Genomic DNA, 56,920 nt, shown 5'->3' on the forward strand with positions numbered 1-56,920 from the left:
CCCCGCCGATCTGGCCGCCCCGGCTCGCCACCTCGGCGCCGCCGCCGGCCAGGAAATGATGGCGGGTGATGGCCGCGAACAACCGGGGCAGCCCCTTGGCCCGGCGGGTGTCATCGGCCAGGATCCAGGACATCACCGGATCGTTGAGGAAGGCCCGGCCCAGCACCGCGGCCAGCTGCTTGACGTCAGATTTGGTGGGAGGACGCACGTCGACGGCAGTCATCCGCTCACTTTTGCACAATTGTCTCACCGCGAAACTACGGTTTTTCGCCCGATTCGGCGCAATTCGCGTGAACAACCGTCGTTTCGGTGGTCAGCGCCCCTGGGTGATGTAGGCCTGCAGTTGTTCCTGCTCGGCCTCAAGCTCTTCCATCCGGGTCTTGACGATGTCACCGATGCTGACGATGCCGGCCAACCGGCCGCGGTCGAGCACCGGAATGTGGCGCACCCGGTTCTCCGTCATCAGCGCGCTGAGGTGATCCACGGTGTCTCGCGGCGTGCAGGTCGCCACCACCGTGGTCATGATCTCCGACACCGGCTGCGCCAGCAGGCTGCTGCCCCGCTCGTGCAGTTTGCGCACCACATCACGTTCCGACACGATGCCGGCCAACCCATCAGGCCCCAACACCACCATGGCGCCGATGTTGAGCTCGGTCAGCCCGGCCAACAGTTCGGTCACCGTGGTCTCCGGCGAAATCGTCACCACCGCCGTGCCCTTGTTTTTCAGCACGTCCGCGATTCGCATCGGCAGCCTCCGATCGTGATCCACCTCACATCAGGCTAAGTCGGCTCTCGTCAGGAAGAAAGGGCCCACGCGGACCGAACCGCCGCCTTTCCCGCTCGTCCCGGCGCCGGGACGAGTAGGAATGGANATCTCCTCTTCGCGCGAGCGCTCATCGACTAGACCTCGCCTTCCTCGATCACGACCACATCCCCGTGCCCGGCATCGGTCCAGGCCACCCAGGGCGCGGAGTGGAAGTACTGCAGCGCCAATGCTTCTCCGACATCGCGGCAGGTTTTCTGCAGCCCGGCCAGCCGGGCATCGAGGGATTCCAGCAGCGCACCCGGCTGCAGGAACTCCAGCTCGCTGCGGGCCCGGCCGAGCAGCCGCTGCGCCTCGGCCGTGGCGCCCAGCCGGTTGTGCGGCCGGTTGAGCAGCTCGTCGAGACTGTGTTCGGCCAACCGCAGCGAATAGAAGACCGACCGCGGGAACAACCGGTCCAGCAACATGAACTCGACGACCCGGCCGGCGTCGAGCACGCCGCGGTAGGTACGCAGGTAGGTGTCGTGGGCCCCGGCCGAGCGCAGCAGGGTCACCCAGGCCGGCGACGACCCGCTGTCACCGACCCGCGACAACAGCAGCCGCACCGTCATGTCGACCCGCTCGATCGCGCGGCCCAGCACCATGAACCGGTAGCCGTCGTCGCGGCTCAGGGTGGAGTCGGCCAGCCCGGCGAACATCGCCGCACGGCCCTCCACGTAGGACAGGAACTCGTGCGGGCCAAGGCGTTTGGCCGCGCGCTCCCGTTCGGCCAGCGCGTTGTAGGTGGTGTTGAGGCACTCCCAGATCTCCGTCGAGGTGACCTCGCGGGCACCCCGGGCGTTCTCCCGCGCGGCCGAGATCGAGTCGACGATCGAATTGCCGTTGCTGTCCCGGCTGAACGCCACGATGTCGGTCAGCGACCACACATCCAAGGGTTTGTCGGGCGGCTCGATGCCGAGCACCCGCAGCAGCGTCCGGGAGGCGACGTCCGGGTCCACGCTGGAGTCCTCCAGCAGCTGATGCACCGTGACGTCGAGAATCCGTGCCGTGTCATCGGCCCGCTCGACGTAGCGGCCGATCCAGTACAGCGACTCGGCGTTGCGCGCCAGCATCACCCCACCCCCTACTGCTGTTGTTGCGACGACGAACCATCAACCGCGCCATCGCCTTTGGGTCCACTCGCGGACGCGGGCAGCGACCGCACCACCTGAGCGCCGGCCAGCTCACGGTCGGCCACCGACGCGCGGGAAGCCAGCACCCAGGTGTCCTTCGAGCCGCCGCCCTGGCTGGAGTTCACCACCAGGGATCCCTCGGGCAGCGCGACCCGGGTCAGACCGCCGGGCAGCACCCAGACGTCGTCACCGTCGTTGACCGCGAACGGGCGCAGGTCCACGTGTCGGGGCGCCAGCTTGTTGTCGATCTGGGTGGGCACCGTGGACAGCTGCATCACCGGCTGGGCGATCCAGCCGCGCGGGTCGGCGCGGATCTTCTTGGCGATGGCCGCCAGCTCCTTGGCCGAGGCGTCCGGACCGAACACGATGCCGTACCCGCCCGAACCCTCCACCGGTTTGATCACGAGCTCGTCGATCCGGTCGAGCACTTCCTCCCGTTCGGAGTCCAGCCAACAGCGGTAGGTGTCGACGTTGGCCAGCACCGGTTTCTCGCCCAGGTAGTACTCGATGATCGTGGGCACGTAGGTGTAGACGAGCTTGTCGTCGCCGACTCCGTTGCCCACCGCGCTGGAGATCACCACGTTGCCGGCGCGGGCCGCGTTGAGCAGACCGGCCACCCCGAGCACCGAGTCAGGCCGGAACTGCATCGGATCCAGGAACGCGTCGTCGATGCGGCGGTAGATGACGTCGACCTGGCGCTCCCCCTCGGTGGTGCGCATGTAGACGGCATTGTCGCGGCAGAACAAGTCGCGGCCCTCGACCAGCTCCACCCCCATCTGCCGGGCCAGCAGCGAGTGCTCGAAGTAGGCCGAGTTGTAGACGCCCGGTGTCAGGACCACGACGGTGGGATCGGCGACGTTGGTGGGCGCCGCGTTGCGCAGGGCCCGCAGCAGATGCGAGGAGTAGTCGCCGACCGCGCGCACCCGGTGGGTGGCGAACAGGTTCGGGAAGACCCGCGCCATGGTGCGGCGGTTCTCCATCACATAGGACACCCCAGAGGGTGAACGCAGATTGTCCTCGAGCACCCGGAAGTCGCCCTTGTCGTCACGGATCAGGTCGATGCCCGCCACGTGGATGCGCACGCCGTTGGGCGGGACGATGCCGGCGGCCTCGCGGTGGAAATGCTCGCAGGACGTGACCAGCCGGCGCGGGATGACGCCGTCGCGCAGGATCTCCTGCTCGCCGTAGATGTCGTCGAGATACATCTCCAGCGCCTTGACCCGCTGGGTGATGCCGCGCTCCAGCCGCGACCACTCGGCCGCCGAGATCACCCGAGGCACCAGGTCGAGCGGGAACGGCCGCTCCTGACCCGACAGCGAGAAGGTGATGCCCTGGTCGATGAACGCCCGGCCCAGCGCCTCCGACCTCGACTGCAACTCCGAGGCGTCCGACGGAGCAAGCTCGGCGAAGATGCCCTTGTACGGCCCGCGGACGTTGCCGGCGGCGTCGAACATCTCGTCGAACGCCTCCGAGTACCGGCCCAGCCGGTTGTAGCCGTCGAAGACGCCCTGATGTTTGACGCGACGCCGCTCGGCGGCCCGCGGGCCGGCCGGGCCCGACCCGTTCGGCTCCACTGCTTGCGCGCGGACTGTTCTCAGGCTCACCCTCCTCATGCTGCACCACCCAACGGCATTTCGCCGGTTCAACGGAACAGCTCGTTTCAGCAGGCCAAAGGCCCGTTGAGGTGGTATTAAGGTGAGCGAGAAGCCATGCGCCGGGTGCCGCACGGCCGGCGCTGCACCAGCGCCGCTTTGGGGGTTCGGACATCCCGCTGGTACCCTGAACAGTCGCTGCCCGCAGTGCGGGTGTGCGCACCCAGACTTCGGTAACCCCAGCTAGAGAATTACGAAGGAATTTTTACGTGGCCAACATCAAGTCGCAGGAAAAGCGCATCCGCACCAACGAGCGTCGTCGGCTGCGTAACCAGTCGGTGAAGTCGTCGCTGCGGACGGCCGTCCGCGGCTTCCGCGAGGCCGTCGAGGCCGGCGAGAAGGACAAGGCCGCCGAGTTGCTGGTGTCGACCAGCCGCAAGCTCGACAAGGCCGCCAGCAAGGGTGTCATCCACGCCAACCAGGCAGCCAACAAGAAGTCGGCCCTGGCGCTCGCCTTCAACAAGCTCTGATCTTCGGCGTCACCGGGTGGCGAGTTCCGCCACCCGGCGCACAGCTGATTCAAGGGCGTAGTCGGCATCTGCCGCTGCGCCCTTTACGTCTGCATTGAGGGTGGCAACCACCCGCATCGCCTCGGCCACCGAGTCGCGCGACCATCTCCGGGCCTGCTTCTGCGCCTTCTGCACCCGCCACGGCGGCATCCCGAGTTCACCGGCCAACCGGTACGGATCCCCCGACAGCGGCCCCACCCGCGCGATCGTGTGCACCGCCTCGGCCAGCGCATCGGCCAGCACCACCTGCGGCTCACCGGCCAGCATCGCCCATCGCAACGCCTCGGCCGCCCCGGCCACGTCACCGGCGACCGCCTTGTCGGCGATGTCGAAGCCCTTCACCTCCGCCTTACCGCTGTGATAGCGGCGCACGGCTGCCGCATCGACCTGCCCGGCGGTGTCGGCCACCAGCTGTGAGCACACCGCGGCCAGCTCACGCACATTCGACCCCACCGCATCGAGCACCGCGGTCACCGTGTCGTCGGAGACCTTGACCTTCAACTGCCGGAATTCGGACCGCACGAAATCCGCACGTTCGGCCGGTTTGGTGATGCGCGCACACGGATGCACCTGTGCACCAAGCTTTTTCAACTGATCGGCCAGAGCCTTGGCCCGCCCGCCACCGGAGTGGACGACCACGAGCACCGTGCCTGGCGGCAGATCGGCTGCGGCCGAGGCGATCAGCGCCACGGCATCCTTGCCCGCCTCGGCGGCAGCCTCCAGCACCACCATGCGCTCCTCGGCGAACAGCGACGGGCTGAGCAGCTCGGCCAGCTCACTGGTGCTGACCTCGCCGGCGCGCATCCGGTCCACCGGGACGTCGTCGGACCCGGCCTGCCGGCGCAGCGCGCGCAGCACCGACCCGACCGCACGTTCGACCAGCAGTTCCTCATCGNGGCGCGACCGGGATCGGCGCGCACGGTGGCCAGCCATCCCCGACCGTCCCCGGGAGCGGTGTCGGGCAGCCACTTCGACAGGGCGCTCTCCGCGGCGGTATCGGATGTGGTTTCGCTCGCCTCGGGGGTGGCACCGTCCGGTTCGGGGGCATCCCCGGTGCGCGGCCGGCCTTCGTTGAGGCGGCGGAGCCGCTGCACCGACAGTTCGGTTCCCATGCCCGCGACGGTAGGTGGCGGTCGCGACGGTTCGAGGCTCCCGCCGCGGCGGTCCCGGCGGGCTGTGGATGAAACTCGCGCTGTGGATGACGCCCGGCTCCGGGCTACCCGATCGATTGCTGCGGCGTGACCCGTTCGAGGAACCGCAGCAATTCGACCGGGAACGGCAACACCACGGTGGAGTTCTTCTCCGCGGCCACCTCGACGACGGTTTCGAGCAGTCGCAGCTGCAGCGCCGCCGGCTCGGCCGCCATCACATCGGCGGCCGCGGCGAGTTTTTCGGACGCCTGCAGTTCGCCGTCGGCAGTGATGATGCGCGCCCGGCGTTCCCGTTCGGCCTCGGCCTGCCGGGCGATGGACCGCTTCATGGAATCGGGCAGCACCACGTCCTTGATCTCGACGCGGTCGATGTGGATGCCCCAGCCCACCGCGGGGTTGTCGATGAGCAGTTCCAGGCCTTGGTTGAGCCGCTCCCGGTTGGACAGCAGATCGTCCAGATTGCTCTTGCCGATGATCGAGCGCAGCGAGGTCTGCGCCACCTGACCGATCGCCGACATGTAGTCCTGCACGTCCACCACCGCCCGGATCGGGTCGATCACCTTGAAGTAGATGACGGCATCGACCCGCACGGTGACGTTGTCGCGGGTGATGCCGTCCTGGGCGGGAATCGGCATCGTGATGATCTGCATGTTGACCTTCTGCAGCCGGTCGGCCACCGGGATGAGCATCGTCAGTCCTGGTTGGCGGACGGTGTCCTTGACTCGCCCGAACCGGAACACCACGCCCCGCTCGTACTGCCGGACCACACGGATATTGCTCATCCCGAGCCAGACCAGGGCGATGACACCGGTTCCGGCCGCCGCGAGCGCGTAGAGCATGTCCATGATCTGACCTCGATTCATGGCTCCGCGGGGCGCGCGTGCCCCGCAATTCGATTGTGCGACGCCCGGGTGCCGCCCGCCAGGACGGCCGGTGCCTGCCACAGGTGAACAGATGCCCGATAGTGTCTAGAGTCCACCGGGCTCAGCGAGGAGGCATCATGACCGCAGCGGATAGGCCGATCCGGGTCATCCAATGGACCACCGGAAACATCGGGCGACGCTCGCTGCACGCGATCATCGGCCGCGACGACATGGAGCTGGTCGGCGTGTACGCCTACGGTGCCGACAAGGTCGGTGTCGACGCCGCCGAGTTGGCCGGCTGGCCCGAACCCACCGGCATCAAGGCCACCAACTCGATCGACGAACTGATCGCCCTGAAACCCGATGCCTGCTGCTACAACCCGATCTGGCCGAGCGTCGACGAACTGGTCCGCCTGCTGGAGGCCGGGGTCAACGTGTGTTCCACGGCCGCCTGGATCACCGGCGGCAAGCAGACGCCAGAAGATCTGGAGCGCATCCGGAAAGCCTGCGAGACCGGCAATTCCACGATCTTCGGCAGTGGCGCCCACCCCGGCCTGACCAACATGATGGGCATGGTGCTGTCCAGCGCATGCGAGAGTGTCGACGAAATCCGCATCACCGAGTCCGTGGACTGCGGCGTCTACGAATCGGCGGGGACCATGGCCGCGATGGGCTTCGGCAAGGACCCGGAGACGCCCGGGCTGGCCGAGAGCGTGCGCGTCGAGAGCGAGGTGTTCGCCGAGTCGGCGGCGATGATGGCCGACGCCATCGGCGCGAAGCTGGACCGGATCACCTTCGACGTCACGTTCACCCCCGCCACCGACGACTCCGATCTGGGTTTCATGCAGATCCCGAAGGGCACCGTCGCGAGTGTCTACGGCTACCACCGCGGCTGGGTGGGCGACAAGAACGTCGTCAGCGTCGGATTCAATTGGATCATGGGCAATCACGTCACTCCCCCGAAGCCGGTGGCGCACGGTCACGTGATCCAGGTGTTCGGCGTGCCCAACATGCGCACCGTGGTGTACTGCCTGCCGTCCAAGGACTGGAGCGAGGTCAGCCTCAACGGGCTCGGCATGATCTACACCGCGCTACCCGTCACCAACGCGGTGCCCGCCGTGGTCGCCGCCGCACCGGGCATCCTGACCCTCAAGGACCTGCCGCCGGTCACCGGACGGTTCGCGGGCTAACCCCGGCGCAACCGCGCCTCGAGCCGTGGCAGACCCGGCCCGCCCAGGTCGGCCATGGCATCGCAGCGCCCCGCCATCACCATCAGCAGCGCTTCCCCCGGACCGGTCACGGCGGGACCGCGGCCTGCCGACCAGTCCAGGTCGGTGGCCACCATCCGGACGCCCCGGGCCCGCAACGCACCCCGGATGGGTGGTGCCCACCTCGCGAAATCCAATGTGACACGGAGTCGTTCGGCCGGGATCTGCCGGGGCAGGCCCAGCGGGCGGCGGATGTCCTGCTGATGGATCATTCCGTCGGTCAGCGCGATCCGGCCGCCGAACCCGGTGGTCAACCCGCGGGGCTGGGCGTGCCTGCGGAACAGTGCGACCAGCTCGTCGGGTGGCAGCACCGAGAATTCGGCCACGCCGATGGCGTTGGCGCCGCCCTTGGTGACCAGGCCCCTGGCCATTCGGCCGATCAGCTGCCGGGTACTCAGCGGGTCATAGCTGATGACGTGCGCCGCCACGTCATGCACCCGCCAATTGCCGCACAGAGTCCGGCTGTCCCATTGCTGCGGCGTGAGATCCGCCAGGAAGTCGGCGAAGTCCCCGCGCTCCTCCCGCGCCAGCGTCATCACGGCCGTCATCGGCACACCCCCTTCAGAGCCGCTGTGGACCTACTCTGAAGCATCCTCCACCGTGATGCAGGCGCCGACCGCGCCGCCGCCCACATGCACCGCCAGCACCGGACCCATATCGGTGACCGACAGTGACCGTAGATTCGGCAGCCGGTCGGTCAGCGCGGCGGCGATCTCCTCGGCCGCCTCCGGGTTGTCGACGTGGTGGACCACCACGCGCACGTCACGGTCGCCCGCGGCGTCGGCAATCTGCTCGACCAGCGCCGCATGGGCTTTCGAGGTGGTCCGGATGCGCTGCGAGAGCACCAGCCGGCCGTCGACATCCAGGCGCAGCAACGGTTTCAGGGACAGGGCGGTACCCAGCCACGAGGCGGCGGTGCCGATCCGGCCGCTGCGCCGCAGGTTGTCCAGCCGGTGCACGACGATGAACGCCTGCCCGCGGGGTATGGCGGCGCGGGCGGCGGCCTCGACCGCGTCGAGAGTGGCGCCCCCACGGGCCGATTCGGCGGCGGCCAGCGCCACGAAGCCGACGCCCATGGCCGCGGCACGGGAGTTCACCACCCGCACGGCCTGCCCGATCTCGCGGGCGACCGCGGCCGCCGTGCTGTACGTACTCGACAGCGCCGCCGAAATATGCACGGCCACAACGCCATCTCCGCCGCTGTCGGCCAATGCCTGACGATAGGTGTCGGCGAGGTCGGCCGGCGATGCGCCCGAGGTGGTCACCCGGGCCCGGTCATAGAGGTCCGCCGGCATCGGGTCGACGCCGTCGCGGAGATCGTTGCCGTCGTCGAGAACGTGCAACGGCACCTGCCGGATGCCCCACTGTGCGCACACCTCGGGCCGCAACCGCGACGTCGAGTCGGTCACCACCATGACCGCCATCGTCAGTCAGCAGTATTCTCTTGCGGCACACCGGCTGTGGCCAGCCCCTTGAGCATCAGCTCGGCGACCGCCCGGTGGGCTTCGAAGTTCCAGTGGATCCCGTCGGGGTTGCCGCGTCCGTTCATCACCTCGTCGGCGACGGCGGCCTTGAGATCAACCAGCGTCACGTCGTGCTCCTGCGCCCAGGCCGTGATCGCCTTGACCGTGGGCTCACGGCCGTGATGGGCCTTGCCGTACGTGTCGGCGATGTGCACCGACGGCAACGAGGCCACCACCGGGATTCCGGGCCGGTTGAAGTCGATCGCGTTGCGCGTCATCTCCAGGTATTCGACCGTCACATGCGGTGGCAGCGCCGAGCGGGCGATCGGCGACAACCGTGGCTGCAACCAGCCGTAGCCGTCCCGCACCCACCGGCGCAGCCGGGGCGGACGCACATAGCGGATCAGCTCGCGCAGCGCGGTCGGCAACGGCGACGGCAGCGAGTCCATGCCACTGGTGGCGAACACGACCGCACCGGCCCGCGGCAGCGCCGCCCAGGACCGTGGATCCTGGGTCGCGGCCCACCAGACGTCGCGGCAGGTCCAGCCGATCCGGCCGATGAGTTCGACGTCCCAGCCCAGCTGATCGGCCACGATGTTGGGCCAGATCCGCGGATCGTCGGACGGCAAACCGCCGGTCGGGCCGAAATACGACAGGGAGTCGGCGAAGACCAGCAGCACCGACTTGCGCTCAGAGGACATCGTTGGCCACCTGCGCCGAGGCGTTCCACACGTCCAGCCGCCACCGGATCGCGTCGAAGTCCGACTCGTCCACCGCATCCCCGGAATGTCCGGACAGCTGAACCCAACTGGCATTGCCCATGCCGCCCAGCACCGGCCAGTTGTCGACCGGCAGGCCGAGCAGCCCGGCGGTCAGCGCGGCGATCAGCCCGCCGTGGGCCACCAGCACGACCGGGCGTTCCGAGCCGCCCCCGGCGCCGTCCAGACCCCAGTCCGGTTGCCCGGCAACGAGTTCGGCCACCACCGGCATGCTACGACCGGCCACGTCGACACGGCTCTCACCACCATGGGGCGCCCACCGGGCGTCGTCGCGCCAGGCCAAGCGGGCCCCCGGGGCCACCGTGTCCACCTCCTGGTGCGTCAGCCCCTGCCAGTCCCCCAGATGAGTCTCCCGCAGCCGCGTGTCCACCTGAACGGGGATCCCGGCGCGGTCACCGAGGGTCACCGCGGTATCGAGAGCACGCTTGAGGTCCGATGACACGATCAGCAGCGGCTGACGCTTGGCCAGCACCTCGGCAGCCGCGGCGGCCTGTTCGCGGCCCAGATCGGACAACTCGGTGTTGAGTTGTCCCTGCATCCGGCTGCCGGCGTTGTACTCGGTCTGGCCGTGGCGCAGAAGCACCAGCCGACGGCCCCTCATCGCGTCCTCATTCGGTGGCCTCCGGCGAGTCCAACTCGACCGGAACGGTCGGGCAATCGCGCCACAGCCGGTCCAGGGCATAGAAGTCCCGCTCGTCCTGGTGCTGGATGTGCACCACCACGTCCACGTAGTCGAGCAGCGTCCAGCGGCCCTCGCGGGTGCCTTCGCGACGCGCCGGCTTGTACCCGGCCTGCCGCATCTTCTCCTCGACCTCGTCCACGATCGCGTTGACCTGACGTTCGTTGGAGGCCGACGCGATCACGAAGCAGTCGGTGATCACCAACTGACCCGACACGTCGATCACCACGACATCGTCGGCGAGCTTGGCCGCGGCGGCCTTGGCCGCCACCGTCGCCATCTCCACGGCTTCCTGGGTAGCGCTCATCGGACCGGCTCCGTCGTTCTGGTGTCCACGGTGTAGAGGCCACGCTTGGCCACGTACTGCACCACGCCATCGGGCACCAGGTACCAGATGGGCCGGGCCTCGGCGGCCCGCTGACGGCAATCGCTGGACGAGATGGCCAGCGCGGGCACCTCCACCAAGGTCAGCGCCTCTGGCGGCAGTTCCCGCAGCGCCCCCTCGATATGTTCACCGTCCAGCTCGTACCCGGGTCGGCTCACGCCGACGAACCTCGCCATGGAAAACAAGTCCTCCCAGTTCTGCCAGGACAGGATCGACGCCAGGGCATCGGCTCCGGTGATGAAATACAGGTCGGCGTCCGGGTTGAGTTCACGTAGGTCGCGCAGGGTGTCCTTGGTGTAGGTCGCCCCGCCCCGGTCGATGTCGACCCGGCTGACCGAAAAACGCGGATTGGACGCGGTGGCGATGACCGTCATCAGGTAGCGGTCCTCAGGCGCACTGACCCGTCGGTCGTGCTTCTGCCAGGGCTGACCGGTCGGAACGAACACCACCTCGTCGAGTTCGAACAGGTCGGCCACCTCGCTGGCGGCGACCAGGTGTCCGTTGTGGATGGGATCGAACGTCCCACCCATCACGCCCAGCCTGCGCCGTGTTGCCACGAACAGGCAGCTTACGGCAGCGACGACGCGGGCCGGCACCGACGCAAAGCCCGACGGCCCCACAGAGCCGGCTCAGACCGGCAGCAGCCCGTCGATCACCGCCGCCAGTTGCTTGGCCGACCGGCACTCGTGCATCGGGATCGTCTCGGCGTACTTCGGCGCCGCGGAATCCCCGCTACCCCACAAGTGCTTGGGCTCCGGATTGAGCCAGTGGGCATGCCGGCTGGCCGACACCATGTGGGCGAGCAACCCGGCCTCGGGATTGCGGTAGTTGTTGCGCCCGTCCCCCAGCACCAGCAGCGAGCTGCGCGGCGACAGCACGTTGGGGTACTTGTCCAGGAACGATACGAACGCGTGCCCGTAGTCGGAATGCCCGTCGCGGGTGTATACGCCCGCCTCGCGGGCGATTCGTTGCACCGCGACCGCCAGGTCGGCCTCGGGCCCGAACATCTCGGTGACCTCGTCGGTGGTGTCGATGAACGCGAAGACACGCACCCGGCTGAACTGCTGGCGCAGCGCCGAGACCAGCATCAGGGTGAAGTGGCTGAATCCGGCCACCGAACCGGAGACGTCGCACAGCACCACCAGCTCGGGACGGGCCGGGTGCGGCTTCTTGAGCACCACGTCGATCGGGACCCCGCCCGTGGACATCGATTTGCGCAGCGTCTTGCGCAGGTCGATCTCGCCGGACCGGGACCGGCGCCGGCGGGCGGCCAGCCGCGTGGCCAGGGTGCGGGCCAGCGGCTGCACGGTCTTGCGCATCTGACGCAGCTGCTCACCGGAGGCGCGCAGGAACTCGACGTTCTCGGCCAGTTGCGGCACCCCGTACATCTGCACGTGGTCACGGCCCAGCTGCTCGGCGGTGCGCCGTTTGGTCTCCGACTCGACCATCTTGCGCAGCTGCGCGATGCGCTGGGCGGCCAGCGCCTTGGCGATCTCCTCCTGGGTCGGGGTGGGCTCGTCGCCGTAGGGCGCGAGCAGCCCGGCGAGCAGCCTGCCCTCCAGATCGTCCAGGCTCATCGCCTTGAGCGCCTGATACGACGAGTACGACGGGCCCCGGCTGGAGTTGTAGCGGCCGTAGGCCTCGACGATCCGGGCGATCATCGCCGCCAGCCGGTCGTCGAGGTTGGCCAGATCCTCGTTGTCGGCCAGCATCTGCACCAAGGCGTCGCGCATGGCCTCGATGTCCTCCGGCGGCAACTGCGGCCGGTCCGCACCGGCGTCGCCCTGGTCATCTTCAGAGAGAACCGTGCGGTCGCCCAGGGCCGCCGGGAAGAACAAGTCGAACATCGCGTCGTAGGTGTCACGGTGATCGGGGCGGCGCAGCACCGCGCAGGCGATGCCCTCACGCAGCGCCTCACGATCACCCAACCCCAGCACGGTGATCACCCGGCCGGCGTCGACGGTCTCCGATGGCCCGACCGAGATGCCTTGTCCGCGAAGGGCTTCGACGAACTCGACGAGGTGCCCCGGCAGGCCGTGGGGAGCCAGCGGCTGGGGCGGTCGGACCCGGCGGGGCACCATCAGTTCAGCTTCAGCTCGCCGGCCGCCCTGACCTGGTCGGACTGGTGTTTGAGCACCACACCGAGGGTGGCGGCGATCATCTCGTCGTCGATGGTGTCCAGCCCCAGGGCCAGCACGGTGCGGCCCCAGTCGATGGTCTCGGCCACCGACGGCACCTTCTTGAGTTGCATGCCGCGCATCACGCCGATGATCTTCACGAGCTCTGAGGCGATGTGCTCGGGCAGCTCGGGCACCCGTGACAGCAGGATGCGCCGCTCCAGATCCGGATCCGGGAAGTCGATGTGCAGGAACAGGCAGCGCCGCTTGAGCGCCTCGGACAGCTCCCGGGTGGCGTTCGAGGTGAGCACCACGAACGGTGGCCGCTCGGCGGTGATGGTGCCGAGTTCGGGGACCGTCACCGCGAAGTCCGAGAGCACCTCCAGCAGCAGGCCCTCGATCTCGATGTCGGCCTTGTCGGTCTCGTCGACCAGCAGCACGGTCGGGTCGGTGCGCTTGATCGCGGTCAGCAGCGGACGGGTCAGCAGGAATTCCTCGCTGAACACGTCGTCCTTGGTCTGATCCCAGTCGGTGCCCGAACCGCCGGCCTGCCCGGCCTGGATCCGCAGGATCTGCTTGGCGTGGTTCCACTCGTACAGCGCGCGGGCCTCGTCGACCCCCTCGTAGCACTGCAGCCGCACCAGCTCCGAGCCCGTCGACTGCGCCACCGCGCGGGCCAGCTCGGTCTTGCCGACCCCGGCGGGGCCCTCGACCAGGAGCGGTTTGCCCAGCCGGTCGGCGAGGAAAACCGCTGTGGCGGTGCCGGTATCGGGCAGATAACCGGTCTCCGCCAGCCGCCGGGCGACATCGTCGATGTCCGCGAACAACGGAGCGGGGCGAGCGGGCACGCTCATGTGGTCTCCTGAGTCTCTTCTGGTCGGCGGCTAGGCCGGACGGGTCTGACCGTCTCCCCACACGATCCATTTGGTCGAGGTCAGTTCGGGCAGGCCCATCGGTCCGCGGGCATGCAGCTTCTGTGTGGAGATGCCGATCTCTGCACCGAAACCGAACTGCTCTCCGTCGGTGAACGCGGTGGATGCGTTGACCATCACCGCGGCCGCGTCCACCTGTTCGGTGAAGCGCTGGGCCGCAGCAAGATTCGTTGTCACGATGGCCTCGGTATGGCCGGTGCCGTACTCGTTGATGTGGGCGATCGCGCCGTCCACCCCGTCGACCAGCGCCACGGCGATGTCCATCGAGAGAAACTCGGCGTGCAGTTCCTCGTCGGTGGGGTCGGCGTGCACGGTGACCCCGGCCTCGACCAGTGCGGCGGTCAGCCGGGGCAGGGCCGTCGCCTCCAGCGCCTTGTCCACCAGCAAGGTCTCGGCGGCATTGCAGACGCTGGGCCTGCGGGTCTTGGAGTTCAGCAGGATCTTCTCGGCCAGGTCGATGTCGGCCGATTCGTCAACGTAGACGTGGCAATTGCCCACCCCGGTCTCGATCGTAGGCACCTGGGCATCACGCACCACGGCCGCGATCAGCCCGGCTCCCCCACGCGGGATCACCACGTCGACCAGACCGCGGGCCTGGATCAGGTGGGTGACGCTGGCGCGGTCATGGCTGGGCAGCAACTGCACGGCGTCCAGCGGCAGGTCCAGCGACGCCAGCGCCGAGCGCAGCGCGGTCACCAGCGCCTGATTGGAGCGGGCCGCCGACGAACTGCCGCGCAGCAGGGCGGCATTGCCGGATTTGAGGGTGAGCCCGAAGGCGTCCACCGTGACGTTCGGCCTGCCCTCGTACACCATGCCGACCACGCCAAGCGGCACCCGCTGCTGCCGCAATTGCAGACCGTTGGGCAGGGTGCGTCCCCGCAGCACCTCACCGACCGGGTCGGGCAGACCGGCGACCTGACGCAAACCGGCGGCGATGCCGTCGACCCGTTGCGGGTTGAGCGCCAGGCGGTCCAGGATCGACTCGGGCGTCCCGGCCGCGCGGGCCGCCTCGAGATCGGCGGCGTTGGCGGCCAGGATTTCGTGCACGTGGGCCAGCACGCTATCAGCGGCAGCATGCAGGGCGCGGTTCTTGGTTTCGGCGCTCAACGTGCCCAGCGTGCGCGCGGCGACGCGGGCGCGGCGCGCGGCATCGTGGACCTCTTGGCGAAGGTCCGGCGTCGGGGCGCTGATGGGCGGTGTCTGCACGCTCATCGCCCCAGGGTATCGGAGGTGTTGACGCGGTTCGACACGTGTCAGCGCCCAACTGGATTAGCGTTGTCGCCATGGCGGCTTCGCGGGTGTGCGTGGTTGGAAGTATCAACGCTGACCTCACGTTCGTCGTCAATACGCTGCCCCGCCCCGGCCAGACCGTGCTCGCCTCGTCCCTGACGTCGGCGCCCGGGGGTAAGGGCGGTAATCAGGCAGTCGCCGCGGCCCGAGCAGGAGCGGACGTCGCCTTGGTCGCCGCGGTAGGCGACGACGCCGCCTCGGATCTGTTACGGCGCCACCTGCGGGAGAACGGTGTCGCCGCCGATGCGGTGACGAGCGTGCCAGGACCCAGCGGATCGGCCGCGATCCTGGTCGACGCCGTGGGCGAGAACAGCATCGTGGTGGCGCCGGGCGCCAACGCCCGGCTCGAGGTCGATTCGGCCGCGGCACGCTCCGCCATCGTGTGGAGCGAGGTGGTGCTGATCCAGTTGGAGATCCCGGTGACGACGGCGATCGCGACGGCCAAGCTGGCGCGGGCGGCCGGCGCCGTCGTCATGCTCAATGCCTCACCACCCGGTACCGCCGCGCATCAGCTGCTGGCATTGTCGGAATTGGTCGACGTCGTGGTGGTCAACGAGTCCGAGGCGGCCGAATGGCATTGGCCGGTGAAGCATCTGGTGATCACCCGGGGCTCGCGCGGGGCCAGCTATCTGGGCTCCGATGAGCGGTTCGACGTCCCAGCCCCTTCGGTCCGGGCCGTGGACACCGCGGGTGCGGGCGACGTGTTCGCCGGGGTGCTGGCCGCCGGGTGGATGTCCGGCCACGAAACCGCGCTGCGGCGCGCCTGCGCGGCCGGAGCGCTGGCCACCCTGGTCCGTGGAGCCGGCCGGTGCGCACCGTCGGCGGCCGACATCGATGGGCTGCTGACGCACTGACAGGCCCCAACTGAAGCTCATACCGTTGGAGTTATAGTCGCTGTCCATGACCCAGGGACAGACCCCGCGGCCGCCCGACGGCGACTGGCTGGGCACGCCGTATCTCAGGTTCGACCGGCAGGGTCCGTTCGGGGTGGTCACCCTCGACCGGCCCGAGGCCCGCAACGCCATGACCCCGGCCATGTACTTCGGTATCCGGTATGCGGTCACCCACGTCGAGGCCGATCCGGACCTGGCCGGCCTGCTGATCACCGGCACCGGCGATGTGTTCGCCCCTGGCGGTGATCTGGGCGGCGGCAACGGCGTCGACGATTGGATGAGCTTCGGTGCGGCGCTGTCGATGGACGTCACGCCGTTCGAGACCCTGCGCCAGTCGGTCAAACCGGTGGTGAGCGCGGTCAACGGATTGTGCCAGGGCGGCGGTCTGCAGATCGCTCTGTGCAGCGACATGGCCGTGGTGAGCGACCGCGCCACGTTCCGGGTGCCGGAGTTGTACCGCGGTATCGCCGACACCTACTACAGCCAGATGCTGGCCCGCCTGATCGGCCCCGTCCGCACCAGGGACTTGATGTTCACCGGCCGCACGCTCAGCGCGCAGGAGGCGGTCGACTGGGGCCTGGTGGCCCGCATCGTGCCGCACGACGAATTGCCCGTTGCCGCATCCGAAGTGCTTGCCCAGTGCTGCCGGACCGCCCCGCGGGCGCGCGGCGTGGTGAAATCCAGCCTGGACAATTACCTGGGCCTCTACGACCGGATCGGCATGAAGGCCAGCTACAGCGGTGAGGAGGCGATGGAGGGCTTCCTGGCGTTCAAGGCGCGGCGCTCACCGGAGTGGGTTCACCCGGAGCTGCGCACCGAAGGCCGCCTGTAGCGCGCGCACCGAGAACAAGCGGACAGTGGCCGTTTCACTAGACGGCCTCGGTGCGAACACCGGCACGTGGACGGCTGCGCACGGCGTCCAGAGCCCACGCACCAGGTCCGGCGAACGCCAACAACAGGAAGCCGAAGCAGTAGAGGATTGCGAACTCACCACCGTTCTCCGGGTCGACCGGCCACAGCGCATTGGGCTGATGCAGCCAGAAGTAGGCAACCGCCATCTCACCCGCGGCGATGAGCGCGGCGACCGGAGTGAACAAGCCGACCAGGATCAGCAGCCCGGCGATCAACTCGATCAGCCCGGCCCACCAGAACGGCCAGTCCCCGACCGCCGTAGCGCGGCCGACGGGCCAGCCGAACAACTTCACGGTGCCGTTCAGGGTGAACAGCAGCCCGAACACCATCCGGAACACGCTCAGAACGGCTGGTGCGTGGGGATTCAGGCGGGATTGCAGATGCTCGATCATGAGCTGACCACCTTTCTCCGCGCCGCCGGCGCAACGTACCGGCAGCAGGCTTCTTCGGATGGCGGAACCCCACCAACCGGCACTTCAGCAGCTGACGTAAACGCTGATCGTCTTCGCGAGGACGGTTGTGTTGTCACTGTCCCCAGGACCAGAGCTGTCCGTCCGCGAGAATGAATGGCCGGGTTTCGTAGCGCTGACTGTGCATTGGCTCAATGGAGCATTTCCCACCTTGTGCACGATGACGGTGTAGCCCCGCGCTTCCAGCGCGTTTATCGCGTCCTGTGCTGATTCGCCTCCAGATGGTGCCGCCCCGGCTGGCGACGCCAATCCGATACTGACAACTGCAAGGCCGGCGGCTTCAATCGTCGCGACAGTTACCTTTCCCATCTCCGCGTCCTCCGCCTATACAGACGAAACATTCCCGAACTGAGAGAAGATGTCCGCCCAATATTCATCCTCCTCCCGAGCAGCCAGGTTTGCCACAACCTTTTCCCGGGTCGAGACGACGGGCTGTAGACGCTGACCACCTCCCGGCGATCCGCGGTCGACAGCGACACCGTGACATCGCTGAAGTTGATGACGCGCGGTCGACCGGGTGGCCGGGTGTCGCGGCTAGTGTTCGGGTACTTCCCGCTCGATCTCGTCGAGCCAGATCCGCGCCGACATGTCCGACGGCGCCCGCCAGTCCCCCCGCGGAGACAACGCCCCGCCGTGTGACACCTTGGGCCCGTTCGGCAGGGCCGAGCGCTTGAACTGGGAGAACGAGTAGAACCGCTGGGCGAAGACCTGCAGCCAGTGCCGGATCTCCTTGAGCGAGTAGGACGGACGCTTGTCCTCGGGGAAACCGGCGGGCCAGTCACCATGGGCCGGGTCGTGCCAGGCGTGCCAGGCCAGGAAGGCGACCTTGGACGGACGGAACCCGTAGCGCAGCACCTGGAACAACGAAAAGTCCTGCAGCACATAAGGACCGACCTTGGCCTCGCTGCTCTGGATCTCCTCGTCCTCGCCGGTCGGCACCAGCTCCGGGGTGATCTCGGTGTCCAGCACCGACTGCAGCACGCCGTTCACCTCACCGCCGAACTGATCCGACGAGATCACCCACCGAATCAGATGCTGGATAAGGGTTTTCGGGACACCACCGTTGACGTTGTAGTGCGACATCTGGTCGCCGACCCCGTAGGTCGACCAGCCCAGCGCCAGTTCGGACAGGTCACCGGTGCCGAGCACGATGCCGCCACGCTGATTGGCCAGCCGGAACAGGTAATCGGTGCGCAGACCGGCCTGGACGTTCTCGAAGGTGACGTCATAGACCTTTTCGCCGCGGCCGAACGGATGGTCCATCTCGGTGAGCATCAGCTCGGCGGTCTGCTTGATGTCGATCTCTTCGAAGGTCACGCCCAGCGCCCGGCTCAGCTTGATGGCATTGGACTTTGTTCGATCACCGGTGGCGAAGCCGGGCAGTGTGAACGCGAGAATGTCGCTGCGCGGGCGGTTTTCCCGGTCCATCGCGCGAGCCGCCACGATCAGGGCGTGGGTGGAGTCCAGACCGCCGGACACCCCGATCACGACCTTGGGATACTTCAGCGCCCGCAGCCGCTGCTCCAGCCCGGACACCTGGATGTTGTAGGCCTCGTAGCAATCCTGTTCCAGCCGTGACGGATCCGCCGGCACGAACGGGAACCGCTCGACCTCCCGCAGCAGCCCGATGTCACCCGTGGGCGGATCGAGCTGGAACTCGATGCGGCGGAACGAATCCACCGTTTCGGCATGGTGGCGGGCGTTGTCGTCGAACGTGCCCATCCGCAGCCGCTCGGAGCGCAGCAGCTCCAGGTCCACGTCGGCCACCGAGCGCCGCTCCCCACGCGGAAACCGCTCACTCTCGGCGAGCAGCACGCCGTTCTCCCAGATCATGGTCTGGCCGTCCCAGGCCAGGTCGGTGGTCGACTCCCCCTCGCCGGCTGCCGCATACACGTAGGCGGCCAGGCATCGCGAGGACGCCGAGCGGGCCAGCAGCGCCCGGTCCTCGGCGCGGCCCACGGTGATCGGGCTGCCGGAGAGGTTGGCCAATACCGTCGCGCCGGCCAACGCGGCCCGTGCGCTGGGCGGGATCGGCACGAACATGTCCTCACAGATCTCGACATGCAGCACCAGCCCCGGCAGGTCGGAGGCCACGAAGAGCAGATCCGGCCCGAAGGGCACCTCGGCCCCGGCCACCCGGATGGTGCCGCGCACGTCATCGCCTGCGGCCATCTGCCTGCGCTCGTAGAACTCCCGATAGGTCGGCAGGTAGGACTTGGGTGCCACGCCGAGCACGGCTCCGCGGTGGATCACCACCGCGGTGTTGTAGATCCGGTGCCGGTGCCGCAGCGGCGCGCCGACCACCAGCACCGGTGCCAACACCACCGATGCCGCGACGATTTCGATCAGCGCCTGTTCCACCGATTCCAGCAGGGCGTCCTGCAGCAGGATGTCGTCGATCGAGTATCCGGACAGCGTGAGCTCGGGGAAGACCGCGACGGCCACGCCGTCGTCATGGCAGGCCTGCGCCATGCGCAGTACCGATTCGGCGTTGGCCGGCGGATCCGCCAGGGCCGTGTGATGGGTGCAGGCGGCAACCCGCGCGAAACCGTGGTGGTAGGCGCTGTAGAAGTCCATTGCGCCCATTGTCACCCGAAAAGTGTCAAGATCGGCCCACTGGGTACCAATTGACGCATGAGCGATACCGCGTTGGTGGTTGTGGACATGCTCAACCACTACCGGCACGAGGATGCCGACCTGCTGGCCCCCAATGTGGCCACCATCATCGATCCGCTGGCCGGACTCATCGGCAGCGCAGGCGACCGCGACGATGTCGACCTCATCTACGTCAATGACAACTACGGCGATTTCACCGCGCAGTTCAGCGACATCGTCGCCGCGGCGCTGGCCGGCCGGCACCCGGAACTGGTCCGTCCGATCGTGCCCGCCGACGGATGCCTGCTGCTGACCAAGGTGCGCCATAGCGTGTTCTACGCCACCGCACTCGACTACCTGCTGGGCCGGCTGGGCACGAAGCGAGTTGTCCTGGCCGGCCAGGTGACCGAACAGTGCATCCTCTACAGCGCACTGGACGCCTACGTGCGGCATTACGACGTGGTGGTGCCGGCCGACGCGGTGGCCCACATCGACGCCGGCCTGGGTGCCGCGGCACTCGAGATGATGCGCCGCAACATGAGCGCAGAGGTGGTACCCGCCGCCAAATGCCTGGACTCGGCGTCAGGCCAGTGACGGGGACTCCCGCCAGGCCTCCACCACCGGCATCAATCCCTCGGCCAGCAACGGCAACTGCGGGATCAGCGACACACAACTGATCATCATCAACGTCGCGGCGGCATCGACGAGCCGCCGCACTTCGGGATTCGTGGCACGCATACCCCGGGCACGCGCCGCATCGTCGTACTCGGCAACCGCCGCGGGGTCAGCCAGCGCCAGGTCCCACTCCACCGGTCCGCAGGTCACGTCCTCGAAATCAGCGAACCGCACACCGTCGGTGGTGCGGATCACGTTGAGCGCCGGTCCGTCCCCGTGAATCGTCTGCACCGCGACGTCGGGGAACCGGGTGTGGAACGCCGCGCGGTCGGCCAGCACCGAACGCAGGGCCGCGTATTCGCGGTGGACCCGGCTGATGTCGCTGGGCAGCAACGGCACCACCGCATCGTCCAGCCCGTCGATCAAGCCGGCCAGCGATCGGTTGAACGGGGTGAGAAACGGCAACTCGAGGGGATATTCGGCCAGGGCCGCGTGCAGCGCGACGGTATGGGTCATGGACACAGCCGAGTACGGCTGGTGGTCGTCGGCGACATCGGCCAACTCCCAGAACGTCATTCCGAAGCCGTCTCGGCGCACCGGCACTCGGGGCAACCGGCGTGCCGGTGCCACGACGGGCACGCCCTGCCCGTCGAGCCACGCCACCACGTCCAATTCCCGCTGCTGACGTTCAGCCTGAGCCTGCCGGGTCATCCCCGGCGGCAGCACCACTTGGACGCGGGCCACCACCTTGGTGGGGTCCAGGCGGGCGACGATCGAGAACGCATCGTGCAGAACCGTCGCCTGCTCGGCGGGCAGACCCAAGTCACGCCCGGCTTCCAGCGCCGCCGCCACGGCTCGCCTGGTGCGGTCGGCCAGATCGGGAGGTGCGGGCATGCCCGCCACCTTGCCATGGGAAGCAAACCGTTTTCCCGATCGCTCTACCCTGGAACTCGTGGACGCCCCCGAACTCGTCGCCCTGCTGCAGGGCCGTCGCCTCGCGGTGCTCACCGGAGCCGGGATGTCCACCGATTCGGGCATCCCCGATTACCGCGGCCCCGATTCCCCGCCGAGCAACCCGATGACCATCCAGCAGTTCACCTCCGATCCGGAGTTCCGCCAGCGGTACTGGGCCCGAAACCACGTGGGCTGGCGTCACATGGACCAGACGATGCCCAACGCCGGGCACCGCGCGCTGGCCACGCTGGAGTCCACGGGTGTGGTCGCCGGCTTGATCACCCAGAACGTGGATCTGCTGCACAGCAAGGCCGGTAGCCGCTGCGTCGTCAACCTGCACGGCACCTACGCGCAGGTGATCTGTCTGGATTGCCGGACCACAATGCCTCGCGATGAACTGGCCGCGGCTCTGGAGGCGGCCAATCCCGGATTCCTCGAGCGGGCCGAGTCGGTCGGCGGCATCGCGGTGGCGCCCGACGCCGACGCGGTGGTCCGCGAGACCAGCTCGTTCGTCATCGTCGATTGCCCGGTCTGCGGGGGCATGCTCAAGCCCGACATCGTCTACTTCGGCGAGAGTGTCCCCAAAGAGCGTGTGGAGCAGGCGTATTCGATGGTGGACGCCGCCGAGGCGCTCCTGGTGGCGGGTTCCTCGCTGACCGTGTTCTCCGGATACCGCTTCGTGCGGCACGCCGCCGCCCACGGCATCCCGGTCGCGATCATCAATCGCGGGCCCACCCGCGGCGACGATCTGGCCAGCGTCAAGGTCGAGGCCGGCTGCTCGGAGATGTTGACCCTGCTGGCCGGTGAGCTCAGGAGATCCTGCACGGCATCGACCGGATAGCGTGCACGAAGTTGCCCACCAGATCGGGCCGTTCGCGTCCGGCGACGGACCGGGGAGCCGGCCGAAGTCGGATCGTTGACACCACACGGTAACCGGCGTCTACTGGAGATAGCGGTACAGATGAGGTCGGACCATGAATGTCCACAAAACAGTTGAGGCGATGTCAGTTTCGGCTTGCCCATGCGCGAGGTTCTGATGTCCGTAATGGTGCTGATCTCGGCGATGTTGCACAGCCTGGCAGCCGGAGAACCCGCGGCGAGCCGCGCCGCTGACGGCCGCCGAGTCGCCGACAGTATTCGCCGCAGAACACGATTCGCCGACTGCAGCCGTGACAACCGTTTGGCACACCAACAGCGGTGCGACAGCCCCGACAACTCCCGCAACGTTCGTCAGACCGGACCGAGTCGGTCACTGTCGACGCCAACGCGGCGGCCTCCTGTGAACAGCTCGACGACCCAATGGGACCGTGCAGACTCAAGGAATTCTGCTTCGCGAAGGCCACCAAAGCACACACTGCCGTAGGATCGCAGTTATCGGCGGTACTTCGTACACGCGACATATCGCGCGTGTCATCGCCGATTTTGAATAGGCCGATTCAGGCCAAGACGGGAGCGTCGCCATGACGCCACATCAGACTCGCAAGAATGATCAGAACTCGACCGTGCCTGCGCGCACGCCGCGACTGCGCTTAAAACCGAAGGCACCGCAATGCGGATACGTCGATGGGGCATGGTGGCCCCACACCGATGATCTGACCGCAGAATTACCCGATCTGCTGGCGGTGCTCTCGGTACGGCTGGGGCGTATCGAGCGGGTGTTGTACCACTTGACGGCATGGGCACGAGCGCCACGCAAGCTCGTTACCGGTGGGCACATGCTACGGCTGGACGGATATCGGCTTCAGCCGATGAATACCATTGAGGTGCTCGGCCTCGACGGCGAGCGGCTGACCCTACTGGTGATTCCGCCGCGCACCGACCCCGACGACGCCCACACCGCAATGATGGCTGCGGCCGAACCCGAGAACACCGCCAGCGTCGATGGATTGCTCATGACCAATGAGCGCGACCGGGAGTGGCACACACAGGCGTCCATGGCTCAGGAACGATGGGAATCAGCCAGCGACACCACAGTTTCTCGAGAGCGGGTACAGAGCTGACACAGACTGCCGCATCGCGCCATTCTCGGGTGTGTCGTCGGGCCGGTGCGCTCAGGAGAACGTGCACGGCATCGACCGGATAGCGTGCACGAAGTTGCCCTCCAGGTAGGCCGGCTCCCCCGCGGCGATATCGGGCAGCTGATGCAGCAGCTCGCCGAACATCGCCCGCAACTGCGTCCGCGCGACGTGCGCGCCGAGGCAGAAATGGCGCCCACCGCCACCGAACCCCAAGTGCGGATTGGGCTTTCGGCTCAGGTCCAAGACCTCGGGCCGGTCGAACACCTCGGCGTCCCGGTTGCCCGAGGCGTAGAACATCACCACCTTCTCCCCCGCGGCGATCTGCTGCCCGCCGAGCTCGACATCGACGGCCGCAGTGCGGCGGAAGGTCATCACCGGCGTCGCCCACCGCACGAACTCCTCGACCGCACCGCCGATCCGGTCGTCGAAATCGGCCATGAGCCAGGCGCGTTGGTCGGGATGGTCGGTCAGGGCCTTGAGAGCGTGGCTGGTGGTCTGGCGAGTGGTGTCATTGCCCGCCACCGCCAGCAGCACGAAGAACGCCGCGACCTCGGCGTCGGTGAGCCGATCCCCGTCGACCTCGGCGTGCACGAGCGCGCTGATCAGGTCATTGCCGGGATGCTGTCTGCGTTCTGCGGCAAGGGCATTCGCCACCTGGTGCAGGTACATCTGGTTCTGCAGCAGCACCTCGAGCGGGTTGCGCCCGGCCAGGTAGACCGGGTCGGCCCAGGACACCAGAGCGTCGGCGGCATGCGCCACCCGCTGGCGTTCGGATGCGGGGATCCCGACCATGTCCGAGAGCGTGCGGATGGGCAGTTCCTTGGCGCACTGGTCGACGAAATCCACCCCGCTGCCGACCTCTTTGAGCTCGGCCACGATCTCGCGGGCGTTGTCTTTGATCGACGTTTCGATGCGAGCCACCTGGCGGGGCGTGAACGCCGCGTGGACCAACTTGCGGATCAGCGTGTGCCGGGGCGCGTCCATCGCGAGGAACGACTGTGATGCCTCCAGCAGCTCCTCCGGAACGGACTCGAACAACACGCCCTTGCCCGACAGGAACGTCTCGCTGTCCCGGCTGACGGTCACGATGTCGGCGTGCCGGGTGACCGCCCAGAACCCGCGATCGTCGGGATCGGGCATGAGCGCGTCCTCGACCGGCGGGTGCCAACTGACGGGGCGGGAGGCGCGCAGCTCGGCGAAGGAAACCTCGCGATCGGCGGCCGTGGTGGCCCAGAACACCCGTGACGACAAGTCGATCGGGTCATACGGACGACGGGCAGGCGGCCAAGAGGGAGCCGATGTGATGGGCGACACAGTCATGTTGGCGACGATAAGTCTAGACAGTATGTCTAGTCAAGGTGTGGCGAAAGCCGATACGCTGGGCCCATGCCATCGGTAACCCGGAAACCGCAGGCCAAACGGGAGGAACGCCGCGAGCGGATCGAACGGCAACTGCTCGATGCCACCGACCGGTTGATGTCCGACGGCACCAGCTTCACCGAGCTCAGCGTGGACAAGCTGGCCACCGAGGCCGGGATCTCCCGGGCCAGCTTTTACATCTACTTCGAGGACAAGGGTCATCTGCTGCGCCGGCTGGCCGGCCAGGTGTTCGGCGAGCTGACCCAGGCCGCCGAGCGGTGGTGGAGCGTGTCCGAGCGGCACGATCCCGCCGACGTCCGAGCCGCCATGGCAGGCATCATCGCCAGCTACCGGCGCCACCAACCGGTGTTGATCGCGCTCAACGAGATGTCGGGATATGACCCGCTGGTCGGCCAGACCTACCGCGAGCTGTTGACCGGAATCGGCAACCAGCTCACCAAGGTGATCGAAGACGGCCAGGCCGACGGGTCGATCCGGCCGCAATTGCCCGCCGCCACCACCGCCAGTGCGCTGACCTGGATGGTGGAACGGACCTGTCACCAGAATCTGCCGTCACACCCGGCGTCCTACGATGCCGAGCTGGCCGACACCCTCACTCAGATCATCTGGGGCGCGCTCTATCTGGAGGTCCCACCCCAGTGATTTGTGCACCGCACGTTCCGGTCAGCGTTACCGGCGGTGCACAAATCGCTAGGTGGCGACCAGATCGTCGGCGTGCACCGCGGGCCGGCGCAGTTCGGCAGGCAGGTCGGGGGTCGAGCGGCCCATGATCGCGGCCAGCTCCGACGCCTCGTAGGCCACCACGCCGCGGGCCACCGTCTGCCCGTCGAGGTCGCGCAGGTCGACCACGTCACCACCGTGGAATCGTCCGGTGACCTCGGTGATCCCGGCGGGCAACAACGAACGCCGCTGCTTGACCACCGCACGCACCGCGCCGTCGTCGAGGGTCAACGCACCGTGCGACTCGGCGGCGTGGCGCACCCAGAACCGTCGCGCCGACATCCGCTCGGGCCGCGGCGCGAACACGGTTCCGACCGAGGCGTCGCTGAGTGCGGCGGCGGCATCGGATGCGGCGGCCAACAGCACCGGCACGCCGGCATCGGCGGCCAGCAGTGCCGAGGACAGCTTCGAGGCCATGCCGCCGGTGCCCAGATTGCTGCCCCCGCCGGCCACCACGCCGTCGAGATCTCCTTGAGCCGCCACCTCGGGAATGAAGCGCGCGTTACCTTTTCGCGGATCAGAGTCGTACAGGCCGTCGATGTCGGACAGCAGGACCAGCGCATCGGCGCCGACCAGCTGGGCCACCAGGGCCGAGAGCCGGTCGTTGTCGCCGAACCTGATCTCGTTGGTGGCCACGGTGTCGTTCTCGTTGACGATCGCCACCGCGTGCAGGGCGCGCAACCGGTCGAGGGTGCGCTGAGCGTTGTTGTGCTGCACCCGCATCGCGATGTCGTGCGCGGTCAGCAGCACCTGGCCGACCGTGCGGTTGTACGCCCCGAACGCCGTGCTCCAGGCATTGACCAGCGCGACCTGCCCGACACTGGCGGCGGCCTGCTTGGTGGCCAGATCGGTTGGCCGCTTGGACAGCCCGAGCGGCTCGATGCCCGCGGCGATGGCACCCGAAGACACGATCACCAGGTCGGAGCCGGCCCGCATCCGGCTCTCGATGGCCTCCACCAGAACCGCCAGCCGTCCGGCGTCGAACACGCCGGACGGCGTGGTCAGCGCGGTGGTGCCGATCTTGACGACGACGCTGCGCGCGGTCCGGATCGCTTCGCGATGAGCGCTCACGCGTCCTCGCTACCGGGGTGGCGCCGTTCACGCCGGGCCGCCTTGCGTTCGGCGGCACCCACCCGGTCGGTCTGCTCGAGCCGGACATCGGTGCCGCGGCCGGTGAGCGGAACGTCCACGCCGGCGGGCGTCTGCGGCTCCCAGTCGAAGGTCATATCGCCGATGGTCACGGCGCAGCCGGGCTTGGCGCCCTTCTTCAGCAGTTCGTCCTCGACACCCAGGCGAGCCAGCCGGTCGCCGAGATAACCGACGGCTTCGTCGTTGTTGAAGTCGGTCTGCGCGATCCAGCGCTCGGGCCGGGTGCCGCGCACGATGAACCCGCCGTAGCCGTCGGTCTCGACGGTGAAGCCGCTCTCGTTGACGGCGATCGGCCGGATCACCGGACGCCGCGGCACCACCTCTGGCTGTGCGTCGCGGTAGGCCTTGACCATCTCCCACAGGGCAAAAATCAACGGGCGCAAGCCATCACGGCTGACGGTCGAGATCTCGTACACCGGCCAGCCGAACCGTTCGGCCACCTCTTCCCGCACGAAGTCGGCCAGTTCCCTGGCATCGGGGACGTCGATCTTGTTGAGCACCACCGCACGTGGTCGCGACGCCAGGTCCCCCAGCGCCGAATCGCCTTGCAGGGTCGGGGTGTAAGCCGCGAGCTCGGCCTCGAGCGCCTCGATGTCGGAGATCGGGTCGCGACCGGGTTCCATGGTGGCGCAGTCGACGACATGGACGAGCACCGCGCACCGCTCCAGGTGGCGCAGGAATTCCAGGCCGAGACCGCGGCCCTCCGATGCGCCGGGGATCAGGCCGGGGACATCGGCGACGGTAAAGGTGTTGTCGCCGGCCGACACCACGCCCAGGTTGGGCACCAGCGTGGTGAACGGATAGTCGGCGATCTTCGGCTTGGCCGCCGAGATGGTCGACACCAGAGAGGATTTGCCCGCCGAGGGGAATCCGATCAGGCCGACATCGGCGACGGTCTTGAGTTCGAGCGTGAGGTCACGGGTCTGGCCCTTCTCACCGAGCAGGGCGAAGCCGGGGGCCTTGCGGGCTCGGGAGGCCAGCGCGGCGTTGCCGAGGCCGCCGCGACCGCCGACTGCGGCCTCGAAACGGGTTCCGGCGCCGACCAGGTCGGCCAGCATCCGGCCGTTCTCGTCGAGCACCACGGTGCCGTCGGGTACCCGGACGATCAGATCTTCGCCGGCGGCCCCGTCGCGATTGCTGCCCGCACCCTGCTTACCGGAGGGTGCGACGACGTGCGGATGGAAATGGAAGTCCAGCAGGGTGTGCACCTGCGGATCGACGACGAGCACGATGCTGCCGCCACGACCGCCGTTACCGCCGTCGGGACCGCCGAGTGGTTTGAACTTCTCGCGGTGCACCGACGCACAGCCGTTGCCGCCGTTGCCTGCACTCGCGTGAATGACGACGCGGTCGACAAACCGGGGCATCGGACATCCTCTCCGTCGAATGTGAAGCTATCGCGAAAGTTCGGTCGAGAACTCGCAGCTGCTTCACATTCGCGGAGAATCCTCGATGTCTCAGGCCTCCGGGCGGGCCACGGGAACGATGTTCACGTGCTTGCGGCCACGCTTGGAGCCGAATTCCACGGCGCCGGGGGCCAGCGCGAACAGCGTGTCATCGCCGCCACGGCCGACGTTCACGCCGGGATGGAAGTGGGTGCCGCGCTGCCGGACGAGGATCTCGCCGGCCTTGACGACCTGGCCGCCGAAACGCTTGACGCCGAGCCGCTGTGCGGCTGATTCGCGGCCGTTACGAGAGCTGGAAGCGCCCTTCTTGTGTGCCATGTCCGAACGCCTCCTACTTGATTCCGGTGACCTTGAGCACGGTCAGCTGCTGACGGTGCCCCTGCCGCTTGTGGTAGCCGGTCTTGTTCTTGAACTTGTGGATACGGATCTTCGGACCCTTGGTGTGCTCCAGCACCTCGCCGGTCACGGCGACCTTGGCCAGGTCATCGGCCTTGCTGGTGACGTTGGCACCGTCGACCACCAGGGCCACGGGCAGTGACACCGACGCGCCGGGCTCGGCGTCCAGCTTCTCAACCTTCACCACGTCACCGGCGGCGACCTTGTACTGCTTGCCGCCGGTCTTGACGATTGCGTATGTCGCCATCGTGTCCTCTGCTCTGCTGCTCTCTGCGGGCGCGCGCTACCGGTCGGTGCGTGCGCGGGTCTTGGGTGGCGGGATGCCCCGCCGTCACCGGCCTGCAACTACAGGCTCTGGAGACAACTGGTCAAGGGTACTTGACCAGCGGGTAGAGGGTCAAACCGCCCTCTAGTCGTGGGTTGGCGGTCCCGCGGGCCTGGCTGCGGCCCGTCTGCGGGTGCGGCCACGACTTGCCGGAACCTGCGTCACCACCGGTGCCGGCGCCTGGTAGACGTCCTGCTCGTCATCCGAGTCTTCGTCATCCGAGTCTTCGTCATCCGAGTCCTCGTCATCAGAGTCGTCGTCATCAGAGTCGTCGGCGTCTTCGTCGTCCTCATCTGAGTCGTCCTCATCGAGGTCGTCGTCCAGGTCGTCGTCTTCGTCGTCGTCATCGAGGTCGTCGAGGTCGATCTCGTCCTCGTCCGACTCGTCCTCGTCTGAGTCGTCCTCGGCCTCGTCCGAATCCAGATCCTCGTCGGCTTCGTCGGACTCGTCGGTGTCCGGCGCCTCGAACTCACCGTCGGGCGATTCGTCCGTCGCCTCGGCGACCTCGGCGGTGGGCTGCTCCTCGCCCTCGACAGCCTCGTCTGCGGCGTGCTCGTCGAAGTCCTCATGGCCTTCGTGATCCTCGTCATGGCGCCCGTTGGCCGCGGCCATCGCCTTGAACATCGGATGCTCGCCGGCGGCATGTGCCGGCACCTTGGCCACCTGCACCTCTTCGGGGCGGGCACCGCCCTTCTTGCCCCGCTTGCTGCGGCGTCCGCCGCCGCCACCCGAGGATTCGGTCTTGCGTCCGGCGTTGGCGGACGCGGTGTCGACCGGATCGCCGTGGAGCACGATGCCGCGGCCGGCGCAGTGTGTGCACGAGGTCGAGAACGCCTCGATCAGGCCGGTTCCCAACCGCTTTCGGGTCAGCTGCACCAGACCCAGCGACGTGACCTCGGACACCTGGTGACGGGTGCGATCCCGGCCCAGCGCCTCGGTCAGCCGGCGCAACACCAGGTCGCGGTTCGATTCGAGCACCATGTCGATGAAGTCGATGACCACGATGCCGCCGATGTCGCGCAACCGCAGCTGGCGCACGATCTCCTCGGCCGCCTCCAGGTTGTTGCGGGTGACGGTCTGTTCCAGGTTGCCGCCGGCACCGGTGAACTTGCCGGTGTTGACGTCGACCACGGTCATCGCCTCGGTGCGATCGATCACCAGGGTTCCGCCCGAGGGCAGCCACACCTTGCGGTCCATCGCCTTGGCCAGCTGCTCGTCGATGCGGTGCACGGCGAACACGTCCGGCGCGGAACCATCGGTCCCGCCTGCCGGTTCGTACTTGGTCAGCCGACCCACCAGGTCGGGCGCCACGGTGTTCACGTACGAGTTGATGGTGTTCCAGGCGTCGTCGCCGGAGACGATCAGACCGGAGAAGTCCTCGTTGAACAGGTCACGAATGACCTTCACCAGCACATCGGGCTCTTCGTAGAGCGCGACGGCCGCACCGGCCTTCTTCGCGGTGATCTCGGCGGCCTTGGCCTCGATCTCGGTCCAGCGCTGCTGCAGCCGCTCGACATCCGAGCGAATGTCCTCTTCCTTCACGCCCTCGGACGCGGTGCGGATGATCACCCCGGCATCGGCGGGCACGACCTCTTTGAGGATCTCCTTGAGCCGCTGGCGTTCGGTGTCGGGCAGCTTGCGGCTGATCCCGGTCGACGACGCGCCCGGCACGTAGACCAGATAGCGGCCGGCCAGCGACACCTGCGTGGTGAGCCGGGCGCCCTTGTGCCCGACCGGATCCTTGCTGACCTGGACCACGACATAGTCCCCGGGCTTGAGGGCCTGTTCGATCTTGCGGTTGGACCCACCGAGGCCGGCGGCCTCCCAGTTCACCTCGCCGGCGTAGAGCACGCCGTTGCGGCCGCGGCCGATGTCAACGAATGCGGCCTCCATCGAGGGCAGCACGTTTTGCACGATGCCGAGGTAGATGTTGCCGACGAGGGAGGCGGACGCCGCCGACGTCACGAAATGCTCGACGACGACGCCGTCCTCGAGCACCGCAATCTGGGTGTAGCGAGCGCCCTCGTGCGGCGGTTCGGTGCGGATCTTGTCGCGCACGATCATGGTGCGTTCGACGGCCTCGCGGCGGGCCAGGAACTCGGCCTCGCTCAGGATCGGGGGCCGGCGGCGGCCGGCGTCACGGCCGTCGCGACGGCGCTGCCGCTTGGCCTCCAGCCTTGTCGATCCGCTGATGCCCTGGATCTCCGAGTCGTCGCTGCCCTTGCCCGACCGCTCGGAGCGGGGTGCCCGCTCGTGCACGACGGTGTTGGGCGGATCATCCGGCGAGCCGGCGTCGTCGTTGTCNCCGCGCGGCGGGGCGGTCGGCCTGCTCGTCGTCGGTGTCGGAGTCGGCATCGCTGCCGGTGTCGCCGTCATCCTCGTCGTCGTCATCGTCTTCGACGCGGATCGGCTCGAAGCTCACCGGCTGGGGCGCCACGAACAGCGGCAGGTAGTCGGCTCGTTCGGTGTGGGCCTCTCGGGCCGGAGGGATGTTCGCGGTCTCCAGGATCAGCCGCGATTCGGGCTCGTCACCGACCAGGACGGCCTCGGCCACGGTTGCGGGCCGAGCCTCGGGCTCGGCCGAGGCCTCGACGTCGGCTGCGGGGGTTTCGGGGGCTTCCGCTTCGGCCGGAGCTTGCGCTTCCGCGGGGGCTTCCGCTTCGACGGCCTCGGTCACGCTGACGGTGACGGCCTCGACCTCGACGGATGCCTCCGGTTCGGCCGGTGTGGCTTCCGCCGGGCTGAGGGCCAGCGCTTCACGGACCCGTTCGGCGTCGACCTTGTCGACCGTGGAATGCGCGCTGCGCTGGCGTCCGTCGAACTCGGCCAGGGCGTCGAGCACCCGCCGGCTGGTGGTGCCGAGCACCCGAGCCAGGGAGTGGACTCTCAGCCGCTCTGGCAGTCCCTCCTGCTGCGGAGCCTGGGTTGATAGGTCGTCATTCTGGGCATCTTCGGCCACGAATTCTCCTCAAGCCCCCGGGCGCGTCGTAACGACGCGGCCACGCGAGGGCTTCCGCTATTGGCCCGGGATACTTTCCCCGGACTTGTTGTGGTCTCGCTCCGGGCGGTCCGCTACCGAACCCACCCGGTGCCTGGCTGAATGATGGCTGGACGGTCGGCGCCGCACCGGATTGCGGTGGTCGCGCTCGTCGAAGTCTTCATTCGGGCGGACAGCCTCGGTTGAGGCCGACTACCCGCAACCAGTATCCCACATCACTGACGCGGTACTGACCAGACTGCGAAGAAGGATGGTCAGGCAGAGGCTTCGCCGGGGAACCACAGGGCGATCTCGCGGGCCGCGGATTCCAGCGAATCCGACCCGTGCACGAGGTTGTCCTGGGTCACCAACGCCAGGTCACCACGGATGGTGCCGGGCACTGCCTTCTCCACCGGATCGGTGCCACCGGCGATCTGACGGAACGCCGCGACGGCGCGCGGTCCCTCCACGATGGCGGCGACGACGGGCCCGGAGGTGATGAACTCCAGCAGCGAATCGAAGAACGGCTTGCCGTCGTGCTCGGCGTAATGCTGCTTGGCCAGTTCGATGCTGACGTTCTTCAGCTCGAGCGCGGCCAAGGTCAGGCCCTTGCGCTCGATCCGGCCGAGGATCTCCCCGACCAGGTGGCGCTGCACGCCGTCGGGCTTGATCAAAACAAGGGTCCGCTCAGTCACGGCAGTGAGCGTACCGGTCGGTAACCGCGCCCCGCGACAGCGGTCCCCCCACTGCGCCCGAGCTGGTCTCGCGGCGTGCCGCAGCTACCGCGGTCCTATTCGCTGGGCGGCTGTTGCCCGGGCAGCAGGCCGCGGTCCTGCCGGCGTTTGACCTCGCGCCGCAGATACACGATCAACAGCCAGACCACGCCGAAGATCACCCCGATGAAACCGATCGCCCCATGGATCAGCGCCCCGGCGATCACCACCAGTTGGATGCCCAGGTTGGCCCAGATGGCCCACGGCCGGCCCTGCAGACCCGACATCAAGATCAACACGACGGCCAGCCCGATCACGAAGCCGCCCGACGTCCAGGTCAGGCCGGCACCGCTGACACCTACCACCGGCAGGGCCAGCAGCACCACGATGGCTTCGAGGATCAGCGTCGCGGCCATCACCCCGCGGAAGCTCTTCCACGGATCTGGCGGTGCGGGCTTGTCGCCCGGGTGCTGATTGCTCACTCTGGGTCCCGTCCGAACAGGGTCCGGGCCGCACCCGCGGTCACCACCGAACCAGTGATCACCATGCCGGCCCCGGATAGGCCTTCGTCCGCACCGGCCTCCTCGACCAGGGCGGTGGCCGTCTCGATGGCGTCCGGCAGGGTCGCGGCGGTGATCACGCGCTCCTGCCCGAATCGCTCCTCGGCCAACAACGCCAGCGACTCGACATCCAGTGCCCGCGAGGAGCCGTTGTGGGTCACCACGATCTGGTCGAATACCGGCTCCAGCGCGCTCAGGATGCCGCCGACGTCCTTGTCGCCCATCACCGACACCACCCCGACCAAGTGACGGAAGTCGAACTCCTGCTGCAGCGTCTCCGCCAATGCGGCCGCACCAGCGGGGTTGTGCGCAGCATCGATGAAAACTGTTGGCGCACTTCGCATCCGCTCCAGACGCCCCGNCGCCCCCGGCCCCGCGGCTTGGAGCAGCGCACCGCCGATGGCACCCTGCCTACCGAGGACCGCGAACTCGGAGTCCTCGCGGGCCACGGCCGCATCGGCGCGTACCGCCTCTTCCAGCAGCACCTCCATGGCCTCGGGCAGCTGTTTGGCGATGACGGCCACCGTGTCCGTCGGCACCAGATCGTCGGGCTGCCGGGTGATGATGCCGGCTTTCTCCCCTGCGATCGCGGTGATCGTGTCACCGAGGTAGTCGGTGTGGTCGATGCCGATCGGGGTGATGACTGCGACGGGTGCGTTGACGACGTTGGTGGCGTCCCAACGTCCGCCCATCCCGACCTCGACGACCGCGACATCGACGGGTGCGTCGGCGAACGCCGCGAAGGCCATCGCGGTCAGGACCTCGAACTTGCTCATCTTCGGGCCACCGGCAGCCTCGGACTGTTGGTCCACCAGGTGCACGAACGGCTCGATCTCGGTGTAGGTCTCGACGTATTGCGCCGGGGTGATGGGCTTTCCGTCGATCGAGATGCGCTCCACCGCGGACTGCAGGTGCGGGCTGGTGGTACGTCCGGTGCGCCGGTGCAGCGCGGTCAACAGCGCATCGATGAGCCGCGCCACCGACGTCTTGCCGTTGGTGCCTGCCACGTGGATGGATGGGTAAGCCCGCTGCGGCGAGCCCAGCAGCTCCAACAGCGCCGCGATGCGCGCCGTGCTGGGATCGAGCTTGGTCTCCGGCCACCGCTGATCGAGCAGGTGCTCGACCTGCAGCAGCGCGGCGATCTCGTCCGGCGAAGGAATCGGGTCGGTCACCGGATCCTCATTTGAGCCCGGCCAGGCGTGCGGTGATGCGTTCGACCTCCTCGGAGGCCAGCTGCTGACGGCCGCGGATCTTGTCGACGACGTTCTCCGGCGCCTTGGCGAGGAAGGCCTCGTTGCCGAGTTTGGCGGTGGTGGTGGACAGTTCCTTCTGCGCCGCGGCGAGGTCCTTTTCCAGCCGGCGGCGCTCGGCGGCGACGTCGACGGTGCCCGAGGTATCCACCTCGACCAGCACGGTGGCCTGCGCCAGCCGCACCTCGACCGAGGCCGAAGGGCTGAACCCGTCGCCGGCGTCGGTCAGCCAGGCCAGTGCGGTGACCGCGGGCAGCTGCTCGGTCAGTCCGGCCTCGTCGACCGCCGCCAGCCGGGCCGGCACCTTCTGCCGGTCGGCCAGCCCCTGGTCGCTGCGGAAGCGACGCACCTCAGTGATCAGCTTCTGCATATCAGTGATGTGCTGGGTGGCAACCGGATCGAGCGCGAACCCGGATGCGTCCGGCCACTGGGCGATCACGATCGACTCGCCCTCGGTGAGGGTCTTCCACAACGTCTCGGTGACGAACGGCATGACCGGATGCAGCAGCTTGAGCAGCGCATCGAGGACGAAGGCCAGCACCGCGGTCGTGTGGGTGACGCCCTCGTTCAATTGCACCTTGGCAAGCTCGACGTACCAGTCGCAGAACTCGTCCCAGGCGAAGTGGTACAGCGACTCGCAGGCCCGGCTGAACTCGTAGCTGTCGAACGCCGAATCCACCTCGGCCCGAACCTCTTCCAGCCGGCCGAGGATCCAGCGGTCGGCATCGGTGAGCTCCGCGGCGTCGGGCAGCGGCGCCGGCGCCGCCCCGTTCATCAGCGCGAAACGGGTGGCGTTGAACAGCTTCGTGGCGAAGTTCCGGGAGGCACGCGCATGGTCCTCACCGATGGAGAGGTCACCGCCGGGGCTGGCGCCGCGGGCCAGGGTGAAGCGCAGCGCATCGGCGCCGAACTTCTCCACCCAGTCCAGCGGGTCGATGCCGTTGCCTCGCGACTTGCTCATCTTGCGGCCGAACTCGTCGCGGATCAGGCCGTGCAGGAAGACGTTCTCGAACGGAACCTGCCGGCCCCGCGCGCCGTCGAACGTGATGGCCGGATCGTCGCCGACGAAAGTGCCGAACATCATCATCCGGGCCACCCAGAAGAACAGGATGTCGTAGCCGGTGACCAGCACCGAGGTCGGATAGAACTTGGCCAGGTCCGGGGTGTGGTCGGGCCAGCCCATGGTGGAGAACGGCCACAGTGCGGAGGAGAACCAGGTGTCGAGCACGTCGGGGTCCTGCTCCCAGCCGGCCGGCGGGGTCTCGTCGGGGCCGACGCACACCGTCTCGCCGTTGGGGCCGTGCCAGATCGGGATCCGGTGACCCCACCACAGCTGGCGGGAGATGCACCAGTCGTGCATGTTGTCCACCCAGGCGAACCACCGCGGCTCGAGGCTGGGCGGGTGGATCACGGTGTCGCCGTTGCGCACCGCGTCACCGGCCGCCTTGGCCAGGCCGTCCACCTTGACCCACCACTGCAGGGACAGCCGTGGCTCGATGGGTTCCCCGCTGCGCTCGGAGTGTCCGACGCTGTGCAGGTAGGGCCGCTTCTCCGCGACGATCCGGCCCTGTTCGGCCAGCGCCTCGCGCACCTTGACCCGCGCCTCGAACCGGTCCATGCCGTCGAATTGCGTTCCGGTGTCGGCGATCCGGCCCTTGGCGTCCATGATCGTCGGCATCGGAAGCTGATGGCGCAGGCCGATCTCGAAGTCGTTCGGATCGTGAGCCGGCGTGACTTTGACTGCACCGGTACCGAATTCGGGGTCGACATGGGTGTCGGCGACCACGATCATCTGCCGATCGGTGAACGGGTGCGGCAGGGTCTTGCCGACCAGGTCGCGGTAGCGCGCATCGTCGGGATGCACCGCGATGGCGGTGTCGCCGAGCATGGTCTCCACCCGGGTGGTGGCCACGATGATGTGGGGTTCGTCGTCGTTCATGGAGCCGTAGCGGAACGAGACCAGCTCGCCTTCGACGTCCTCGTACTTCACTTCGAGGTCGCTGATCGCGGTCTCCAGCACCGGCGACCAGTTCACCAACCGCTCGGCCTGGTAGATCAGCCCGGCGTCGAAGAGCCGCTTGAAGATGGTGCGGACCGCACGCGACAGACCCTCGTCCATGGTGAAGCGGTCGCGGCTCCAGTCCACGCCGTCGCCGAGCCGGCGCATCTGGCCGCCGATGGTGCCGCCGGACTCACGCTTCCAGTCCCACACCTTCTCGACGAACAGCTCGCGGCCGATGCCTTGCCGGCTCAGCCCCTCAGCGGCGAGCTGCTTTTCCACCACGGTCTGGGTGGCGATGCCGGCATGGTCCATGCCGGGCAGCCACAGCACCTCGAAGCCCTGCATGCGCTTGCGCCGGGTCAGGGCGTCCATCAGGGTGTGGTCAAGGGCATGGCCCATGTGCAGGCTGCCGGTCACGTTGGGCGGCGGCAACACGATCGAGTACGGCGGCTTTTCGCTGGCCGCGTCGGCAGTGAAGTATCCGGCGTCCACCCAGCCCTGGTACAGGTCGGCTTCTACCGCGGCCGGATCCCAGGATTTGGGGAGGGCATCGGCACGGTTCTCAGGGCTCGGGGTCACCGAGCCATTCTAAGAAGGACGGCCCCGGATACGCGAAAGCCCCCGATGCCCGGTGCGTTCACCGGGTGTCGGGGGCTTCGGCGCCGATCGGCGGGTCGGCTACTTCTTGCCGCCGAGCAGGCCGCCGAGGATTTCCCCGATCGCGTTGCCCTGGCCGCCNGCCACCGCACGTCGGGCTGGGCGCCGAGCTCCGGCTCGGCGCCGCGGTCGGGGCTCAGCGTGTACGGATCGTTCATCAGGGCACGGGCCTCCGGATCCGACGACAGTGTGTCGAGCAGTTCGAGCATCGAGGCGACGGTGCCGCCCGACACACCGCCGGCGAAGCTGCGCACCACCAGGTTGGTGTCGCCCAACTCCCCCGCACCGTCGGCGAGGGCGCGCTGATACAGCGCGTACACCGTGAGATCGGATGGCACCGAATCGAATCCACACGAATGCACGATCCGTGCTCCGGTGTCGACCGCCTGCTTGTGGTGCAGGTCGATGCTGTCGCGGATGAACGTCGTCTCACCGGTGAGATCGGCGTAGTCGGTGCCGGCCGCCGCGCACGCCGCCACCAGTGGCATGCCGTAGCGGGCGTAGGGCCCCANGCCCCCGGAGGCCTGGGGCTGCGGCGCCGACTCGGCGGGCGCGTTCTTCTGGGCGAACTGCTTACCGATGTAGGCCAGCACGATCGGCGCCAGGATCGGCAGCAGCTGCTTGATCAGGCTGCTGCCGCCGGCACCGGTTCCGGCGAGCGCCGAAGCGACCTGGCCGCTGTCGTTGCCGCCGAAGATCTTCGACACCATCTGATTGCCCTGTTGCGCGTCGACCTGGTCGACGCTGACGCCGCCGTCGAGCAGGCCACTGACGCCTTGCGCGGTGACCGCCGACTCGAGGTCGCTGGAGTCGATGTTGTCAGCCTGTACGTTCTCCGCCACCCCGCCGACGAGCGCGGGCACCAGGGTCTTGATGGCGGCGTTCACCTCGCCTTCGTCGGCACCGAGCTTGTTTGCGATATCCGCCACGGGGATCTGAGCGAAAAGTTCGTCGAGACCGGCCATTGTTCATCCCATCTTCGTTGCTGGCGTACTGGAAGTCCTCGGCACCGACACTAGTCGAATCTGATCTTGGCCCACAGGTCTTCGACGCAGGCCGATCGATTCATGTTGCGCCAGCTCAGCTCAGGGCGGTGGTCTCCAGCGACACACCGGCGGCCGGTAGCCGGGTGAGCAGAACGTCACCCATCGCGGCCACCGGCGTCAGGACGCCACGCCGCTCCGACAGGGCGTCGCGGTCGGTAGCCAGCGCGAGGCCGCACTCGCCGAGCAACACCGCGGTCGACTTGTATCCGGGATCGCCCTGCTGGGACATGCTCGTCATGTACCGGGCGCCGNTGCCTCGCCGCCCGCCGCGGGTAGCCGCCACAGGGCTGCGGGCGGCTTGTCCTCGTCGTCGCCGGGCCGCACCGCGAGGAACAGCAGATCGCCGCACGCGGTGAACACCGGCGCCGATTCCCCCTTGACCCCGTGGGTCAGCCGGCGCGCGGGATCGGTGCCGGAAGGATCCAATTCCCATATGGCACTGACGAACTCAGTGCGGTTGCCGTTCAGCGTGCTCACCGTGGTGACCACTCGCGAGCCGTCGGGGGACACGGCGAGTCCCGATATCCGGGGCAACGCGAGGTACTGGTCGAGGTCATCGAACACCGTCATGGCCCCACCGTAACGGCGCGGCCCGCACCGGAGTCCGGTGCGGGCCGCAGACCGTGAGCGTCTCGGTGGGCTCAGACCACCTGGGTGACCTGTCCGGTGGCGTCGGTCCGCACCTGCTTGCTGCTGCGCTCACCCTGGACGTTGATGAAGATGATCACGTTGGAGTCGAACGGGATGTTGCGCTTGATGCTGACCGTCTGGACCTCACCGTTGGGGATCTCGCTGGCCGCCACCGCGCCGTTGATCGCCGTGACGATCGCACTGGTGGGCACGTCGGCGGTGGCGAACAGGTTCTGCTTCAGCGCCTCGGTGTCGTCGTCGTAGTCGATGGGCCGCGACGGCCCGACGGTGCCTGCCGTATAGCTCCACTCATTGAGCTCGGTCGGGGCCTTCGGGTCGATGGCCTCCAGCTTGAGGACCCCCGGCGTGATGACGATGTCGACCACCTGCATGGGGTTCTCGCCGACCTTCTCGGCGATCGCGGCGTAGGCGTTGTCGATGCCCTCGGCGGTGAACAGATTTCCCGAAACCGCTTCGGTGATCTTCTCGGTCCCCGAAGTGACGACCTTCTCGGCCGCACCGGCGGCAGCATCCCTGATCTCGGTGACCTTCGAGCAGCCACTCAGCGCCGAGGCGGCCATGAGCGCCGCGCCGATCGCGATGCCGAAGCGGGTGAGTTTCATCGGATCCTCTCATTCATTCCATCCCGGCGACGTCGGCACGGGAACCTGTCCACACACTGTGTGGACGCTGGAAGGCTACCTACCCGGACTCCGGTCGAGTGAGTCACCTCANCACCGTGGTCACCACCACCTGGGTGCGCGCCGCCATCGCATCCAGTGAGGCCTGCGACGTGGCGTCGGCGGTGATCAGGGGCCACGACTGCGCGGCGGGTCCCAGACCGTCGCGGATCGCGCGCAGGCGCTCCTCTGACCGACCGGCCAGGGCGATCCGAGCCGATCCCCCTGCCCTGGCCAGGTATTCCGCGGTCAATTTTCCGGCGAATCCCGTGGCGCCGTACAGCACCAGATCAAACTCACGCTGCGTCACGATCCCGACGCTACCCGAGCAGTTCGGGCAACTGCACCCGTTCACCGCGCAGGTGCTCACCCAGGAAGGCCGTCACCACCTGGTACCAGATCTTGGCGTGCTGCGGGGCCAGCACCCAGTGGTTCTCCGTCGGGTAATAGAGGAAGCGGTGCGGGCTCTCGCCGTTCTCGTCGGCCGGCAACCCCGAATCGCTGAGCAGCTCGTACCACAACCGCAGCGCCTCGCCGATCGGCACGCGATAGTCCTTGTCGCCGTGGATGACCAGCATCGGCGTGGCGATGTCAGCGACGAACCGGTGCGGGGAATTGCGCCGGGCCATTTCGGGTGTCATCTCGCGGGCCCACCAGTACGCGCCGTCGGTGGTCGGGCCGAACTGGTCGAGGGCCCACAGGCTGGCGTGCGTGACGATCGCGTCGAATCGGTTGGTGTGCCCGGCGATCCAGTTGGCCATGTAGCCGCCGAACGATCCGCCCATCGCGGCGGTGCGCGACGCGTCGACGCGCGGATGCGTGCACGCCGCATCGGTGGCGGCCATCAGGTCGGTGTAGGGGTCTCCACCCCAGGAGCCCCAGCCTCTGGCGATGAAGTCCTGGCCGTAACCGGTGGACAGACCCGGATCGGGCATCAGCACCGCGTAGCCCTGCGCAGTGAGCAGCCACGGGTTCCACCGCCAGTGCCAGCTGTTCCAGCTGCCCAGCGGCCCGCCGTGAATCCACAACACCAGCGGGGCCGGCTCGTCACCTTCCGGCACGGTGAGCCAGGACCGGATCGGGGTGCCGTCGGTGGCGGTCGCGGTCACTTCGGTCAGCGTGCCGGGCAGCTCGGGCGCGTCGAGGCACGGCAGCGCGGTGACGGTGCCGTCCGGGTCGAGGCGGATCGGATGCGGTGGCACCGCATAGGAGCTGCGCAGTGCGTAGATCACTCCGCCGGGCGCAGGACGCACGTCGGTGTAGGTGAAGTCGTCGTCTGTCAGCCGGGTGACCGTGCCGGATGCGGGGTCGACGGAGAAGATCGGTCCACGGCCGCCGTCGTCGGCCGTCACGATCAGTGCCGACGAATCCGGCGTCCAGGCCAGCGACGACGGCCAGCGGTCCCAGTCCCCGGCCAGCTGCACGGGGTCGTCGCCGAACCGCATGCAGCACAGTGTGATCCGCGGTGGTTCGGTGGGAGTGGAGTGGGTTTCGCGGGTGAAGGCCACCGCGCTGCCGTCGGGTGCGATCGCCGGGTGCTCCAGATCCACCCCGGGTTGGTCGGCGATCGTGGTGCGCTCCCCGGTGGCCCGGTCGATGCGCACCAGGACCAACCGGACCCCGGCACCCGGGCCGGGGACGCGCCAGGACGTCACCACGAAATCACCGTCGGCGCTGAGGTCGAATGTGGTCTCACGCAGCGCGGCCCCGGGCTCGGTGGTCAGATCCCGCGGGCCGTCGGTGTCGAAGAGGTGCGTTTGGTCGGGGCCGAGATCGTGATCCCAGTGGCGCACCGGATAGCCGGTGTGCAGAATGGCCGAAACCTTGTTCTTCTTGCGCGCCTCGCGCGCAGCCTTGTCGTCGTCGACTCCGGACGNCCCCGCCGGTACGCCGGTTATACGGCCTGGCGCGCGGTGGCGAACTGCCCGCTCGACGCCGAACTGTCGGGTGAAACGCTCGGCGCCGGTTCACAGGTCGGGCACGTGCCCCTCGGTGATGAGCACACGTACTGGTTCGCGACTCAGCGGGCGCCGCGGGGCCAGGCGGCGCCTGACGGCGAGCTGTCGCACCTGCGACAGCATTTCGCTTCGTGGGCCGATCCGATCCCGACGCTGCTGGCCACGACCGACCCCGACCAGGTGCTGCGCAATGATCTCTACGATCGCGCCACCGCCCGCTGCTGGGCCAGGGGCCCGGTGGTGATCGCCGGCGACGCCGCACATCCGATGCGCCCGCATCTGGGCCAGGGCGGCTGTCAGGGGCTGGAAGACGCGGCCGTCCTGGGCGCGCTCGCGGTTCAGGGTCCGGACCTGGCGGCCGCGTTCGCCCGCTTCGCGACCGTGCGCCGCCGACGTGTGATGGCGATCGTGCGGGAGTCTCAGTTGATCGGCCGGGTGGTGAACCTGCGTCCGCCGGTGCTCGGCGCCACCGCGATGCGGGCCTCCGTTTTGGTACCTGAGTTCGCCCTGACCCGGCACCTGGCCTCGATCGCCGCGCGCGGGGCATTCGCTCCGACGGGCTGATCTCAGCGCGGTACGCCGAAGGCCGCCAGCGGGTCGAGGAACGTCGTGCAGATCCGGCGCAGGTCGAAGATTCCCAGCACGGCTCCGGGACGCACCGCCTGGCAGCCCGTCGGCGCGCTCGGGGCGGCCCAGCCGGCCGGCATTCCGCCGCGGGACCCACATTTCGGCCACGCCCCTATCCCCTGCGTCGCCAGCACGTTCTCGGCTACCCGGATCTGCTCCGCGCGGGACGCGGCGGAGGGCGATCCGACACCGCCGTGCGCGGCCCAGGTGCTCGGCTTGAACTGCAGACCGCCGTAGTGGCCATTGCCGGTGTCGGTCGACCAATTGCCGCCCGACTCGCATTCGGCGATCGCGTCCCAGTTCACCGTGTCCGCACCGGCCGGTGCGGCTGCGGCGAACAGGGGTGTGAGCATCAGGCCCGCCGACGTCGCGGCAACCCAGAAAGCCCTGGTCAATGCCTTTCGTGTGGTCATCTCACGGCCCTTCCCCGACCTTTGACACCAGGACCGCTGCAGATGCTGATCACGTTCGGGCAACTGTGCGGTCACTAATGGGTTCGTGTGACCAACATCACGCGTTACACAGGAGGCTGAAGTTTTCTCGGAGGTTGACGAGACTGGAGTAACCGGAGAGTTTTCTGATGAAACAGAAGCGGTGCCGAGCTGCTGGCCCGGCACCGCTTCGTATCAAGTTGTAGGTGTCCCAGATTGCGAGACGCCGCGGACTAGCCGCGCTTGCCGCACACCGGCCAGGCGCCGATGCCCTGGGTGCGCAGCACGTTCTCGGCAACGCGGATCTGCTCGGCCTTCGAAGCCTGATGGGGCATGCCGGCGCCGCCGTGCCCACGCCAGGTTCCCAGGGCGAACTGCAGACCGCCGTAGTAGCCGTTACCGGTGTTGATCGACCAGTTGCCGCCCGACTCGCAGGCCGCGACGGCGTCCCAGTTCACGCTGTCCGCATTGGCGGTACCGGCACCCAGTGCCACGGGAGCAACAGCGAGCGCCCCGGCGATGATGCCCAGCCCAAACGTCTTGCGGATGTTCTTCACTTCGTTCCTTTCGCCAAGCGCGCGCCATCGGCACCCGCTTGCGCGGGCGCGGCAGCCTGAATCAGGCCGGAGGGGTTGGTTCGCGCCGTCTCGGTCAGGCGCGAAAGGGAGGGCCACAGTGCCCGGCCCGGGATCAGACCCAGGCCCCCGCGTCGGGCGTATTCGCCACCGCGGCCCCACTCACACGCAGGTTCTTGGTGTTGAAATTATTTGCTCCGTATCGGAGTCGCTTCGGACCGTACAAAGGTCTCGAAGAGAAGTCATATCGATGTAGGAGCGATCGCGGAAAGATCACGGACAGATAACGAACGCGCGAACGGACCGTTTTCGCAGGTCAGCGAAGTGCCTTCACCGTTATCGTTTCGTGATCGGCGGCGGGAATTCGTGAGGCAGATCACGTAATTTTTGTGAACTGGCCCACTTTGCGGGCGGGTGACTAACGGCGCCTACCTCGCAGTAAACGGCAAAACCGCTGGTAGATGCCATTGACGAGTGTCACAGTCGGCCACCCGGCGCCAATCAGTTCGCTGCACGTCGGCGAAAACCGATGACCAGAGCCGACGCGAACTACGTTGGTGCACAACACCTATGGCCCATGCAGTGGCTGGCGTCCGCTCTGGGCCGCAACCGGCGCAGTCTCCCTTCGGCAGGCCGTCATCTCGCGAAACATCCACCACCGCAACGCATTACATGCGTCCGAGGAGAAACGTCAGCACACTCGGCCAACCCCACCGGTCACCGCACAGTCGAGCACATCATACAAAACCTGCGGTCAGAGTCCTTTATTCAGGAATTCCAGCCCGATCGACGGACAGCACAGCGAATAGTCTGCGTCAGTTTGACGTTCTACTGGTTGGCGAATTGCACTGAACCCCAGCAGCTTTGAACTGTCGCTGGTGGACGCGCGAGCCTGACGTTTCCCCAATTCATTGTGTTGAGAGGGCCTCGAATACGCCGAAATCGTCGATAAATTATTTCGAAACGATAAATTCAGGCTTGTTGACGCCCTAATTCGCAATTTGCTGGCTGGAACTGCCGGGGCCTCACGGCAGATCGGCGGTGGTATTGACGTTGGTCAGCGCCCGCTGCGGCGGCATCACGATCCGCTGCGTGTCCACCGACTCGGCCAACGCGCGCATGCTGCGGTGGCCGTCGCGCACCAGCGCGGCGATCTGATCGGCGAGGCCCGTGCGGTAGATGCCGGCCAAGTAGTGATCCCGGCCGTCCCACGGCAGCACGATATCGGCGGGCAGACGTTCGGCGGGTTCGGCGATGGCGTCGATCAGGTCTGCGGACAGGTAGGGCATGTCGACCGCACAGACGAAGGCGTGGTCCATGCCGGCTTCCGCGGCGGCCCGCAGTCCGCGGCCGGTCGCCACCAGCGGCCCCACCCCGCGCACCTCGTCGCGAAGCACCTGGGCCTGTAGTTCGGGCAGCGGCTGGCCGGGTGCGGCGATCACGAAAACCGGCGCGCATCGGGTACTCACGGCCGCGACCACGCGCTCGACCATCGTCGAGCCGTCGAACGGCAGCGTCGCCTTGTCGCGCCCCATACGGCGAGAAGCCCCGCCCGCCAGTACTACCGCGGCGAGCGGGGCTTCACTCAAGTCGTTTCGGTCAGCAGCGTCAGTCGACGGTCCAGGTGTCTTTGCCACGCAGCAAGGATTGCAGAGCTGCGGTGTCATGGGGCTTGGATTCGATGGCCGTGTTGACCTGCTGACGCGCGGCGTCGTCGTAGGTGGGTCGGCTGACCTTGCGGAAGATGCCCATCACCATGTGGTCGAGGTTCTGCTCGGACAGCCGCGCCAGCGCGAATGCGTAAGCAGGATCGTCGATCTCGGCGTTGTGCACCACGATGTCCTCGGCCGCGACATCGGCGGTCTTGGCGACCTCCAGGCCGTACCCGGACTTGACCACGCAGTACTCACCATCGGTACCGAACTTGATCGGCTCGCCGTGGCTGACGTTGATCAGGCGCTCCTCGGCGCCTTCCTTGCGCAGCGCGTCGAACGATCCGTCGTTGAAGATCGGGCAGTCCTGCATGATCTCCACCAGCGCGGCACCGCGGTGCTCGGCCGCACCGCGCAGCACCTCGGACAGGCCCTTGCGGTCGGAGTCCAGCGCGCGGCCGACGAACGTGGCCTCGGCACCCAACGCCAGCGACACCGGGTTGAACGGGTAGTCCAGCGAGCCCATCGGGGTGGACTTGGTGATCTTGCCGACTTCCGAGGTCGGCGAGTACTGGCCCTTGGTCAGGCCGTAGATCCGGTTGTTGAACAGCAGGATCGTGATGTTGATGTTGCGGCGCAGCGCATGGATCAGGTGGTTGCCACCGATCGACAGCGCGTCGCCGTCACCGGTGACGACCCACACCGACAGGTCCGGCCGGGCCAGCGCCAGACCCGTGGCGATGGTCGGGGCGCGGCCGTGGATGGAGTGGAACCCGTAGGTCTCCAGGTAGTACGGGAACCGGCTGGAGCAACCGATGCCGCTGATGAACGCGATGTTCTCGCGCTTCAGACCGAGCTCCGGCAGGAAGTTACGGATGGTGTTGAGGATGACGTAGTCACCGCAACCCGGGCACCAGCGGACCTCCTGGTCACTGGTGAAGTCCTTGCCCTTCTGCGGCTGGTCGGTGGTGGGCACCAGGGAGTTCTTGGTCAGAGCCTCTGTCAGCCCCAGGTCTGCGCCGATCAGGTCAGTCATGCGTTCGCTCCCACTGCGTTCGACTCAGTTGGTTCCTCGATGGTGGCCGCCGCCAGCCTCGCGAACTTGGCCTTGTCCGCTTCCTTCTCACCGAGCGTGCCGTCCAGGGCCGCGTCGATGATGTTCTCGACCTCGTCGGCGAGGAAGGCCATGCCCTCCACCTTGGTCACCGACTGAACATCGACCAGGTACTTACCGCGCAGCAGCAGTGCCAGCTGGCCGAGGTTCATCTCCGGCACCACGACCTTCGGGTAACGGCGCAACACCTCACCGAGGTTGGCCGGGAAGGGATTGAGGTGACGCAGGTGGGCCTGTGCCACCTTGATGCCCTTACGCCGGGCGCGTCGGCAGGCCTCACCGATCGGGCCGTAGCTGCTGCCCCAGCCCAACATGAGGAGTTCGGCATCGCCGGTGGGGTCGTCGACCTCGAGGTCCGGCACCGTGATGCCGGCGATCTTCTCCTGGCGCAGCCGCACCATGAGGTCGTGGTTCTTGGGCTCGTACGAAATGTTGCCGGAACCGTTGGCGGCNGTACGAAATGTGGCAGGAACCGTTGGCGGCCTCCAGCCCGCCGATCCGGTGCTCCAGGCCCGGGGTGCCGGGCACCGCGAACTGGCGGGCCAGCGTCTCGGGATCGCGCGCGTACGGCGCGAACGGCTCGCCGGACTTGGCGAACTTGTGCTCGATCGGCGCGTAGGTGCTGATGTCCGGGATCTGCCAGGGCTCTGAGCCGTTGGCGACCGCACCGTCGGACAGGATGATGACCGGCGTGTGGTAGTCGACCGCGATGCGTGAGGCTTCCACGGCGATGTCGAAGCAGTCCGACGGCGACTTCGGGGCCAGCACCGCGACCGGGGACTCACCGTTTCGGCCGAACAGCGCCTGCAGCAGATCGGCCTGCTCGGTCTTGGTCGGCAGACCCGTCGACGGGCCGCCGCGCTGCACGTCGATGATGATCAACGGCAGCTCGGTCATCACGGCCAGGCCGATGGCCTCGGACTTGAGCGAGACGCCCGGGCCCGAGGTGCTGGTGACGCCCAGCGCCCCACCGTAGGAGGCGCCGATGGCCGCGCCGATGCCGGCGATCTCGTCCTCGGCCTGGAAGGTCAGCACGTTGAAGTTCTTGTGCTTGGACAGTTCGTGGAGGATGTCGGAGGCCGGGGTGATCGGGTAGGTGCCCAGCACCACCTGGATCTGAGCCAGGTGCCCGGCGGTCACGATGCCGTAGGCCAGCGCGGTGTTGCCCGAGATCTGCCGGTATTCACCGGATTTCAGCTTGGCCGGGGACACCTCGTAGGTGGTGGCGAAGGCCTCGGTGGTCTCGCCGTAGTTCCAGCCGGCCTTGAGCGCCAGGACGTTGGCCTCGGCCACGTCGGGCTTGCGGGAGAACTTCTCGCGGATGAACGCCTCACTGTGCTCGAGCTCGCGGCCGTACATCCACGACAGCAGGCCGAGGGCGAACATGTTCTTGGCGCGCTGACCGTCCTTCTTGGTCGCGCCGATCACCTCGACGGCGCCGAGGGTCAGCGTCGTCATGGCGACGGACTGCACCACGTAGTCGGACAACGTGTCATCCTCTAGCGGATTGTTGTCGTATCCGACCTTGGCGAGGTTGCGCTTGGTGAATTCATCGGAGTTGGCGATGATCAGGCCGCCGCGGGGCAGGTCCGAGACATTGGCCTTGAGGGCGGCCGGGTTCATCGCCACGAGAACGTCGGGACGGTCACCGGCGGTGAGGATGTCGTAGTCGGCGATCTGGATCTGGAACGACGAGACGCCGGGCAGGGTGCCCTGTGGCGCGCGGATCTCGGCCGGGTAATTGGGCTGGGTCGCCAGGTCGTTGCCGAACAGTGCAGCTTCGGAGGTGAAGCGGTCACCGGTCAGCTGCATACCGTCGCCGGAGTCACCGGCGAACCGGATGACGACCTTCTCGAGCTTCTGCCGCGGCGCGGCGCCATTGCCGTTGCCGTTCTCACCCACGGCTACCGCCTTTCACGCGTTCTTTGGCCATGTTTTCCCGGGCGGCTGTCCTGTGACGCGCTGCCGGTTCAAACGTCCACCGAATTTTGATGTCACTACCAGTACCGATTATTGCACTCCTCTTAGGCTGCACTTCACCGTGGCGTACCCCGACACGCGGGTGACCTCACGACGAAGGTCCTGTTCGCGGGCGTGAACAAGCCGGGATTGAGACAAAACTGTGGTTTTCGTCACGTTTAGGAGAATGCCATTCTCTAAGGAAAGGGCTACTGGCCGGTAGCTGGCTGCTAGCACTTGCAACCACGGACTTGACACGTGTCGAGTGTAGGCCTCGACCTGGGACTATGCCGAGTCGGGGGCCACGGTATGAACGCGCTTGTCCAACTCCCTGGCCACCAGTTCGCTGGCGGATTCCGCGGCTTGCCGCGGATCGTCGCCCGCCGCGCGGTGCGCGACGTAGCAAGTGGTGAACATGTCCCCCGCCCCGGTTGTCTGGACGTCAAGAACCCGCCAGGCGGCCGGCACGCGTTCCACCGCACCGTCTATATAGATGTCGCACCCCTCCGAGCCGTAGGTCACGAGGATCTCCTCGACGCCGAGCCGTTCGGCGGTCGATGCGTCAAAGGCGCCGTCGGCGACAATCACGGCCTCGTCCTCGGCCAGCTTGAGGATGTCGACATCAGCAAGCAGGCCCGCAGGGAAGCGCCGATCCTCGACCAGCGGTCCCAATCGATCGGCGCGCACCAGACCTTGCCCGTCATAGGCGACCCGGTGCCCGCGCGCCGCCAGCCCAGAGAGCGCCTCGGCCGGGAAATCGGTGCGGAGCAGGGGTGCGAGGTGCACCCAGGTAGTCATCGGATCGGCCAGCTCGATGTCCGCAGCTGTCCACACCGGGCCGATGGCCAGCACGCCCATGTGCCGGTGATCGGTGTCGTCGTAATCGAGGCTGAACGAACTCGTCACGTCGGAGGGCAGGATCTGCACCAGCGACTCGAACCGCGCGCGCAATCCGTCGAACAGGGCGTGATCCCGTTCGGCGCCCATTGCGACGATCCGACCGGTTCCCCCCGCCGCCTGCAGAGCCACCCCGGCGAACGACGCGCATCCTCCCGGGCTCGGCGACGCCCCGTTGATGACGTCGATCGCGAGGTTGCCCAGCACGGTAACCCCAGGGACTAGCTCTCGTGGCATGGGATGAAGTGTCCCGGTCAGGGTGATCGCGGTGCTCCCCGACCCCACCCGACAACGCGGACGTGTTTTCAAAGTGTGATCCATGTCACGCCCACGGGTATGGAATGCGGGCCACAAGATCCGCCTTCAAATCACATAGATAGTCAATGTTGAGACGAAGGATCTGGCGATATGCGCATCGACTCGAAGGTGAAACCGCTTCTCTGTACCGCCGGCTTGGCCGCGGCCGCAGCTTTGGTCGTTCTGGGACTCCAGACCGACCAGGCCACCAGAACACCGGAAATCTCGGCACCCATCGCCCAGACCACCATGCAGTTCGGTGAGACCGTCACCCAATCCGCACCTCCGTCGGCACCCGAGACTCCCGCTGCCACGCCCCCGGTGAAGGCCCAACCGGCGCCGACCGCGGAGCCGGGCTGAGCCGGGAATTCACACCGGCAGGTTGTACGGAGTGATCACCTGAATAGGTACGGGGCGGACCGGCTCGCCCGGCAGCGCTCCGTGCTGCTGCAGGATCAATCGCATGGCCAGCCGCGCATCGGCACGCAGGTCGTTGTGCAGCACCACCGAAATCCTGCCCTCGCGCAGCAGTCTGCGGTTGTCCACGTCGAGATCATGGGCGACAAAGACCCGGCACTGCCGCCCGAGCTTTTCGAATGCCGCCACCGTGGCCGCGTTGCCGCCGCCGGGTGAATAGACCGCCTCCACCGTCGGGTGACGTTTCAGTGCCTCGAGCACCAACCGTTCGTTGGTCGCGTCGATGCCGTCGCTGTCGGTGACCTCGACGACCTCCCGTCCGGAACCGCGCAAACCTGACCGGAATCCCACCTCGCGTTCACCCTCACCGCGAAACACCGTGCGGCTCAGGGTGATCAACACAGCGGATGGGGCGGGACCGAGCCACTGCTCGATCAGATAGGCCGCGGTGGCGCCGGCTCCGTGGTTGTCGATGCCGACGTATGCGCTGCGGGCGCTGGTGGGAATGTCGGTCGTGTAGGTCACCACCGGGACACCGGCGGCCACAAGGTGGTCGACGGCCTCGGCCACCTCTGGTTCGTCGGCCGCCTTGAGCACCACCCCGTGACTGCTGCGAATGCCGGTCAGGGTGTCCACCATCTTGGCGGTCGAGCCGGATTCCCAGAGGTGGAAGCGGGCCCGCAACATGGCCGGTGCGAACGTGGGCAATTCGGCCTCGACGGCAGCGCGAAACGCATCGGAGAACCGCTGGGGCGTCTGCATGACCACGTCGATCAGATAGCGACGACCGTTGAGCCTCAATTGCGCTCGCTGTTTGTCCAGATCGGCAATCGCTTGGCGCACTTCGGCTCGGGTGTTCTCGCGAACGCCCGGACGGTCATTGAGGACCCGGTCCACCGTGGCCTCACTCAAACCGCACTGCTGAGCGATCTCCCGGACCTTGTATCGGTGCGCCACTGACGACCTCCGCGCCGTGCTGATGGTTTTTTGATGGCTTTTTGCCGTTGATTGTGTCACACAGCACAGCAAGACTGTCTGCCATGACCGCGACATTCCGGACTTCGCGCACCGGGCACCGAGCCTGGATCGAGGAGGCCGACTGCTCACTCGATGCCTTCCGCGACCAGGTGTCCCGTACCACCGACGGCGCCGAATACCCCCTCGCCGCCGATATCCGGCACAACGTTCCGGTGTACTCGGCCGCTACCGTCACCGACGCCGAGCCCCGCCGGCTACAGGCCGAGTTGATCCGCGCGCTGGCCGACGGTCCCGGTGTCGTGATGTTCGAAGGGGCCTTCGACGTTGACGTCGTCGACCGGGCCAGCGCAGCGTTCGTCGCCTTGATCGAAGCCCAGCGGACCGACGGCGCGGCCGCCGGTGACCATTTCGGCAAGGCCGGCGCCAACGACCGCATCTGGAATGCCGCGCAGAAGCTTGCCCTGCACTCTCCCGATGTGTATCTCGCCTACTACGCCAACGACGCCCTGGCACGCGTGTCGCAGGCCTGGCTGGGCCCGCGCTATCAGGTCACCTCACAGGTCAACGTCGTCAATCCCGGTGGCGCGGCGCAGGTTCCGCATCGCGACTACCACCTCGGTTTCGTTACCCCGGATCAGCTGGCGGATTACCCGGCGCATCTGCACCGGCTGTCGCCCGCTCTGACGCTGCAGGGCGCCGTGGCCCACTGTGACATGCCGCCGGCCAGCGGCCCCACCATGCTGCTGCCGTACTCCCAGACATTCGAGGCCGGCTACATCGCGTTCTACCGGCCCGAGTTCATCGAGTTCTTCGCCGAGCACCACGTTCAGGTGCCACTGAGCAAGGGCGATGCGGTGTTCTTCAATCCCGCGCTCTATCACGGGGCAGGCAGCAACACGTCGACCGACATCCGGCGCATGGCCAACCTGCTGCAAATCTCCTCGCCGTTCGGGCGCGCGATGGAGGTACTCGACCGCACCGCGATGGTCCGCGCCGTCTACCCCGCGTTGCTGGCGATGAAGGCCGCGGGCCGCCCCGAGCGGGAGTTGGCCAACGCCGTCAACGCCACGGCCGAGGGTTACGCCTTCCCGACGAATCTCGACAAGGACCAACCCATCGGCAGCCTGGCCCCACCCAGCCAGGTCGACACCGTGCTGGCCGCGCTGGCCGACGGCCTTACCCCCGACGAACTCGACACCATCCTCGATCAGCAGCAAGAACGGAGAATCCCATGACCACGCTCGGCGTAATCGGACTGGGCCGCATCGGCGCATTCCACACCGAAACCCTTTCCGGGATAGATGGTTTGGACGGGCTGGTGATCACCGACGAGCGCACTGACGTCGCGGCGGCAGTGGCCGCCAAGCACGGCGCCAAGGCCGTCGACACCGTCGACGAACTGTTGTCCTCGGGTGTCGACGGGGTGGTGGTGGCTGCCGCCACCCCGGCACACGCCGAGCTGACGTTGGCCGCAGTCGAGCGTGGCATACCGACCTTCTGCGAGAAGCCGATAGCGTCCACCGCTGCCGAGAGCGCGCGGGTGGCCGAGGTCATCGCCCGCTCCGGCGTGCCCGTGCAGGTCGGGTACCAGCGTCGCTTCGATGCGGCCTTCGCCGCGGCCAAGCGTGCGGTGGACGATGGCTCGCTGGGCATTCTGCACACGGTGCGCAGCACCACGATGGATCCGGCTCCCCCGCCGCTGGACTACATCAAGGGTTCGGGGGGAATCTTCCGGGATTGCGCGGTCCACGATTTCGACATCATCCGGTGGATCACCGGTCAGAACGCGGTAGAGGTCTACGCCACCGGATCGGTGCAGGGTGACCCGCTGTTCGCCGAGTACGGCGACGTGGACACCGCCGCGGTCGTCGTGCGGTTCGACGGCGGCGCGCTTGGCGTGGTGTCCAACGCCCGCTACAACGCGCGCGGGTACGACTGCCGCCTGGAGGTGCACGGATTCGACGACAGCGTCGCCGCCGGCTGGGACCAGGGTGTGCCGATTCGAAATGTGGATCCCGCCAACACCTTCCCGTCCGGTCCCGCACACAACTTCTTCATGGACCGATTCACCGAGGCGTTCCGCACCGAGCTTGCCGGCTTCGTCGAGGTGGCCAAGGGCGCGCCGGTCGCCGGCGCCACGGTGGCCGACGCCGTGGAGGTGGCCTGGCTGGCCGAGGCCGCCACCGAGTCCCTGCGCCGGGGCACTCCGGTGCGCATCGAGGAGGTTCGCAACACATGAGCAGCGACCGGGGGATCAAAATCGCCGGCGCACCGATCTCGTGGGGCGTGTGCGAGGTTCCCGGCTGGGGCTACCAGCTCGAGCCTGACCGCGTGTTGAGCGAGATGCACGGGGCCGGGCTGTCCGCGACCGAGCTGGGTCCGGACGGCTTCCTGCCTGGCGATACCGTCGAACTCACTGAGGTTCTTGCGGCACATCATCTCTCATGTGTCGGTGGGTTCGTTCCCGTGGTGCTGCACGATGCCGGCCATAACCCGGCCGAGGATCTCGCCGGACCACTCACCTCGCTTCGCGCAGCGGGTGCCGGTGTCGTGGTGTTGGCAGCGGCTACCGGGGCCGATGGCTACGACTCGCGGCCCGAACTCGACGACGACCAGTGGGCGACGCTGCTGGCCAACCTCGACCGGCTCTCCGGAATCGCGTCCGAGGCCGGTCTGTTGGCCGTGCTTCACCCACACGTCGGCACGATGGTCGAAACCCGCGACGACGTGGACCGGGTGCTGGCCGGTTCGACGATCCCGCTGTGCCTGGACACCGGCCATCTGCTGATCGGCGGCACCGACCCCCTGGAACTGGCGAAGGCCGTGCCGCACCGCATCAAGCACACCCATCTGAAGGACGTGGATGCCGCGTTGGCCGCCAAGGTGCAATCCGGTGAGATCACCTATACCGATGCGGTGCGCGCCGGTATGTATACGCCGTTGGGCACCGGGGACATCGACATCTCGGGGATTGTCTCGGTGTTGCGAGACAACGGGTTCGACGGTTGGTTCGTGTTGGAGCAGGACACCATCCTGGACGGCGCACCGGCCGGGGACGGTCCGCTCGCCGACGTGCTCACCAGTGTGGCCTACCTCAATTCCGTGACCTCGTGACCGGACTGCGCATCGGTATTCTCGGCGCGTCCCGAATCGCCGAGAAGGCGATCGTGGGACCCGCGCAGGAGCTTGGTCACCGACTCGTGGCGGTCGCCGCGCGTGATCCACAGCGCGCGGCGGCTTTTGCCGAGAAGTTCGGCGTGGAACGCGTCGTGGGCTCGTACGCCGACGTGATCGACGACCCGGAAGTCGACGTCGTCTACAACCCGTTGGCCAACGGTTTGCATGCCCCGTGGAATCTGGCGGCGGTCGCCGCCGGCAAGCCTGTGCTCAGTGAGAAGCCGTTCGCACGCAACAGGTCTGAGGCCGCCACCGTCGCGCGGGCCGCTGAGGCAGCCGGGGTGACCGTGCTGGAGGGGTTCCACTACTTTTTCCACCCCGTTACCCAGCGGGCCTTCACGTTGGCAGCCGGCGGCGAGATAGGTCGGCTCACCCGGGTCGAGGTACGGATGGCGATGCCCGCGCCTGACGACGACGATCCGCGCTGGTCACTCGAGCTCGCGGGTGGTGCGCTCATGGACCTCGGCTGCTACGGCATGCACATCCTGCGGTCGTTGGGCCGCCTCGACGCCGACGGGCTTCGCGGCGCACCGACCATCACGTCCGCCCAGGCTCGACAGCACTCGCCCGGTGTGGACGCGACCTGCGACGTGGAGCTCGAGTACCCGGGCGGTGCAACCGCACTGAGCGCCAATTCGATGGTGGCAACTGAGTATTCGTTCACCATGCAGATCACCGGACAGGACGGCGAGCTGCTGGTGCACGACTTCATCCGGCCCAACGACGACGATCGGATCACCGTCCGTACCGCCGCCGGTGAACGCATCGAACGGCTCGGAACCCGGGCCAGCTACACGTATCAATTGAAAGCGTTCGCAGACCACGTCCAGAACGGTGCGGCCCTGCCGTTCGGGCTCGCGGACGCGGTGACCAACATGGCCTACGTCGACGCCGCATACCGGGCCGCAGGATTGCCGCCGCGGTAGCCCGGCTCAAGGAGAAGGACAATGACCCAGACATTCGAACTGGCGGTCTGTGCCGAGATGGTCTTCACCGACCTCGATATCGTCGAGCGCACCCGACAGATCTCCGAACTCGGCTTCTCCGTGGAGATCTGGAGCTTCGACGACAAGGATCTCGACGCGCTGGCCGCGACCGGCGCCCGATTCTCGTCGATGACCGGATATCTGCACGGCGACCTCTACGACGCCGACGGCGCCCGCGAGGTGGTCCGGACCGCTGAGGCCGCGATCAAGGCCGCAGCGGTGCTCGGCGTTCCGCGCCTCGTCGTGCACCCCGGCGAGCTGGTAGCGGGGCAGGCCGCCCGCCCGCAGTACCGGGCCACCGGCGAGATGTGGCTGTCTGCGCTGCGTGGACTCGAAGCGCTCGGCGAACTCGGCGCCGACGCGGGCGTGACGTTCTGCCTGGAGAACCTCAACACGATCGTCGACCATCCCGGCGTTCCGCTCGCCCGCGCCAAGGACACCCTGGCGCTGATCGAGGCCGTCGACCATCCGAACGTCAAGATGATGCTCGACCTCTATCACGCCCAGATCGGCGAGGGAAACCTCGTCGAGCTGGTGCGCCGGGCCGGGTCGGCGATCGGCGAGATCCAGGTCGCCGACGTGCCGGGTCGCTGCGAACCCGGCACCGGCGAGATCCACTATCCGGCTGTGGCAAAGGCGTTGCGGGACAGCGGCTATATCGGGCCGGTCGGCATGGAGGCTTACGCGTCCGGCGATAGCGTCGCCGCGTTGGAGGCGTTCCGCGCCGCGTTCTCGTGACGCGTCGTCAGCACCGCGAGCGGGCGCGTCTGCTGGTAGGCGCGCCGCCAGACAGCAGCATTTCGGGCATGGTCGGTCAGTATCGAACGTCGCTTGCCAGCAGCGGCGGATAGACGCCGGACGGCTCACCGTCGACAGTGGTGCCGGCGAACTGCAGAGTCGTTCGCATGACGCCGTTCAGGTCGGCCGGGTAGTTCAACGTGGGGGCCGAAACTTTGTCGAGGCGCTTGAGCTGATCGGCCTGCAACTCGATGTCGAGTCCGGCCAGGTTGGACTCCAGGTGCGCCAATCGTCGGGCACCGATGATGGGCACCACCGTGCCGGTGCGGGCGCGCAGCCAGGCCAGTGCGACTGCTGCCGGCGATGTTTCGAGCTCGTCGGCAATGTCGGCGACCGTCTCGATGACGACGTACTCGTCCTCGCTCGGACCGCCGACGTACGCGGCGCGCGCAGAATCCACGACGTCGGCGCCGCGACGGTACTTGCCCGACAGGAAGCCGTTCTTCAACGGGCTCCACGGCACCAGCGCCATGCCCTGGTCCAGTGCCAGCGGCGCCAATTCTCCTTCGACTGTGCGGGCCAACAGCGAATACTCGACCTGCAACGCGATCAGCGGTGTCCAGCCCCGCAGCAACGCCATGGTCTGGGCCTGGGCGGTGACCCAGGCCGGCGTGTTGGAGAACCCGATGTACCGGATGGTGCCCACGCGCACCAGATCGTCGAGCGTACGCATGGTCTCTTCGATCGGCGTGTGTCGATCCCAGTTGTGCAGCCAGTACACGTCCAGATAGTCGGTCTGCATGCGACGCAAGGTCTCGTGCAGCTGCGCGATGATCGACGATCGACCGGCGCCACCACCGTTCGGATCCCCGGGGAACAGATTGCTGAAGAATTTCGACGCCAGCACGACACGTTCACGGCGGCCCTGGCTGCGGGCGAAGAAGTCGCCGAGGATCCGTTCGGAGTGCCCGTTGGTGTAGAAGTTGGCGGTGTCGATGAAGTTCCCGCCGCGGTCCAGGTAGGCAGCGAGGATGCGCTCGGATTCCTCGACAGTGGTTCCCGCAGCGCCAGGATCCTCTCCAAATGTCATCGCCCCGAGCGCGAACGGGCTGACCCGCAGACCGGACCGACCGAGAGTGACGTAGCTGTCCAGTGACATGGAATTGCTCCTTGGGTAGAAGAATTGGATATCCCCATCGAAGCTTCACGCCCGCAGCAGCGGTAGATCGATCGTCGCCCGTTCTTGCACAATCCTGCTCAACTTGCGTCTATCTGACTATTGCTGCGACCACGGATGGTTGGGTGATGTCATGCGCACCGCATCCGATTCCCTCGCCGAGATACGCCGGTTGATCGATGTGCACGCCCGCCCCGACCTGGGTACGGACATCGACGGCCTGCTGCTGTCGAAGGTCGCCGGCCCGCAGAGCCCGGACTACTCGCTGACCGAACCCCTGCTGGTCGTCATGGCCCAAGGAGGCAAGCAGCTGCTGCTCGGTGACGCGGTATTCGAATACCGCGCCGGGCAGTATCTGATCGTGGCGGCGAGCCTGCCCGTCACGGGCCACTATCTGGACACCACCGTGACGCATCCGTCGCTGGCGATGGGATTGGTGTTGCGCCCCGCGGCCTTGGCAGCATTGACGCTGCAGGCGCCTGCCGAATCCTGGTCGCGGGCCGCCGCCCCGGCGATCGCCACGGGTGATGCCGACCCAGACTTGCTCGACGCCGTGGCCCGGTTGC

At 67.5% G+C, this 56,920-nt stretch carries 49 protein-coding genes and 9 pseudogenes (1 of these 58 cut by a window edge); 16 read left to right on the forward strand and 42 right to left on the reverse strand.

Annotation, left to right across the window (positions count from 1 at the left end):
- The 4 genes and pseudogenes from BN4332_RS09930 to BN4332_RS09945 form a co-directional block, all read right to left on the reverse strand.
- Positions 1–223 (reverse strand): annotated as a pseudogene (locus BN4332_RS09930) (GNAT family N-acetyltransferase); the annotation flags it as partial.
- 90 nt (positions 224–313) lie between these two features.
- Positions 314–745 (reverse strand): CBS domain-containing protein, encoded by a 432-nt coding sequence (locus BN4332_RS09935; protein ID WP_066898371.1) that lies wholly within the window; start codon positions 743–745, stop codon positions 314–316.
- 155 nt (positions 746–900) lie between these two features.
- Entirely contained in the window at positions 901–1,875 is a 975-nt protein-coding gene (locus tag BN4332_RS09940) for an alpha-E domain-containing protein (RefSeq protein WP_066898283.1), read from the reverse strand.
- A gap of 11 nt (positions 1,876–1,886) precedes the next feature.
- Entirely contained in the window at positions 1,887–3,548 is a 1,662-nt protein-coding gene (locus BN4332_RS09945) for a circularly permuted type 2 ATP-grasp protein (RefSeq protein WP_074133027.1), read from the reverse strand.
- A 248-nt stretch (positions 3,549–3,796) separates the two neighbouring features.
- Between BN4332_RS09945 and rpsT the strand changes: the two genes are divergently transcribed.
- On the forward strand, positions 3,797–4,057 hold the full coding sequence (gene rpsT, locus BN4332_RS09950) for a 30S ribosomal protein S20 (protein ID WP_066898284.1): 261 nt from the start codon (positions 3,797–3,799) through the stop codon (positions 4,055–4,057).
- A 9-nt stretch (positions 4,058–4,066) separates the two neighbouring features.
- On the opposite strand, the gene holA is transcribed toward rpsT, so the two are convergent.
- Positions 4,067–5,029, reverse strand: a complete 963-nt coding sequence (gene holA, locus BN4332_RS09955; RefSeq protein WP_066898285.1) for a DNA polymerase III subunit delta — start codon at positions 5,027–5,029, stop codon at positions 4,067–4,069.
- 283 nt (positions 5,030–5,312) lie between these two features.
- Positions 5,313–6,092 carry an SPFH domain-containing protein gene (locus BN4332_RS09960; RefSeq protein WP_084459230.1) on the reverse strand — a complete coding sequence of 260 codons (780 nt, stop codon included), beginning with the start codon at positions 6,090–6,092 and terminating at the stop codon, positions 5,313–5,315.
- A 155-nt stretch (positions 6,093–6,247) separates the two neighbouring features.
- Here BN4332_RS09960 and BN4332_RS09965 point away from each other — a divergent pair, with 155 nt between their 5' ends.
- Positions 6,248–7,300 carry an NAD(P)H-dependent amine dehydrogenase family protein gene (locus tag BN4332_RS09965; RefSeq protein ID WP_066898286.1) on the forward strand — a complete coding sequence of 351 codons (1,053 nt, stop codon included), beginning with the start codon at positions 6,248–6,250 and terminating at the stop codon, positions 7,298–7,300.
- Here BN4332_RS09965 and BN4332_RS09970 read toward each other — a convergent pair.
- From BN4332_RS09970 to BN4332_RS10010, 9 genes are all read right to left on the reverse strand, one after another.
- Positions 7,297–7,926 carry a maleylpyruvate isomerase family mycothiol-dependent enzyme gene (locus tag BN4332_RS09970; protein ID WP_066898287.1) on the reverse strand — a complete coding sequence of 210 codons (630 nt, stop codon included), beginning with the start codon at positions 7,924–7,926 and terminating at the stop codon, positions 7,297–7,299. The two genes, BN4332_RS09965 and BN4332_RS09970, sit on opposite strands and share 4 nt — an antisense overlap.
- A 30-nt stretch (positions 7,927–7,956) precedes the next feature.
- Entirely contained in the window at positions 7,957–8,802 is an 846-nt protein-coding gene (locus BN4332_RS09975) for a DegV family protein (RefSeq protein WP_066898288.1), read from the reverse strand.
- Between the two features lie 2 nt (positions 8,803–8,804).
- A complete protein-coding gene (gene octT / locus BN4332_RS09980) occupies positions 8,805–9,542 on the reverse strand; it encodes a diglucosylglycerate octanoyltransferase (protein WP_066898289.1) in 738 nt (245 codons plus the stop codon).
- Positions 9,532–10,221, reverse strand: coding sequence for a glucosyl-3-phosphoglycerate phosphatase (gene gpgP / locus BN4332_RS09985; protein ID WP_066898290.1), 690 nt, complete (start codon positions 10,219–10,221; stop codon positions 9,532–9,534). Before gpgP ends, octT begins: the two co-directional genes overlap by 11 nt.
- A 7-nt stretch (positions 10,222–10,228) precedes the next feature.
- Positions 10,229–10,606 carry a ribosome silencing factor gene (gene rsfS / locus BN4332_RS09990; protein WP_066898291.1) on the reverse strand — a complete coding sequence of 126 codons (378 nt, stop codon included), beginning with the start codon at positions 10,604–10,606 and terminating at the stop codon, positions 10,229–10,231.
- Positions 10,603–11,241: a nicotinate-nucleotide adenylyltransferase gene (gene nadD, locus BN4332_RS09995; RefSeq protein WP_074133031.1), complete on the reverse strand. Its 639-nt coding sequence runs from the start codon at positions 11,239–11,241 to the stop codon at positions 10,603–10,605. Before nadD ends, rsfS begins: the two co-directional genes overlap by 4 nt.
- A gap of 72 nt (positions 11,242–11,313) precedes the next feature.
- Positions 11,314–12,765 (reverse strand): vWA domain-containing protein, encoded by a 1,452-nt coding sequence (locus tag BN4332_RS10000; RefSeq protein ID WP_066898292.1) that lies wholly within the window; start codon positions 12,763–12,765, stop codon positions 11,314–11,316.
- Positions 12,765–13,655: an AAA family ATPase gene (locus BN4332_RS10005; RefSeq protein WP_066898293.1), complete on the reverse strand. Its 891-nt coding sequence runs from the start codon at positions 13,653–13,655 to the stop codon at positions 12,765–12,767. The genes BN4332_RS10000 and BN4332_RS10005 overlap by 1 nt, the downstream gene beginning before the upstream one ends.
- 30 nt (positions 13,656–13,685) lie before the next feature.
- Positions 13,686–14,945, reverse strand: coding sequence for a glutamate-5-semialdehyde dehydrogenase (locus BN4332_RS10010; RefSeq protein WP_066898294.1), 1,260 nt, complete (start codon positions 14,943–14,945; stop codon positions 13,686–13,688).
- A gap of 71 nt (positions 14,946–15,016) precedes the next feature.
- Here BN4332_RS10010 and BN4332_RS10015 point away from each other — a divergent pair, with 71 nt between their 5' ends.
- Positions 15,017–15,877 (forward strand): ribokinase, encoded by an 861-nt coding sequence (locus BN4332_RS10015; protein WP_066898295.1) that lies wholly within the window; start codon positions 15,017–15,019, stop codon positions 15,875–15,877.
- A gap of 46 nt (positions 15,878–15,923) precedes the next feature.
- Positions 15,924–16,748: an enoyl-CoA hydratase/isomerase family protein gene (locus BN4332_RS10020; protein ID WP_066898296.1), complete on the forward strand. Its 825-nt coding sequence runs from the start codon at positions 15,924–15,926 to the stop codon at positions 16,746–16,748.
- A 37-nt stretch (positions 16,749–16,785) separates the two neighbouring features.
- Here BN4332_RS10020 and BN4332_RS10025 read toward each other — a convergent pair whose 3' ends face one another.
- Complete coding sequence (locus BN4332_RS10025) at positions 16,786–17,220, reverse strand: DoxX family protein (protein ID WP_066898297.1); 435 nt, start codon at positions 17,218–17,220, stop codon at positions 16,786–16,788.
- Positions 17,221–17,832: 612 nt separating this feature from the next.
- Positions 17,833–19,875 (reverse strand): NAD(+) synthase, encoded by a 2,043-nt coding sequence (locus tag BN4332_RS10035; protein ID WP_066898298.1) that lies wholly within the window; start codon positions 19,873–19,875, stop codon positions 17,833–17,835.
- Between the two features lie 57 nt (positions 19,876–19,932).
- On the opposite strand from BN4332_RS10035, the gene BN4332_RS10040 reads away from it, so the two are divergent.
- A complete protein-coding gene (locus BN4332_RS10040; protein WP_066898299.1) occupies positions 19,933–20,487 on the forward strand; it encodes a cysteine hydrolase family protein in 555 nt (184 codons plus the stop codon).
- On the opposite strand, the gene BN4332_RS10045 is transcribed toward BN4332_RS10040, so the two are convergent.
- On the reverse strand, positions 20,476–21,402 hold the full coding sequence (locus tag BN4332_RS10045) for a phosphotransferase (RefSeq protein ID WP_066898375.1): 927 nt from the start codon (positions 21,400–21,402) through the stop codon (positions 20,476–20,478). The two genes, BN4332_RS10040 and BN4332_RS10045, sit on opposite strands and share 12 nt — an antisense overlap.
- 58 nt (positions 21,403–21,460) lie before the next feature.
- Between BN4332_RS10045 and BN4332_RS10050 the strand changes: the two genes are divergently transcribed.
- Positions 21,461–22,303 carry an NAD-dependent protein deacetylase gene (locus BN4332_RS10050; protein WP_066898300.1) on the forward strand — a complete coding sequence of 281 codons (843 nt, stop codon included), beginning with the start codon at positions 21,461–21,463 and terminating at the stop codon, positions 22,301–22,303.
- A gap of 619 nt (positions 22,304–22,922) precedes the next feature.
- Positions 22,923–23,462, forward strand: coding sequence for a DUF5994 family protein (locus BN4332_RS10055; RefSeq protein WP_066898301.1), 540 nt, complete (start codon positions 22,923–22,925; stop codon positions 23,460–23,462).
- Between the two features lie 51 nt (positions 23,463–23,513).
- Here BN4332_RS10055 and BN4332_RS10060 read toward each other — a convergent pair whose 3' ends face one another.
- On the reverse strand, positions 23,514–24,800 hold the full coding sequence (locus BN4332_RS10060) for a cytochrome P450 (RefSeq protein ID WP_066898302.1): 1,287 nt from the start codon (positions 24,798–24,800) through the stop codon (positions 23,514–23,516).
- 66 nt (positions 24,801–24,866) lie between these two features.
- On the opposite strand from BN4332_RS10060, the gene BN4332_RS10065 reads away from it, so the two are divergent.
- Positions 24,867–25,502, forward strand: a complete 636-nt coding sequence (locus tag BN4332_RS10065; protein ID WP_066898303.1) for a TetR/AcrR family transcriptional regulator — start codon at positions 24,867–24,869, stop codon at positions 25,500–25,502.
- 48 nt (positions 25,503–25,550) lie between these two features.
- Here the strand turns inward: BN4332_RS10065 and proB are convergent, their stop codons facing one another.
- The 15 genes and pseudogenes from proB to BN4332_RS10145 form a co-directional block, all read right to left on the reverse strand.
- A complete protein-coding gene (gene proB, locus BN4332_RS10070) occupies positions 25,551–26,651 on the reverse strand; it encodes a glutamate 5-kinase (RefSeq protein ID WP_066898304.1) in 1,101 nt (366 codons plus the stop codon).
- The gene (gene obgE, locus BN4332_RS10075) at positions 26,648–28,096 is read right to left on the reverse strand and encodes a GTPase ObgE (protein ID WP_066898305.1); all 1,449 of its coding nucleotides are present in this window, start codon (positions 28,094–28,096) and stop codon (positions 26,648–26,650) included. Before obgE ends, proB begins: the two co-directional genes overlap by 4 nt.
- A 90-nt stretch (positions 28,097–28,186) precedes the next feature.
- Positions 28,187–28,453 carry a 50S ribosomal protein L27 gene (gene rpmA / locus BN4332_RS10080; protein WP_066898306.1) on the reverse strand — a complete coding sequence of 89 codons (267 nt, stop codon included), beginning with the start codon at positions 28,451–28,453 and terminating at the stop codon, positions 28,187–28,189.
- Positions 28,454–28,466: 13 nt separating this feature from the next.
- Positions 28,467–28,778 carry a 50S ribosomal protein L21 gene (rplU, locus tag BN4332_RS10085; protein ID WP_003879728.1) on the reverse strand — a complete coding sequence of 104 codons (312 nt, stop codon included), beginning with the start codon at positions 28,776–28,778 and terminating at the stop codon, positions 28,467–28,469.
- A gap of 162 nt (positions 28,779–28,940) precedes the next feature.
- A pseudogene (locus tag BN4332_RS10090) lies at positions 28,941–31,815 on the reverse strand (Rne/Rng family ribonuclease).
- Between the two features lie 293 nt (positions 31,816–32,108).
- Entirely contained in the window at positions 32,109–32,528 is a 420-nt protein-coding gene (ndk, locus tag BN4332_RS10095) for a nucleoside-diphosphate kinase (RefSeq protein WP_066898307.1), read from the reverse strand.
- A 95-nt stretch (positions 32,529–32,623) separates the two neighbouring features.
- Positions 32,624–32,962, reverse strand: coding sequence for a DUF4233 domain-containing protein (locus BN4332_RS10100; protein ID WP_235654256.1), 339 nt, complete (start codon positions 32,960–32,962; stop codon positions 32,624–32,626).
- A gap of 62 nt (positions 32,963–33,024) precedes the next feature.
- Positions 33,025–34,278 carry a bifunctional folylpolyglutamate synthase/dihydrofolate synthase gene (locus BN4332_RS10105; RefSeq protein WP_066898309.1) on the reverse strand — a complete coding sequence of 418 codons (1,254 nt, stop codon included), beginning with the start codon at positions 34,276–34,278 and terminating at the stop codon, positions 33,025–33,027.
- Positions 34,279–34,285: 7 nt separating this feature from the next.
- Positions 34,286–36,937 carry a valine--tRNA ligase gene (locus tag BN4332_RS10110; protein ID WP_066898310.1) on the reverse strand — a complete coding sequence of 884 codons (2,652 nt, stop codon included), beginning with the start codon at positions 36,935–36,937 and terminating at the stop codon, positions 34,286–34,288.
- Positions 36,938–37,098: 161 nt separating this feature from the next.
- Positions 37,099–37,980: pseudogene (locus BN4332_RS35425) on the reverse strand (DUF937 domain-containing protein); the annotation flags it as partial.
- 115 nt (positions 37,981–38,095) lie between these two features.
- Positions 38,096–38,311, reverse strand: a pseudogene (locus BN4332_RS10125) (enoyl-ACP reductase); the annotation flags it as partial.
- A gap of 2 nt (positions 38,312–38,313) precedes the next feature.
- Positions 38,314–38,631 (reverse strand): annotated as a pseudogene (locus BN4332_RS10130) (TolB-like translocation protein); the annotation flags it as partial.
- Positions 38,632–38,702: 71 nt separating this feature from the next.
- Positions 38,703–39,314 carry a hypothetical protein gene (locus BN4332_RS10135; RefSeq protein WP_066898313.1) on the reverse strand — a complete coding sequence of 204 codons (612 nt, stop codon included), beginning with the start codon at positions 39,312–39,314 and terminating at the stop codon, positions 38,703–38,705.
- A 112-nt stretch (positions 39,315–39,426) separates the two neighbouring features.
- A pseudogene (locus BN4332_RS10140) lies at positions 39,427–39,681 on the reverse strand (saccharopine dehydrogenase NADP-binding domain-containing protein); the annotation flags it as partial.
- A 10-nt stretch (positions 39,682–39,691) separates the two neighbouring features.
- Positions 39,692–41,320: pseudogene (locus tag BN4332_RS10145) on the reverse strand (S9 family peptidase); the annotation flags it as partial.
- On the opposite strand from BN4332_RS10145, the pseudogene BN4332_RS10150 reads away from it, so the two are divergent.
- Positions 41,252–41,893: pseudogene (locus tag BN4332_RS10150) on the forward strand (FAD-dependent monooxygenase); the annotation flags it as partial. The pseudogenes BN4332_RS10145 and BN4332_RS10150 overlap by 69 nt on opposite strands.
- Before the next feature lie 2 nt (positions 41,894–41,895).
- On the opposite strand, the gene BN4332_RS10155 reads toward BN4332_RS10150, so the two are convergent.
- From BN4332_RS10155 to BN4332_RS10180, 6 genes and pseudogenes are all read right to left on the reverse strand, one after another.
- Positions 41,896–42,369, reverse strand: coding sequence for a transglycosylase family protein (locus tag BN4332_RS10155; protein ID WP_096866872.1), 474 nt, complete (start codon positions 42,367–42,369; stop codon positions 41,896–41,898).
- Between the two features lie 251 nt (positions 42,370–42,620).
- Positions 42,621–42,944: a transglycosylase family protein gene (locus BN4332_RS10160; protein ID WP_066898316.1), complete on the reverse strand. Its 324-nt coding sequence runs from the start codon at positions 42,942–42,944 to the stop codon at positions 42,621–42,623.
- A 1,043-nt stretch (positions 42,945–43,987) separates the two neighbouring features.
- Positions 43,988–44,551 carry a molybdenum cofactor guanylyltransferase gene (gene mobA / locus BN4332_RS10165; protein ID WP_074133029.1) on the reverse strand — a complete coding sequence of 188 codons (564 nt, stop codon included), beginning with the start codon at positions 44,549–44,551 and terminating at the stop codon, positions 43,988–43,990.
- Between the two features lie 19 nt (positions 44,552–44,570).
- Entirely contained in the window at positions 44,571–45,650 is a 1,080-nt protein-coding gene (locus BN4332_RS10170) for a 2-oxoacid:ferredoxin oxidoreductase subunit beta (protein ID WP_066898318.1), read from the reverse strand.
- Positions 45,647–47,630: pseudogene (locus BN4332_RS10175) on the reverse strand (2-oxoacid:acceptor oxidoreductase subunit alpha). Before BN4332_RS10175 ends, BN4332_RS10170 begins: the two are co-directional and overlap by 4 nt.
- Before the next feature lie 342 nt (positions 47,631–47,972).
- Positions 47,973–48,674 carry a PfkB family carbohydrate kinase gene (locus BN4332_RS10180; protein WP_235654066.1) on the reverse strand — a complete coding sequence of 234 codons (702 nt, stop codon included), beginning with the start codon at positions 48,672–48,674 and terminating at the stop codon, positions 47,973–47,975.
- Positions 48,675–48,992: 318 nt separating this feature from the next.
- Here BN4332_RS10180 and BN4332_RS10185 point away from each other — a divergent pair, with 318 nt between their 5' ends.
- A complete protein-coding gene (locus BN4332_RS10185) occupies positions 48,993–49,241 on the forward strand; it encodes a hypothetical protein (protein WP_066898319.1) in 249 nt (82 codons plus the stop codon).
- A 9-nt stretch (positions 49,242–49,250) separates the two neighbouring features.
- Here the strand turns inward: BN4332_RS10185 and BN4332_RS10190 are convergent, their stop codons facing one another.
- Positions 49,251–50,255: a LacI family DNA-binding transcriptional regulator gene (locus BN4332_RS10190; RefSeq protein ID WP_066898320.1), complete on the reverse strand. Its 1,005-nt coding sequence runs from the start codon at positions 50,253–50,255 to the stop codon at positions 49,251–49,253.
- An 83-nt stretch (positions 50,256–50,338) separates the two neighbouring features.
- Here BN4332_RS10190 and BN4332_RS10195 point away from each other — a divergent pair, with 83 nt between their 5' ends.
- The 5 genes from BN4332_RS10195 to BN4332_RS10215 are packed head-to-tail and all read left to right on the forward strand — an operon-like array spanning position 50,339 to position 55,177.
- Positions 50,339–51,511 (forward strand): phytanoyl-CoA dioxygenase family protein, encoded by a 1,173-nt coding sequence (locus tag BN4332_RS10195; protein WP_066898321.1) that lies wholly within the window; start codon positions 50,339–50,341, stop codon positions 51,509–51,511.
- Positions 51,508–52,515, forward strand: coding sequence for a Gfo/Idh/MocA family protein (locus tag BN4332_RS10200; RefSeq protein WP_066898322.1), 1,008 nt, complete (start codon positions 51,508–51,510; stop codon positions 52,513–52,515). The genes BN4332_RS10195 and BN4332_RS10200 overlap by 4 nt, the downstream gene beginning before the upstream one ends.
- Positions 52,512–53,390: a sugar phosphate isomerase/epimerase family protein gene (locus tag BN4332_RS10205; protein ID WP_066898323.1), complete on the forward strand. Its 879-nt coding sequence runs from the start codon at positions 52,512–52,514 to the stop codon at positions 53,388–53,390. The genes BN4332_RS10200 and BN4332_RS10205 overlap by 4 nt, the downstream gene beginning before the upstream one ends.
- Positions 53,387–54,379: a Gfo/Idh/MocA family protein gene (locus BN4332_RS10210; RefSeq protein WP_066898324.1), complete on the forward strand. Its 993-nt coding sequence runs from the start codon at positions 53,387–53,389 to the stop codon at positions 54,377–54,379. The genes BN4332_RS10205 and BN4332_RS10210 overlap by 4 nt, the downstream gene beginning before the upstream one ends.
- Positions 54,380–54,400: 21 nt before the next feature.
- Entirely contained in the window at positions 54,401–55,177 is a 777-nt protein-coding gene (locus BN4332_RS10215; protein WP_066898325.1) for a TIM barrel protein, read from the forward strand.
- 76 nt (positions 55,178–55,253) lie between these two features.
- Here BN4332_RS10215 and BN4332_RS10220 read toward each other — a convergent pair whose 3' ends face one another.
- Entirely contained in the window at positions 55,254–56,336 is a 1,083-nt protein-coding gene (locus tag BN4332_RS10220) for an aldo/keto reductase (RefSeq protein WP_066898326.1), read from the reverse strand.
- Positions 56,337–56,487: 151 nt separating this feature from the next.
- Between BN4332_RS10220 and BN4332_RS10225 the strand changes: the two genes are divergently transcribed.
- Positions 56,488–56,920, forward strand: the 5' end (the start) of a protein-coding gene (locus BN4332_RS10225) for an AraC family transcriptional regulator (protein ID WP_066898327.1). It continues 482 nt past the right edge of the window; 433 of the gene's 915 nt are visible here — the first part of the coding sequence; its start codon is at positions 56,488–56,490; its stop codon lies off the right edge, out of view.

The sequence above is a fragment of the Mycolicibacterium houstonense genome, from assembly GCF_900078665.2.
Lineage (GTDB): Bacteria > Actinomycetota > Actinomycetes > Mycobacteriales > Mycobacteriaceae > Mycobacterium > Mycobacterium houstonense.

Bases quoted from the DNA above. Each gene is read 5' to 3' on its own strand.
- BN4332_RS09935 (WP_066898371.1), bottom strand. From the start codon at position 745: ATGCGAATCGCGGACGTGCTGAAAAACAAGGGCACGGCGGTGGTGACG.
- BN4332_RS09940 (WP_066898283.1), bottom strand. From the start codon at position 1,875: ATGCTGGCGCGCAACGCCGAGTCGCTGTACTGGATCGGCCGCTACGTC.
- BN4332_RS09945 (WP_074133027.1), bottom strand. From the start codon at position 3,548: ATGAGGAGGGTGAGCCTGAGAACAGTCCGCGCGCAAGCAGTGGAGCCG.
- BN4332_RS09960 (WP_084459230.1), bottom strand. From the start codon at position 6,092: ATGGACATGCTCTACGCGCTCGCGGCGGCCGGAACCGGTGTCATCGCC.
- BN4332_RS09965 (WP_066898286.1), top strand. From the start codon at position 6,248: ATGACCGCAGCGGATAGGCCGATCCGGGTCATCCAATGGACCACCGGA.
- BN4332_RS09970 (WP_066898287.1), bottom strand. From the start codon at position 7,926: ATGACGGCCGTGATGACGCTGGCGCGGGAGGAGCGCGGGGACTTCGCC.
- BN4332_RS09975 (WP_066898288.1), bottom strand. From the start codon at position 8,802: ATGGCGGTCATGGTGGTGACCGACTCGACGTCGCGGTTGCGGCCCGAG.
- octT (WP_066898289.1), bottom strand. From the start codon at position 9,542: ATGTCCTCTGAGCGCAAGTCGGTGCTGCTGGTCTTCGCCGACTCCCTG.
- gpgP (WP_066898290.1), bottom strand. From the start codon at position 10,221: ATGAGGGGCCGTCGGCTGGTGCTTCTGCGCCACGGCCAGACCGAGTAC.
- rsfS (WP_066898291.1), bottom strand. From the start codon at position 10,606: ATGAGCGCTACCCAGGAAGCCGTGGAGATGGCGACGGTGGCGGCCAAG.
- BN4332_RS10000 (WP_066898292.1), bottom strand. From the start codon at position 12,765: ATGGTGCCCCGCCGGGTCCGACCGCCCCAGCCGCTGGCTCCCCACGGC.
- BN4332_RS10005 (WP_066898293.1), bottom strand. From the start codon at position 13,655: ATGAGCGTGCCCGCTCGCCCCGCTCCGTTGTTCGCGGACATCGACGAT.
- BN4332_RS10010 (WP_066898294.1), bottom strand. From the start codon at position 14,945: ATGAGCGTGCAGACACCGCCCATCAGCGCCCCGACGCCGGACCTTCGC.
- BN4332_RS10015 (WP_066898295.1), top strand. From the start codon at position 15,017: ATGGCGGCTTCGCGGGTGTGCGTGGTTGGAAGTATCAACGCTGACCTC.
- BN4332_RS10020 (WP_066898296.1), top strand. From the start codon at position 15,924: ATGACCCAGGGACAGACCCCGCGGCCGCCCGACGGCGACTGGCTGGGC.
- BN4332_RS10025 (WP_066898297.1), bottom strand. From the start codon at position 17,220: ATGATCGAGCATCTGCAATCCCGCCTGAATCCCCACGCACCAGCCGTT.
- BN4332_RS10035 (WP_066898298.1), bottom strand. From the start codon at position 19,875: ATGGACTTCTACAGCGCCTACCACCACGGTTTCGCGCGGGTTGCCGCC.
- BN4332_RS10040 (WP_066898299.1), top strand. From the start codon at position 19,933: ATGAGCGATACCGCGTTGGTGGTTGTGGACATGCTCAACCACTACCGG.
- BN4332_RS10045 (WP_066898375.1), bottom strand. From the start codon at position 21,402: ATGCCCGCACCTCCCGATCTGGCCGACCGCACCAGGCGAGCCGTGGCG.
- BN4332_RS10055 (WP_066898301.1), top strand. From the start codon at position 22,923: ATGACGCCACATCAGACTCGCAAGAATGATCAGAACTCGACCGTGCCT.
- BN4332_RS10060 (WP_066898302.1), bottom strand. From the start codon at position 24,800: ATGACTGTGTCGCCCATCACATCGGCTCCCTCTTGGCCGCCTGCCCGT.
- BN4332_RS10065 (WP_066898303.1), top strand. From the start codon at position 24,867: ATGCCATCGGTAACCCGGAAACCGCAGGCCAAACGGGAGGAACGCCGC.
- obgE (WP_066898305.1), bottom strand. From the start codon at position 28,096: ATGCCCCGGTTTGTCGACCGCGTCGTCATTCACGCGAGTGCAGGCAAC.
- rpmA (WP_066898306.1), bottom strand. From the start codon at position 28,453: ATGGCACACAAGAAGGGCGCTTCCAGCTCTCGTAACGGCCGCGAATCA.
- rplU (WP_003879728.1), bottom strand. From the start codon at position 28,778: ATGGCGACATACGCAATCGTCAAGACCGGCGGCAAGCAGTACAAGGTC.
- BN4332_RS10100 (WP_235654256.1), bottom strand. From the start codon at position 32,962: ATGGCCGCGACGCTGATCCTCGAAGCCATCGTGGTGCTGCTGGCCCTG.
- BN4332_RS10135 (WP_066898313.1), bottom strand. From the start codon at position 39,314: ATGAAACTCACCCGCTTCGGCATCGCGATCGGCGCGGCGCTCATGGCC.
- BN4332_RS10155 (WP_096866872.1), bottom strand. From the start codon at position 42,369: ATGACCACACGAAAGGCATTGACCAGGGCTTTCTGGGTTGCCGCGACG.
- BN4332_RS10170 (WP_066898318.1), bottom strand. From the start codon at position 45,650: ATGACTGACCTGATCGGCGCAGACCTGGGGCTGACAGAGGCTCTGACC.
- BN4332_RS10180 (WP_235654066.1), bottom strand. From the start codon at position 48,674: ATGGGCGCCGAACGGGATCACGCCCTGTTCGACGGATTGCGCGCGCGG.
- BN4332_RS10185 (WP_066898319.1), top strand. From the start codon at position 48,993: ATGCGCATCGACTCGAAGGTGAAACCGCTTCTCTGTACCGCCGGCTTG.
- BN4332_RS10195 (WP_066898321.1), top strand. From the start codon at position 50,339: ATGACCGCGACATTCCGGACTTCGCGCACCGGGCACCGAGCCTGGATC.
- BN4332_RS10200 (WP_066898322.1), top strand. From the start codon at position 51,508: ATGACCACGCTCGGCGTAATCGGACTGGGCCGCATCGGCGCATTCCAC.
- BN4332_RS10205 (WP_066898323.1), top strand. From the start codon at position 52,512: ATGAGCAGCGACCGGGGGATCAAAATCGCCGGCGCACCGATCTCGTGG.
- BN4332_RS10215 (WP_066898325.1), top strand. From the start codon at position 54,401: ATGACCCAGACATTCGAACTGGCGGTCTGTGCCGAGATGGTCTTCACC.
- BN4332_RS10220 (WP_066898326.1), bottom strand. From the start codon at position 56,336: ATGTCACTGGACAGCTACGTCACTCTCGGTCGGTCCGGTCTGCGGGTC.